The organism is Pseudomonas sp. CCOS 191, from assembly GCF_001007005.1.
GTDB lineage: Bacteria > Pseudomonadota > Gammaproteobacteria > Pseudomonadales > Pseudomonadaceae > Aquipseudomonas > Aquipseudomonas soli.
The window spans coordinates 4,217,186-4,273,161 of the sequence record NZ_LN847264.1; the positions used below are offsets into that span (position 1 = coordinate 4,217,186).

General features: G+C 64.1%; 53 protein-coding genes and 1 pseudogene (2 of these 54 running past the window's edge). 33 read left to right on the forward strand and 21 right to left on the reverse strand.

Translation table 11 applies throughout. The features are described from left to right. Window positions 1-1,186: the 3' portion of a guanine deaminase gene (gene guaD / locus CCOS191_RS18640; protein WP_046856483.1), read on the forward strand. The gene continues 119 nt to the left of window position 1, outside the view; the window shows 1,186 of its 1,305 coding nt (coding positions 120-1,305); its start codon lies beyond the left edge, outside the window; it ends in the stop codon at window positions 1,184-1,186. Between the two features lie 139 nt (window positions 1,187-1,325). On the opposite strand, the gene aqpZ is transcribed toward guaD, so the two are convergent. Together aqpZ and CCOS191_RS18650 are read right to left on the reverse strand one after the other, a co-directional pair. Further along, a complete protein-coding gene (gene aqpZ, locus CCOS191_RS18645) occupies window positions 1,326-2,024 on the reverse strand; it encodes an aquaporin Z (RefSeq protein WP_046856484.1) in 699 nt (232 codons plus the stop codon). A 247-nt stretch (window positions 2,025-2,271) separates the two neighbouring features. Then, window positions 2,272-3,027, reverse strand: a complete 756-nt coding sequence (locus tag CCOS191_RS18650) for a GntR family transcriptional regulator (RefSeq protein WP_038705701.1) — start codon at window positions 3,025-3,027, stop codon at window positions 2,272-2,274. Between the two features lie 355 nt (window positions 3,028-3,382). Between CCOS191_RS18650 and CCOS191_RS18655 the strand changes: the two genes are divergently transcribed. Beyond that, the gene (locus CCOS191_RS18655; RefSeq protein ID WP_046856485.1) at window positions 3,383-4,732 is read left to right on the forward strand and encodes an NCS2 family permease; all 1,350 of its coding nucleotides are present in this window, start codon (window positions 3,383-3,385) and stop codon (window positions 4,730-4,732) included. 102 nt (window positions 4,733-4,834) lie between these two features. On the opposite strand, the gene CCOS191_RS27565 is transcribed toward CCOS191_RS18655, so the two are convergent. Together CCOS191_RS27565 and uraH are read right to left on the reverse strand one after the other, a co-directional pair. After that, complete coding sequence (locus CCOS191_RS27565) at window positions 4,835-5,626, reverse strand: RHS repeat-associated core domain-containing protein (protein WP_082120459.1); 792 nt, start codon at window positions 5,624-5,626, stop codon at window positions 4,835-4,837. Between the two features lie 181 nt (window positions 5,627-5,807). Continuing rightward, the gene (uraH, locus tag CCOS191_RS18660) at window positions 5,808-6,161 is read right to left on the reverse strand and encodes a hydroxyisourate hydrolase (protein WP_028692847.1); all 354 of its coding nucleotides are present in this window, start codon (window positions 6,159-6,161) and stop codon (window positions 5,808-5,810) included. Window positions 6,162-6,527: 366 nt separating this feature from the next. On the opposite strand from uraH, the gene puuE reads away from it, so the two are divergent. From puuE to CCOS191_RS18695, 7 genes are all read left to right on the forward strand, one after another. Next, entirely contained in the window at window positions 6,528-7,454 is a 927-nt protein-coding gene (puuE, locus tag CCOS191_RS18665; protein ID WP_046856486.1) for an allantoinase PuuE, read from the forward strand. Further along, window positions 7,454-7,969: a 2-oxo-4-hydroxy-4-carboxy-5-ureidoimidazoline decarboxylase gene (gene uraD / locus CCOS191_RS18670; RefSeq protein WP_046856487.1), complete on the forward strand. Its 516-nt coding sequence runs from the start codon at window positions 7,454-7,456 to the stop codon at window positions 7,967-7,969. The genes puuE and uraD overlap by 1 nt, the downstream gene beginning before the upstream one ends. A 103-nt stretch (window positions 7,970-8,072) precedes the next feature. Beyond that, the gene (locus tag CCOS191_RS18675) at window positions 8,073-8,576 is read left to right on the forward strand and encodes an ureidoglycolate lyase (RefSeq protein WP_046856488.1); all 504 of its coding nucleotides are present in this window, start codon (window positions 8,073-8,075) and stop codon (window positions 8,574-8,576) included. 55 nt (window positions 8,577-8,631) lie between these two features. Further along, the gene (locus tag CCOS191_RS18680) at window positions 8,632-9,948 is read left to right on the forward strand and encodes a urate hydroxylase PuuD (protein ID WP_038705699.1); all 1,317 of its coding nucleotides are present in this window, start codon (window positions 8,632-8,634) and stop codon (window positions 9,946-9,948) included. 195 nt (window positions 9,949-10,143) lie between these two features. After that, entirely contained in the window at window positions 10,144-11,499 is a 1,356-nt protein-coding gene (locus CCOS191_RS18685) for a nucleobase:cation symporter-2 family protein (protein WP_046856489.1), read from the forward strand. A 141-nt stretch (window positions 11,500-11,640) separates the two neighbouring features. After that, a complete protein-coding gene (locus CCOS191_RS18690; protein ID WP_046856490.1) occupies window positions 11,641-12,426 on the forward strand; it encodes an outer membrane protein OmpK in 786 nt (261 codons plus the stop codon). 350 nt (window positions 12,427-12,776) lie between these two features. Then, on the forward strand, window positions 12,777-13,559 hold the full coding sequence (locus CCOS191_RS18695; RefSeq protein WP_046856491.1) for an outer membrane protein OmpK: 783 nt from the start codon (window positions 12,777-12,779) through the stop codon (window positions 13,557-13,559). A 67-nt stretch (window positions 13,560-13,626) separates the two neighbouring features. On the opposite strand, the gene CCOS191_RS18700 is transcribed toward CCOS191_RS18695, so the two are convergent. After that, window positions 13,627-14,541 (reverse strand): DUF808 domain-containing protein, encoded by a 915-nt coding sequence (locus CCOS191_RS18700; RefSeq protein ID WP_046856492.1) that lies wholly within the window; start codon window positions 14,539-14,541, stop codon window positions 13,627-13,629. A gap of 132 nt (window positions 14,542-14,673) precedes the next feature. On the opposite strand from CCOS191_RS18700, the gene CCOS191_RS18705 reads away from it, so the two are divergent. Beyond that, on the forward strand, window positions 14,674-15,285 hold the full coding sequence (locus tag CCOS191_RS18705) for a TetR/AcrR family transcriptional regulator (RefSeq protein ID WP_028692838.1): 612 nt from the start codon (window positions 14,674-14,676) through the stop codon (window positions 15,283-15,285). Window positions 15,286-15,426: 141 nt separating this feature from the next. Here CCOS191_RS18705 and CCOS191_RS18710 read toward each other — a convergent pair whose 3' ends face one another. Beyond that, on the reverse strand, window positions 15,427-15,867 hold the full coding sequence (locus CCOS191_RS18710) for a GlcG/HbpS family heme-binding protein (RefSeq protein WP_046856493.1): 441 nt from the start codon (window positions 15,865-15,867) through the stop codon (window positions 15,427-15,429). Window positions 15,868-16,124: 257 nt separating this feature from the next. On the opposite strand from CCOS191_RS18710, the gene gcl reads away from it, so the two are divergent. The 6 genes from gcl to CCOS191_RS18740 all read left to right on the forward strand — a co-directional run bounded on the left by gcl (window position 16,125) and on the right by CCOS191_RS18740 (window position 23,786). After that, window positions 16,125-17,900, forward strand: a complete 1,776-nt coding sequence (gene gcl / locus CCOS191_RS18715) for a glyoxylate carboligase (protein WP_046856494.1) — start codon at window positions 16,125-16,127, stop codon at window positions 17,898-17,900. Window positions 17,901-17,954: 54 nt separating this feature from the next. Further along, on the forward strand, window positions 17,955-18,737 hold the full coding sequence (hyi, locus tag CCOS191_RS18720; protein WP_046856495.1) for a hydroxypyruvate isomerase: 783 nt from the start codon (window positions 17,955-17,957) through the stop codon (window positions 18,735-18,737). 176 nt (window positions 18,738-18,913) lie between these two features. Further along, the gene (locus CCOS191_RS18725; RefSeq protein WP_023631172.1) at window positions 18,914-19,807 is read left to right on the forward strand and encodes a 2-hydroxy-3-oxopropionate reductase; all 894 of its coding nucleotides are present in this window, start codon (window positions 18,914-18,916) and stop codon (window positions 19,805-19,807) included. 235 nt (window positions 19,808-20,042) lie between these two features. Continuing rightward, window positions 20,043-21,323, forward strand: a complete 1,281-nt coding sequence (locus tag CCOS191_RS18730) for a glycerate kinase type-2 family protein (protein WP_046856496.1) — start codon at window positions 20,043-20,045, stop codon at window positions 21,321-21,323. Beyond that, the gene (pyk, locus tag CCOS191_RS18735; protein WP_046856497.1) at window positions 21,313-22,728 is read left to right on the forward strand and encodes a pyruvate kinase; all 1,416 of its coding nucleotides are present in this window, start codon (window positions 21,313-21,315) and stop codon (window positions 22,726-22,728) included. Before CCOS191_RS18730 ends, pyk begins: the two co-directional genes overlap by 11 nt. Window positions 22,729-22,910: 182 nt before the next feature. Next, window positions 22,911-23,786, forward strand: a complete 876-nt coding sequence (locus tag CCOS191_RS18740) for an urea transporter (protein WP_046856498.1) — start codon at window positions 22,911-22,913, stop codon at window positions 23,784-23,786. A gap of 22 nt (window positions 23,787-23,808) precedes the next feature. Here CCOS191_RS18740 and CCOS191_RS28785 read toward each other — a convergent pair. Further along, window positions 23,809-24,516: pseudogene (locus CCOS191_RS28785) on the reverse strand (RHS repeat-associated core domain-containing protein); the annotation flags it as partial. Window positions 24,517-24,799: 283 nt separating this feature from the next. Between CCOS191_RS28785 and CCOS191_RS18750 the strand changes: the two are divergent. Together CCOS191_RS18750 and CCOS191_RS18755 are read left to right on the forward strand one after the other, a co-directional pair. Further along, complete coding sequence (locus tag CCOS191_RS18750) at window positions 24,800-25,621, forward strand: ion transporter (RefSeq protein ID WP_046856499.1); 822 nt, start codon at window positions 24,800-24,802, stop codon at window positions 25,619-25,621. Between the two features lie 201 nt (window positions 25,622-25,822). After that, the gene (locus tag CCOS191_RS18755) at window positions 25,823-26,821 is read left to right on the forward strand and encodes a sulfate ABC transporter substrate-binding protein (RefSeq protein WP_046856500.1); all 999 of its coding nucleotides are present in this window, start codon (window positions 25,823-25,825) and stop codon (window positions 26,819-26,821) included. A gap of 198 nt (window positions 26,822-27,019) precedes the next feature. Here CCOS191_RS18755 and CCOS191_RS18760 read toward each other — a convergent pair whose 3' ends face one another. After that, window positions 27,020-27,946: a class I SAM-dependent methyltransferase gene (locus CCOS191_RS18760; RefSeq protein ID WP_046857865.1), complete on the reverse strand. Its 927-nt coding sequence runs from the start codon at window positions 27,944-27,946 to the stop codon at window positions 27,020-27,022. Window positions 27,947-28,107: 161 nt separating this feature from the next. Here CCOS191_RS18760 and CCOS191_RS18765 point away from each other — a divergent pair, with 161 nt between their 5' ends. The 4 genes from CCOS191_RS18765 (at window position 28,108) to CCOS191_RS18780 (ending at window position 34,421) form a co-directional block, all read left to right on the forward strand. Continuing rightward, complete coding sequence (locus tag CCOS191_RS18765) at window positions 28,108-28,761, forward strand: DsbA family oxidoreductase (RefSeq protein ID WP_046856501.1); 654 nt, start codon at window positions 28,108-28,110, stop codon at window positions 28,759-28,761. Beyond that, on the forward strand, window positions 28,758-29,861 hold the full coding sequence (locus tag CCOS191_RS18770; protein WP_052752633.1) for an efflux RND transporter periplasmic adaptor subunit: 1,104 nt from the start codon (window positions 28,758-28,760) through the stop codon (window positions 29,859-29,861). The genes CCOS191_RS18765 and CCOS191_RS18770 overlap by 4 nt, the downstream gene beginning before the upstream one ends. A gap of 36 nt (window positions 29,862-29,897) precedes the next feature. Beyond that, window positions 29,898-32,975, forward strand: coding sequence for a MexW/MexI family multidrug efflux RND transporter permease subunit (locus CCOS191_RS18775; RefSeq protein WP_046856502.1), 3,078 nt, complete (start codon window positions 29,898-29,900; stop codon window positions 32,973-32,975). A gap of 78 nt (window positions 32,976-33,053) precedes the next feature. Beyond that, a complete protein-coding gene (locus CCOS191_RS18780; protein WP_046856503.1) occupies window positions 33,054-34,421 on the forward strand; it encodes a TolC family outer membrane protein in 1,368 nt (455 codons plus the stop codon). 360 nt (window positions 34,422-34,781) lie between these two features. Here CCOS191_RS18780 and CCOS191_RS18785 read toward each other — a convergent pair whose 3' ends face one another. The 3 genes from CCOS191_RS18785 to CCOS191_RS18795 form a co-directional block, all read right to left on the reverse strand. Beyond that, window positions 34,782-34,985 (reverse strand): DUF3077 domain-containing protein, encoded by a 204-nt coding sequence (locus CCOS191_RS18785; protein ID WP_082120527.1) that lies wholly within the window; start codon window positions 34,983-34,985, stop codon window positions 34,782-34,784. Window positions 34,986-35,017: 32 nt separating this feature from the next. Next, on the reverse strand, window positions 35,018-35,257 hold the full coding sequence (locus CCOS191_RS18790) for a hypothetical protein (protein WP_046856505.1): 240 nt from the start codon (window positions 35,255-35,257) through the stop codon (window positions 35,018-35,020). A 680-nt stretch (window positions 35,258-35,937) separates the two neighbouring features. Then, entirely contained in the window at window positions 35,938-36,834 is an 897-nt protein-coding gene (locus CCOS191_RS18795) for a LysR family transcriptional regulator (protein ID WP_046856506.1), read from the reverse strand. A gap of 583 nt (window positions 36,835-37,417) precedes the next feature. Here CCOS191_RS18795 and CCOS191_RS18800 point away from each other — a divergent pair. From CCOS191_RS18800 to CCOS191_RS18835, 8 genes are all read left to right on the forward strand, one after another. Continuing rightward, a complete protein-coding gene (locus CCOS191_RS18800; RefSeq protein WP_046856507.1) occupies window positions 37,418-38,605 on the forward strand; it encodes a hydroxymethylglutaryl-CoA synthase in 1,188 nt (395 codons plus the stop codon). A 5-nt stretch (window positions 38,606-38,610) separates the two neighbouring features. Next, window positions 38,611-39,393: an enoyl-CoA hydratase-related protein gene (locus tag CCOS191_RS18805; protein ID WP_046856508.1), complete on the forward strand. Its 783-nt coding sequence runs from the start codon at window positions 38,611-38,613 to the stop codon at window positions 39,391-39,393. An 80-nt stretch (window positions 39,394-39,473) separates the two neighbouring features. Continuing rightward, window positions 39,474-41,417, forward strand: a complete 1,944-nt coding sequence (gene asnB / locus CCOS191_RS18810; RefSeq protein ID WP_046856509.1) for an asparagine synthase (glutamine-hydrolyzing) — start codon at window positions 39,474-39,476, stop codon at window positions 41,415-41,417. Beyond that, window positions 41,414-42,538: an FAD-dependent oxidoreductase gene (locus tag CCOS191_RS18815; RefSeq protein ID WP_046856510.1), complete on the forward strand. Its 1,125-nt coding sequence runs from the start codon at window positions 41,414-41,416 to the stop codon at window positions 42,536-42,538. Before asnB ends, CCOS191_RS18815 begins: the two co-directional genes overlap by 4 nt. Before the next feature lie 10 nt (window positions 42,539-42,548). Continuing rightward, the gene (locus tag CCOS191_RS18820; RefSeq protein WP_046856511.1) at window positions 42,549-43,625 is read left to right on the forward strand and encodes an acyl-CoA dehydrogenase family protein; all 1,077 of its coding nucleotides are present in this window, start codon (window positions 42,549-42,551) and stop codon (window positions 43,623-43,625) included. Between the two features lie 11 nt (window positions 43,626-43,636). Continuing rightward, window positions 43,637-44,074, forward strand: coding sequence for a PaaI family thioesterase (locus CCOS191_RS18825; RefSeq protein ID WP_046856512.1), 438 nt, complete (start codon window positions 43,637-43,639; stop codon window positions 44,072-44,074). Window positions 44,075-44,295: 221 nt separating this feature from the next. Further along, window positions 44,296-44,943: an FMN-dependent NADH-azoreductase gene (locus CCOS191_RS18830; RefSeq protein WP_023629104.1), complete on the forward strand. Its 648-nt coding sequence runs from the start codon at window positions 44,296-44,298 to the stop codon at window positions 44,941-44,943. A 1-nt stretch (window position 44,944) separates the two neighbouring features. Next, complete coding sequence (locus CCOS191_RS18835) at window positions 44,945-45,805, forward strand: glutathione S-transferase C-terminal domain-containing protein (RefSeq protein ID WP_046856513.1); 861 nt, start codon at window positions 44,945-44,947, stop codon at window positions 45,803-45,805. A gap of 9 nt (window positions 45,806-45,814) precedes the next feature. Here CCOS191_RS18835 and CCOS191_RS18840 read toward each other — a convergent pair whose 3' ends face one another. Then, window positions 45,815-46,720 carry a DMT family transporter gene (locus CCOS191_RS18840; protein ID WP_046856514.1) on the reverse strand — a complete coding sequence of 302 codons (906 nt, stop codon included), beginning with the start codon at window positions 46,718-46,720 and terminating at the stop codon, window positions 45,815-45,817. 133 nt (window positions 46,721-46,853) lie between these two features. On the opposite strand from CCOS191_RS18840, the gene CCOS191_RS18845 reads away from it, so the two are divergent. The 3 genes from CCOS191_RS18845 (at window position 46,854) to CCOS191_RS18855 (ending at window position 50,093) form a co-directional block, all read left to right on the forward strand. Then, on the forward strand, window positions 46,854-47,291 hold the full coding sequence (locus tag CCOS191_RS18845) for an Lrp/AsnC family transcriptional regulator (protein ID WP_046856515.1): 438 nt from the start codon (window positions 46,854-46,856) through the stop codon (window positions 47,289-47,291). A 520-nt stretch (window positions 47,292-47,811) separates the two neighbouring features. Further along, window positions 47,812-49,347 (forward strand): NCS1 family nucleobase:cation symporter-1, encoded by a 1,536-nt coding sequence (locus tag CCOS191_RS18850; protein WP_046856516.1) that lies wholly within the window; start codon window positions 47,812-47,814, stop codon window positions 49,345-49,347. 17 nt (window positions 49,348-49,364) lie between these two features. Then, window positions 49,365-50,093 carry an aspartate/glutamate racemase family protein gene (locus CCOS191_RS18855; protein ID WP_046856517.1) on the forward strand — a complete coding sequence of 243 codons (729 nt, stop codon included), beginning with the start codon at window positions 49,365-49,367 and terminating at the stop codon, window positions 50,091-50,093. Window positions 50,094-50,194: 101 nt separating this feature from the next. On the opposite strand, the gene CCOS191_RS18860 is transcribed toward CCOS191_RS18855, so the two are convergent. The 9 genes from CCOS191_RS18860 to CCOS191_RS18900 form a co-directional block, all read right to left on the reverse strand. Continuing rightward, window positions 50,195-51,385 (reverse strand): D-amino acid dehydrogenase, encoded by a 1,191-nt coding sequence (locus CCOS191_RS18860; protein ID WP_046856518.1) that lies wholly within the window; start codon window positions 51,383-51,385, stop codon window positions 50,195-50,197. Window positions 51,386-51,430: 45 nt separating this feature from the next. Further along, complete coding sequence (locus tag CCOS191_RS18865; RefSeq protein ID WP_046856519.1) at window positions 51,431-52,093, reverse strand: hypothetical protein; 663 nt, start codon at window positions 52,091-52,093, stop codon at window positions 51,431-51,433. 244 nt (window positions 52,094-52,337) lie between these two features. Then, entirely contained in the window at window positions 52,338-52,583 is a 246-nt protein-coding gene (locus tag CCOS191_RS18870; RefSeq protein WP_046856520.1) for a hypothetical protein, read from the reverse strand. A 9-nt stretch (window positions 52,584-52,592) separates the two neighbouring features. Continuing rightward, window positions 52,593-53,075: a hypothetical protein gene (locus tag CCOS191_RS18875; protein ID WP_046856521.1), complete on the reverse strand. Its 483-nt coding sequence runs from the start codon at window positions 53,073-53,075 to the stop codon at window positions 52,593-52,595. A 244-nt stretch (window positions 53,076-53,319) separates the two neighbouring features. Then, entirely contained in the window at window positions 53,320-53,658 is a 339-nt protein-coding gene (locus tag CCOS191_RS18880; RefSeq protein WP_023629100.1) for an FKBP-type peptidyl-prolyl cis-trans isomerase, read from the reverse strand. A gap of 74 nt (window positions 53,659-53,732) precedes the next feature. Then, window positions 53,733-54,146 carry a GFA family protein gene (locus CCOS191_RS18885; RefSeq protein ID WP_046856522.1) on the reverse strand — a complete coding sequence of 138 codons (414 nt, stop codon included), beginning with the start codon at window positions 54,144-54,146 and terminating at the stop codon, window positions 53,733-53,735. A gap of 107 nt (window positions 54,147-54,253) precedes the next feature. Continuing rightward, the gene (locus CCOS191_RS18890) at window positions 54,254-54,814 is read right to left on the reverse strand and encodes a DUF1285 domain-containing protein (RefSeq protein WP_046856523.1); all 561 of its coding nucleotides are present in this window, start codon (window positions 54,812-54,814) and stop codon (window positions 54,254-54,256) included. Between the two features lie 11 nt (window positions 54,815-54,825). After that, window positions 54,826-55,431 (reverse strand): DUF4823 domain-containing protein, encoded by a 606-nt coding sequence (locus tag CCOS191_RS18895; RefSeq protein WP_046856524.1) that lies wholly within the window; start codon window positions 55,429-55,431, stop codon window positions 54,826-54,828. A 66-nt stretch (window positions 55,432-55,497) separates the two neighbouring features. Further along, a protein-coding gene (locus tag CCOS191_RS18900) for a GTP 3',8-cyclase MoaA (protein ID WP_046856525.1) crosses the window boundary here: on the reverse strand, window positions 55,498-55,976 show its 3' end. 490 nt of this gene lie beyond the right edge of the window; the window shows 479 of its 969 coding nt (coding positions 491-969); the start codon falls outside the window, past its right edge — the gene reads right to left on this strand; it ends in the stop codon at window positions 55,498-55,500.

The window sequence follows — 55,976 nt, forward strand, 5'->3', positions numbered from 1 at the left end:
CGGCCGCATCAGCGCCCTGGGCCATGCCAGCGAGCTGCTGCCGACCCTCGATGCCGCCATCCCGGTGCAACACTACCAGGACGCCCTGATCACCCCGGGCTTCATCGACACCCATATCCACTTCCCGCAGACCGGCATGATCGGCTCCTACGGCGAGCAGCTGCTGGACTGGCTGAACACCTACACCTTCCCCTGCGAGAAGCAGTTCGCCGACAAGGCCCATGCCGACCAGGTGGCGAAGATCTTCCTCGCCGAACTGCTGCGCAACGGCACCACCACCGCGCTGGTGTTCGGCAGCGTGCACCCCGAGTCGGTCAACGCCCTGTTCGAGGAGGCCGAGCGCCTGGACCTGCGCATGATCGCCGGCAAGGTGATGATGGACCGCAACGCCCCCGACTACCTCACCGACACCGCCGAGTCCAGCTATCGCGACAGCAAGATGCTGATCGAGCGCTGGCACGGCAAGGGGCGCCTGCACTACGCGGTGACCCCGCGCTTCGCGCCGACCAGCACGCCGGAACAGTTGAGCGTGGCCGGTCAGTTGCTCAAGGAGCACCCGGGCGTGTACATGCACACCCACCTGTCGGAGAACCTCAAGGAAATCGATTGGGTCAAGGAGCTGTTCCCCGAGCAGAAAGGCTACCTGGACGTCTATGACCACTTCGAGCTGCTCGGCGAGCGCTCGGTATTCGCCCACGGCGTGCACCTGTGCGACGACGAGTGCCAGCGCCTGGCCGAAACCGGTTCGGCCATCGCCTTCTGCCCGACCTCCAACCTGTTCCTCGGCAGCGGCCTGTTCAACCTGCCCCAAGCCGAGCGCTTCAAGGTCAATGTCGGCCTGGGCACCGATGTCGGCGCCGGCACCAGCTTCTCGCTGCTCAACACCCTGAACGAGGCGTACAAGGTGATGCAGCTGCAAGGCGCGCGCCTGCACCCGTACAAGTCGCTGTACCTGGCCACCCTCGGCGGTGCCCGCGCCCTGCGCCTGGACGACCGCATCGGCAGCCTGCGCCCGGGCAATGATGCCGACTTCGTGGTGCTCGACTACAAGGCCACCCCGCTGCTGGACTACCGCCTGCAGCAGTCCAGGAGCATCGAGGAGACCTTGTTCGTGCTCACCACCCTGGGCGACGACCGCACCGTGCGCGAGACCTACGCCGCCGGGCGTTGCGTGCACCAGCGCTAGGGTTTGTTTGAAAAGTCTTGAGACGAAGGTCAGGCAAGGCGAAAACAGCCGAGGAAGCGGAGTTTACGGGTTGTAAATGAGCATTCCGAGGCTGTTTTCAACGCAGCATCACCGAGTATCAAGGCTTTTCATACAGAGCCTAAGGTTGCTTGGCCAGGCCTCTATACAGCGCACCGCCGATCGCCGCGCCGATCAGCGGTGCCAGCCAGAACAGCCAAAGTTGCTGCAAGGCCCAGCCACCGACGAACAGCGCAGGCCCGGTGCTGCGCGCCGGGTTCACCGAGGTGTTGGTGACCGGGATCGAGATCAGGTGGATCAAGGTCAGCGCCAGGCCAATGGCGATCGGCGCAAACCCGGCCGGTGCCCGGGCGTCCGTGGCGCCCATGATGATCATCAGGAACATCGCGGTCATCACCACTTCGCTGACAAAACCTGCGGCCAGGGTGTAGCCGCCGGGCGAGTGTTCGCCATAACCATTCGAGGCCATGCCGTTACCCACCTCGAAACCGGCCTTGCCGGTGGCGATGAAGTAGATCACCGCGGCGGCGAGGATCGCGCCGACCACCTGGGCAATCACATAGGGCAGCAACTCTTTTGCCGGGAATCGTCCCCCCACCACCAGCCCGAACGACACGGCGGGATTGAGGTGGCAACCGGAGATATGGCCGATGGCGAATGCCATGGTCAGGACGGTAAGGCCGAAAGCGAAGGCGACACCCAGGACACCGATGCCGACAGGCGAGCTGGCGGCCAGCACCGCACTGCCACAACCACCCAGGACCAACCAGAAGGTGCCGACCAGCTCGGCACCCATGCGCACACCCAGGGATGAACTCATGGACCATTCCTCAAGTAATTGGACGCAACGACTGCGCAAGCCCAACTGCTTGATGAAGGTTTGCTGAGGAAAATCTAGCAGAGCTTTGGCCAGTAGCCAGAAACGACCAGGGGCCGCTTCGCGCCCCATCGCCGGCAAGCCGGCTCCCACCTCGATCGCGTAGTTCTCAAGACGTGCGCTTTATCTGTGGGAGCCGGCTTGCCGGCGATGGGCCGCAAAGCGGCCCCTGGTTCATGCAGGCAAACGATCAACCCTTGGCGGTAGCCTTGGGCTTTTTCAGCAGGTGGGAGAACACCGCGTGCAGGTCGTCCGAAGCGCTCTCCTCGTCGAGGTTGAGCTTGCTGTCGATATGGTCCATGTGATGCATCATCAGGCTTACCGCCTGCTCGGCATCACGGGCCTCGATCGCATCGATCAGCTGCATGTGCTCATCGTACGAGCAGTGCGAGCGGTTACCGCTTTCGTACTGGGCGATGATCAGCGAAGTCTGCGACACCAGGCTGCGCTGGAAGCTCACCAGTGGCGCATTGCCAGCGGCTTCGGCCAGCTTGAGGTGGAACTCGCCGGACAGGCGGATACCGGCGCCACGGTCACCACGGGAGAAGCTGTCACGCTCCTCGCGGACCATCTGGCGCAGTTCGTTGAGCTGTTCGAGGGTGGCGTGCTGCACGGCCAGCTCGGTGATCGCGCGCTCGACCATGCGCCGCGAGAAGAACACCTGCCGCGCCTCCTCGACCGTGGGGCTGGCCACCACCGCACCACGGTTGGGCCGCAACAGCACCACGCTTTCATGGGCCAGGCGCGACAGGGCGCGGCGGATGATGGTGCGGCTGACGCCGAAGATCTCGCCCAGTGCTTCCTCGCTCAACTTGGTGCCCGGTGCCAGACGCTGCTCGAGGATCGCCTCGAAGATATGCGCATAGACGATGTCGTCCTGGGTACCGCTGCGGCCGGCCTTGCCAGTGCGCACAGGTTTTTTCAGAGGTTGCAGCTGTTCGTTCATGGGCTCTCGAGCACAAAGGATCTGCCAGTCGGACCGTGACTGTAATACCGGTCAGCGGGGGGATGGCAAGTCCTGGAAGAAGAAAAGGGGCCAAGGTATGGCGCCATTGTACACAGGCTGACCCGTTTCTGCAGGTGGCCTTTTACCCTTATAGCCGTTGTACGGCAGTTTGTGAGCACAAAAGATAAAACATTATTTGCATTCTTTGTACACAAACGCATAATTCTGCGAGCAACTTCCTGACCCAAAAGTCAACAAAATGGTCGGACGTCTGCCACACCCCCTCGCGAAGCCCCCCAGTGCATGGCTCAGGACCAGGCTTCGAACAACAAGAAAGACTTGAGGAGTACTCGCTGTGGAAAGCCGCAAATCCGAAGCACCTACGCTGGATCTCGCCCCACCGCTCGAAACGGGCTGGCTGGAGCGGATTTTCAAACTCAAGCAGCATGGCAGCACTGTCCGCACCGAGCTGATCGCCGGGGTGACCACCTTCATCACCATGGCCTACATCATCTTCGTCAACCCCAACATCATGGCCGACGCCGGTATCGACCACGGCGCGGCATTCGTCGCCACCTGCATCGCCGCCGCCCTCGGCTGCCTGCTGATGGGCCTGTACGCCAACTGGCCGGTCGGCCTGGCACCGGGCATGGGGCTCAATGCCTTCTTCACCTACACCGTGGTCGGCACCATGGGCTACAACTGGGAAACGGCGCTGGGGGCGGTGTTCGTCTCGGGCGTGCTGTTCATGTTCCTGACCGTTTCGCGCGTGCGTGAGTGGCTGCTCAACAGCATCCCGCTGAGCCTGCGCCATGCCATGGGGGCCGGCGTCGGCCTGTTCCTCGGGCTGATCGGCCTGAAAACCGCCGGCATCATCGTCGACAGCCCGGCAACCCTGGTCAAGCTGGGCTCGCTGCATGAGCCCGGCCCGCTACTGGCGGCCGTGTGCTTCCTGCTGATCGCCATCCTCAGCTACAAGCGGGTGTTCGGCGCGATCCTCATCAGCATCATCGGCGTCACCCTGGCCGGCTGGGGCCTGGGCCTGGTCAAGTTCGGCGGGGTGGTGTCGATGCCGCCGAGCCTGGCTCCGACCTGGATGGCCATGGACGTGGTCGGCGTGTTCAACGTCAGCATGATCAGCGTGGTGCTGGCGTTCCTGTTCGTGCACATGTTCGACACCGCCGGCACGCTGATGGGCGTGGCCCAGCGGGCCAACCTGGTGGCACCGGACGGGCGTATCGAGAACCTGTCGCGGGCGCTGAAGGCCGACAGCACCTCCAGCGTGTTCGGCGCGGTGGTCGGCGTGCCGCCGGTGACCAGCTACGTGGAAAGTGCCGCGGGTGTCGCGGCAGGTGGACGCACCGGCCTGACCGCCGTGGTGGTTGGCGTGCTGTTCATCGCCGCGATGTTCTTCGCCCCGCTGGCCGGGATGATTCCGGCCTATGCCACCGCCGGCGCGCTGATCTACGTGGCGATGCTGATGATGGGCAGCATGGCGCATATCGAGTGGGACGAAGCCACCGACAGCATTCCGGCGATCGTCACCGTGATCATGATGCCGCTGACCTTCTCGGTGGCGGACGGCATCGCCCTTGGCTTCATCAGCTACGTGGCGCTCAAGGCGGGTACCGGCAAGTTCAAGGAGATCTCGGCCAGCCTGTGGGTGCTGTGCGCGATCTTTATCGCTAAGTTTGTGTTCCTCTGAACCCCTCGTATCTACAAGGGGCGCTTCGGCGTCCCTTGTCAGATTCCCACCCTTACACTGATCCTTCCGTGGGTCCGTAGAACGACGCGCCCCTGCTACCGCTCACATGTCGAAATCAATATTTATTGGGGCGAGTTTTACTGAAACCCCAACTCTCCTCACGCGCTCAGCCATGATGTGCAGGCGCGCCAAGTCAGGATGAAAGTGACCAGATTGGTTAGTCAAAGTATAAACACGCGTTCCATCAGTTTCTTTGCTTATGGTCAGCTCCCCAGCGCTCATCAGTTCTTCGCCATTACCTTTTACGCCATAACCATGTCCTGATAGCTCACCGGCGGCGGCGTGACTAGGAATAGTCTCGTTAGTTTGGCCGCTGAGAGCAACCAATTCGTCATTTTTCGTGACGACAAGCTTATGAACTTGATTTTCATCGAGCTGCGCAAAGCTATTTGGGGTATTCATAATGCGTAAGGAAGCTCTGGCAGCTTTAATTTCTGCCTGCGCGTACATCACTTCCGGCCCGAGTAGGTGGGACTGATTATTCTTTAGCAATTTTAATGGAGCAGCAGGTGATTGATAGGCATTGGCTACCCACCTCATTGTAGGGCGGGCTAATTTATACATAAATTCTACCACTTTTCCGCTAGGGTCCCGTGCATTAACAGGATCATTCAGGCAGTAAGCGTAGGCATTGATGCCGCCCTTATGAAAAGGGCTCAGGGCGTCTGGGCTGGCAAAACGCATCAGCCTAGGGCTGTAAATTCGATGCCCGTTTCCGAGCGCATAGCATTCCAATTCAGCATGAAAAAACTGGCCATTGAAACCTAATGCCCCAGTGGACGCCGGCTGGGTGCCTCGGTAACCATAGGGCGAATATGCATTTCTTGCACTCATCAGCCAGGCTCCTCAAGTGCCAAACGAAACTTGATCATGCAGCACGACTCTCTGAGTGACTACTGACAAAAATGTCAGTCAGACAGTTGATTCCACCTGAGAGTATATAAACAGCAGACGAAAAAAAGCCCGCCAGTGTGAGAGCGGGCCAAGGACCTACGAAGATTCTTCTAGCGACCAACTAGCTTCCACGATAGGTCGAATAGCTGTACGGCGAGATCAGCAGCGGCACGTGATAGTGCTCCTGCTGCTCGTCGATGCCGAAGCGCAGCACGACCACGTCGAGGAACGCGGTGTCCGGCAGCTTCACACCCTTGGCGCGGTAGTAGTCACCCGCGCTGAACTGCAATTGATAGACGCCGGTGCGGTAATCGTCGCCCTGCAGCAGCGGCGCATCGACGCGGCCATCGCTGTTGGTCAGGGCGGTGTTCACCAGTTCCAGCTGCTGGCCTTCGACGCGGTACAGCTCGACCTTGATCGAGCTGCCCGGGCAGCCATGCGCGGCGTCCAGTACGTGTGTGGTCAAACGTCCCATTTGCTTGTCGCCTCTTGTCATCTACGTGGGCAAAAAATACACGGCAACAGGCTGGCACCGTGCGGGAATGCAGCCATTAAGACAGTTTAGCGATAGATTGTACACAATTTTTTCTGCATCCTCGGTCAACACCCCGCGAACACTCCATCAGTCGCAAAGACACGCCCGATGCCGACCCTCACGGCATTAGCTGACCAATCAGGCAGGTTTCTTGCAAGCCATTCTCAGGCGACAAATGGGAAGAAATGCGGAAAAACAGGCTTACAAAGTATTTAAGAAGTTGTATACAATCAGCCCATCCGGTGGTGCGACATCCCGACGCGGCCCGCCCACCACCCGCACATACGTACAAGAAGGAAGACTGCAGTGAGCGCTGACTACCCTCGCGACCTGATCGGTTACGGCAACAACCCACCTCACCCGCAATGGCCGGGGAATGCCCGCATTGCACTGTCCTTCGTGCTCAACTACGAAGAAGGTGGCGAGCGCAACATCCTGCATGGCGACAAAGAGTCCGAAGCGTTCCTCTCCGAAATGGTCGCCGCCCAGCCGCTGCAAGGCGCGCGCAACATGAGCATGGAATCGCTCTACGAATATGGCAGCCGCGCCGGCGTATGGCGCCTGCTCAAGCTGTTCAAGGACAGCGGCGTGCCGCTGACCATCTTCGCCGTGGCCATGGCCGCCCAGCGCCACCCCGACGTGATCCGCGCCATGGTCGAGGCCGGCCACGAGATCTGCAGCCACGGCTACCGCTGGATCGACTACCAGTACATGGATGAAGCGCAAGAGCGCGAGCACATGCTCGAAGCCATCCGCATCCTCACCGAGCTTACCGGCGAACGCCCGCAAGGCTGGTACACCGGCCGCACCGGCCCGAACACCCGGCGCCTGGTGATGGAAGAAGGCGGCTTCCTCTACGACAGCGACACCTACGACGACGACCTGCCCTACTGGGAACCGAACAACCCGACCGGCAAGCCGCACCTGGTGATCCCCTACACCCTCGACACCAACGACATGCGCTTCACCCAGGTGCAGGGTTTCAACTGCGGCGAGCAGTTCTTCCAGTACCTGAAGGACGCCTTCGACGTGCTCTACGAGGAAGGCGCCGAGGCACCGAAGATGCTCTCCATCGGCCTGCACTGCCGCCTGGTCGGCCGCCCGGCGCGCCTGGCCGCGCTCAAGCGCTTCGTCGACTACGCCAAGAGCCACGAGCAGGTCTGGTTCGCCCGTCGCGTGGACATCGCCCGCCACTGGCACGCCACCCACCCGTACAAGAAAGAGAACGCCTGATGACTGCCTTCAAGACCCTCAAGCCCTCCACCCTGGACCGCGCCGCCTTCGTCGCGGCCTTCGCCGACATCTACGAGCACTCGCCGTGGGTCGCCGAGAAAGCCTACGACCTGGGGCAACTGGCCGAGCTGGACGAGATCGAGGCGCTGCATCAACGCATGAGCGACATCCTGCTCAGCGCCAGCCATGCTGAGCAGCTGGCACTGATCAACGCTCACCCGGACCTGGCCGGCAAGGCCGCCATCCAGGGCGAGCTGACCGAATCGAGCACCAACGAGCAGGCCGGCGCCGGCATCCACCAGTGCACCGCCGAAGAGTTCGCCCGCTTCACCGAGCTGAACGACGCCTACAAGGCCAAGTTCCAGTTCCCGTTCATCATGGCGGTCAAGGGCAGCAACCGCCACCAGATCCTCGCCGCCTTCGAAAAACGCATCCACAACGACACGGATGCCGAGTTCAAGGAAGCCCTGGCGCAGATCAACCTGATCGCCCTGTTCCGCCTGCTGCAGCTGTAAGGCACTGGCAGCGCCCTGGCCCGAGTGCGTGACGCGTCCGCACCCAGGGCCCCGGCCCGCCAGGCCACCAAAATCCAGAACAACGAATAGAAGAGATAACCGCATGCGCACCCTGATGATCGAGCCCCTGACCAAAGAAGCCTTCGCCCCCTTCGGTGACGTGATCGAAACCGACGGCAGCGACCACTTCATGATCAACAACGGCTCGACCATGCGCTTCCACAAGCTCGCCACGGTCGAGACCGCCGAGCCCGAAGACAAGGCGATCATCAGCATCTTCCGCGCCGACGCGCTGGAGATGCCGCTGACCGTGCGCATGCTGGAACGCCATCCGCTGGGCAGCCAGGCTTTCATCCCGCTGCTCGGCAACCCCTTTCTGATCGTGGTCGCGCCAGTTGGCGATGCACCTGTATCAGGCTTGGTCCGCGCCTTCCGCAGTAATGGCAGGCAGGGCATCAATTACCATCGCGGCGTCTGGCACCACCCGGTGCTGACGATCGAAAAGCGGGATGACTTCCTGGTGGTTGATCGCAGTGGTTCCGGCAACAACTGCGATGAGCATTACTTCCCCGAGGAACAGATGTTGATCCTCAATCCCCACCAATAAGAAAAGGTCGGTCACCCAGGTCCGCCTGAACCGTGACCGGCGAGAGGTACATACTGTGGAAGCACACCTTCACGAATGGCTGAACCTGAGCATTCGCTGGGTTCACATGATCACCGGTGTCGCCTGGATCGGTGCATCGTTCTACTTCGTCTGGCTGGAGAACCACCTGAACCGAAGCAACCCGCGCGATGGGTTGTCGGGTGACCTCTGGGCCATCCACGGTGGTGGCATCTACCACCTGGAAAAATACAAGCTGGCCCCGCCGAAGATGCCCGAGAACCTGCACTGGTTCAAATGGGAAGCCTACTTCACCTGGATGTCCGGGATCGCCCTGCTGTGCGTGGTGTTCTACTGGAACCCGACCCTGTACCTGCTGGCACCCGGCAGCACCCTCAGCGGTGCCGAAGGCGTGGCCATCGGTATCGGCTCGCTGATCGCCGGCTGGTTCATCTACGACTTCCTCTGCGACTCGCCCCTGGGCAAGAAGCCGGCGCTGCTCGGTGCCGTGCTGTTCGTGCTGATCATCGCCGCCTGCTGGGGCTTCAGCCTGGTGTTCAGCGGCCGTGGCGCGTACCTGCACACCGGCGCGATCATCGGCACCATCATGGTCGGTAACGTGTTCCGCATCATCATGCCGGCGCAGCGCCAGCTGGTGGCGGCCATCGAGAACAACCAGACCCCCGACCCGGTCCTGCCGGCCAAGGGCCTGCTGCGCTCGCGCCACAACAACTACTTCACCCTGCCGGTGCTGTTCATCATGATCAGCAACCACTTCCCGAGCACCTACGGCAGCCAGTACAACTGGCTGATCCTGGCCGGGATCGCGGTGGCCGCGGTATTGATCCGTCACTACTTCAACACCCGCCACGACAGCAACAAGTACGCCTGGACCCTGCCTGTCGGCGCCCTGGCGATGATCTGCCTGGCCTACGTGACCGGCCCGAAACCACTGCCGAGCGCACCTGAGCAGGCCGCCGCCAAGGTCGAGTACCAACCGCTGCCGGCCACTGCCGTAGGCGGCAAGACCGCCGCCGAACTGCGCGCCGAGGAAGCCGCCAAACCTGCGGCACCCGCCGAGGCTCCGGCCCAGGCCACAGCCCAGGCTGGCGGTGAAACCTTCGACAAGATCCACACCGTCATCCAGGAACGCTGCACCGTGTGCCACTCGGCCAAGCCGACCAGCCCGCTGTTCAGCGCCGCACCTGGCGGCGTGATGTTCGACACCCCGCAGCAGATCCAGGCCCAGGCCGCGCGCATTCAGGCGCAGGCCGTCGCCAGCCAGATCATGCCGCTGGGCAACATCACCCAGATGACCGTCGAGGAACGCAAGCTGGTCGGCGACTGGATCGCCAAAGGCGCGCAGGTCAACTGAGACACCCCACGACTGCGTGGGAGCGGGCTTGCCCCGCGATGAGGCCGGTACTCCCGGCCTCGCTTCCAAGCTCTACGTAACAAGCAAGCATCGAGCGTTCGGCTTCACGCGCGAACCCCAGCCTCCTTTACCGGAGCCTGCCACGTGAAGCCGCCCGCTTGGATCCGAGAATAAAAACAAAACTCGAGGTGCTGCATGTCCGAGTCACCCAAGGCGTACATCCCTGTTGCGCCGCCACGACAGCCCCTGCCTTTGTTCCAGCTGATCCTGGTGGGTCTGCAACACGTTCTGCTGATGTACGGCGGCGCCATCGCGGTGCCGCTGATCATTGGCCAGGCGGCGGGCCTGTCCCGCGAAGAAGTCGCCTTCCTGATCAACGCCGACCTGCTGGTCGCCGGCGTTGCCACCATCATCCAATCCTTCGGTATCGGCCCAGTCGGCATTCGCATGCCGGTCATGATGGGCGCCAGCTTCGCCGCCGTCGGCAGCATGGTGGCCATGGCCGGCATGCCCGGTGTCGGCCTGCAGGGGATCTTCGGCGCGACCATCGCCGCCGGCTTCTTCGGCATGCTGATCGCGCCGTTCATGTCCAAGGTCGTGCGCTTCTTCCCGCCGCTGGTAACCGGCACGGTCATCACCTCCATCGGCCTGTCGCTGTTCCCGGTGGCGGTCAACTGGGCCGGCGGCGGCCATGACGCCGAAGCCTTCGGCGCGCCGATCTACCTGATGGTCGCCGGCCTGGTGCTGGCGGTGATCCTGCTGATCAATCGCTTCATGCGCGGGTTCTGGGTCAACGTGTCGGTACTGGTGGGCATGGGCCTGGGCTACGTGCTCGCCGGATCCATCGGCATGGTCGACCTGTCGGGCCTGAGCGAGGCGCCGTGGCTGCAGGTGGTCACCCCCCTGCACTTCGGCATGCCGACCTTCAGCCTGGCGCCGATCCTGTCGATGTGCCTGGTGGTGGTGATCATCTTCGTCGAGTCCACGGGCATGTTCCTCGCCCTGGGCAAGGTGACCGACCGTGAAGTAACGCCGGGCATGCTGCGGCGCGGCCTGCTGTGCGATGCCGGCGCGTCGTTCATCGCCGGCTTCTTCAACACCTTCACCCACTCCTCGTTCGCCCAGAACATCGGCCTGGTGCAGATGACCGGGGTGCGCTGCCGCTACGTCACGGTGATGGCCGGCGCGCTGCTGATCCTGCTCAGCCTGCTGCCCAAGGCGGCGTTCCTGATCGCCTCGATCCCGCCCGCGGTACTGGGCGGCGCGTCCATCGCCATGTTCGGCATGGTCACCGCCACCGGGATCAAGATCCTCCAGGAAGCGGACATCTCCGACCGACGCAACCAGTTGCTGGTCGCGGTCAGCGTCGGCTTTGGCCTGATCCCGGTGGTGCGGCCGGAGTTCTTCGCGCAGATGCCGCAGTGGATGGAACCCATCACCCACAGTGGCATCGCCATGGCCACCCTCAGTGCCCTGGTGCTGAACCTGCTGTTCAACATCCTCGGCGGCGCCGACCGCGCCGCGCACAACGATGCCTGTCACCAGCATTGAGTGACCAGGGGCGGCGCCGTCCTGGCCGCCCCGCTTCAACCCTGTGGTAACGCAGTACCGTCGGCCCGCCGGAATGGGCCGTCCGGGGCGCCTGCGCGCCGAAAAAGCCCTTACAAAAACAATAAGTCCGGGAATCACAACATGAAGCGCATCACCACCTCCGTCCTGCTGGGCAGCAGCCTGCTGGCCACCCTCCCCGCCCATGCCGGCGAATGGCTGCAGTGGCACGGCGAAAGCCTGTCCTACCTCTACGGCAAGGACTTCAAGGTCAACCCCGACATCCAGCAGACCATCACCTTCGAGCACGCCAACAAGTGGAAGTACGGCGACACCTTCCTGTTCGTCGACAAGATCTTCTACAACGGCAAGGCCGACCCCGGCAAAGGCGTGACCACCTACTACGGTGAGTTCAGCCCGCGCCTGTCGTTCGGCAAGATCTTCGAGCGCAACCTGGCCTTCGGCCCGGTCAAGGACGTGCTGCTGGCCATGACCTACGAGCGTGGCGAGGGCGACAACGAGGCCTACCTGATCGGCCCCGGCTTCGATCTGAACGTGCCCGGCTTCAACTATTTCACCCTGAACTTCTACCTGCGCAACACCGAAGGCAGCCGCCCCGGCGACAACGTCTGGCAGATCACCCCGGCCTGGTCCTACACCATCCCGGTAGGCAAGTCCGACATCCTGATCGACGGCTATATCGACTGGGTGGTCGACAACGACCAGACCCGTCGCGGCACCTACCACGCCAACCTGCAGTTCAATCCACAGGTCAAATACGACCTGGGCAAGGCCCTGAACCTGGGCGCCAAGCAGCTCTACGTCGGCTTCGAATACAGCTACTGGAAGGACAAGTACGGCATCGACAGCCACGGCAACGTGGACAGCAACCAGAGCGTCGCCAGCGCCTTGGTGAAGGTGCATTTCTAAGCGAAGGGGCGTACGCCCCTCTGTGTGACAGAGTGCTCCAGGACGGAGCACTTGAGGCCCGGCGCGCAAGTGAGTAATCTGCGCGCCCCCTCGATCGGGGCGGGAAGGATCCCGCCCGCGTTTGCTGACCGCCCAGTCAATGTTTCCGGGCGGTTGGCCAACGTGTTGCCAGCGTGAAATACCTATTTCATCCGTTCAGAAAGACGTCGAGCAGGATGGTTGTGCCCAACGTGGAAAAGTTGGCGCAGCTCTTGCCAAACAGCTGTGGCCAATTGAAAAAAGCTGACCCAAAAGACAAGAACAGCGCCCGAGCGCTGACAACAGATCCAATAAAGGGAGCGACACACGCAATGCGTACCATCAATAGCCTGATCCTCGCCGGCGGCCTGCTGGCCTGCGGCGCCAGCCAAGCCGGTGACCTGCTGCAATGGCAGAACAACAGCCTGACCTACCTGTGGGGCAAGAACTTCAAGGTCAACCCCGAGATCCAGCAGACCGTGACCTTCGAGCACGCCGATGCGTGGAAGTACGGCGACAACTTCTTCTTCTTCGACAAGATCTTCTACCAGGGCAAGAAGGACGCCAGCAACGGCCCGAACACCTACTACGGCGAGTTCAGCCCACGCCTGTCGTTCGGCAAGATCTTCGACCAGAAGCTCGAGTTCGGCCCGGTCAAGGACGTGCTGCTGGCCATGACCTACGAGTTCGGCGAGGGTGACACCGAGTCCTACCTGATCGGCCCCGGCTTCGACCTGGCGATCCCAGGCTTCGACTACTTCCAGCTGAACTTCTACCAGCGCACCACCGACGGCAGCCGCCCAGGCGACAACGTCTGGCAGATCACCCCGGTCTGGTCCTACACCATCCCCGTGGGTTCGTCCGACATTCTCATCGACGGCTTCATGGACTGGGTGGTGGACAACGACGAGAACCGTCGCGGCACCTACCAGGCGAACCTGCACTTCAACCCGCAGGTCAAGTACGACCTGGGCAAAGCGCTGCACCTGGGCGAGAAGCAGTTGTACGTGGGTATCGAGTACGACTACTGGAAGAACAAGTACGGCATCAAGGACAGCGATGCCTTCACTACCGATCAGAACACCATGAGCTTCCTGGTGAAAGTGCACTTCTGATCACACAGCGCTCAGGCGCTGTCTGACGTGGGAGCGGGCTTGCCCCGCCCCCACGTCCCCGCGCTACTCAGTGAGCAGGGCGCAGCGCCTGCCACAGCTTGCCGACGACGCTCACCACCGCCAGCACCACAGCCCCCGCAATCACCCCCGCCACACCATTGAGCAGTGCCCCGGTCAACGCCCCGCCCCGTCCTTCGCTGAACGCCTCGATGGCGTGATGCAGCGGCGCGATGCCGTGCACCAGGATGCCGCCACCGACCAGGAACATCGCCGCGGTGCCGATCACCGACAGGCTTTTCATCATGTACGGCGCAGCGCGCAGGATGCCGTTGCCCACCGCCTGGCTCAGCGCCGAGGCTTTCTTGGTCATCCACAGCCCCAGGTCATCGAGCTTGACGATGCCTGCCACCAGGCCATACACCCCCAGGGTCATGACGATGGCGATCCCCGACAGCACGATGATCTGCTGGCTCAGCGGCGCATCGGCCACGGTGCCCAGGGTGATGGCGATGATCTCGGCGGAGAGGATGAAGTCGGTGCGCACCGCGCCCTTGATCTTGCTCTTCTCAAAGGCCACCAGGTCGACCTGCTCGTCGGCCACGGCCGCCTTGCGCGCCTCGTGCTGCGCGTCGTCCTCGGCCTTGCTGTGCAGGAACTTGTGCGCCAGCTTCTCGAAGCCCTCGAAGCACAGGTAGGCGCCACCGACCATCAGCAACGGAATCACCGCCCAGGGAATGAACGCACTGATCAGCAGCGCCGCCGGCACCAGGATCGCCTTGTTCACCAGCGAGCCCTTGGCCACCGCCCACACCACCGGGATCTCGCGTTCGGCGCGCACACCGGTGACCTGCTGGGCATTGAGCGCCAGGTCGTCGCCCAGCACCCCGGCGGTCTTCTTCGCCGCGACCTTGGTCATCAACGAGACATCGTCGAGGACCGTGGCGATATCGTCGATCAGTACCAGTAAGCTGCTTCCTGCCATGTCAAAATGTTTCCAGTAGGTTCGAATGGCCGGGATTCTAGCCCAAAGACGCTGCCTTGAGCGCCCGTCCGAGCGGGTGCTACCATGCCGGACCCCTCTTGGAGGGGCCAGACCCGAGGAAGATTCCCGACAATGAGCACCATTCGCGAGCGCAACAAGGAACTGATCCTGCGCGCAGCCAGTGAAGAATTCGCCGACAAGGGCTTCGCCGCCACCAAGACCAGCGATATCGCGGCCAAGGCCGGCCTGCCCAAGCCGAACGTGTATTACTACTTCAAGTCGAAGGAAAACCTCTACCGCGAGGTGCTCGAGAGCATCATCGCGCCGATCATGCAGGCCTCGACGCCGTTCAACGCCGACGGCGATCCGAAAGAAGTGCTCAGCGCGTACATCCGCTCGAAGATCCGCATCTCCCGCGACCTGCCCCACGCCTCCAAGGTGTTCGCCAGCGAAATCATGCATGGCGCGCCGCACCTGTCGCCGCGCCAGGTGGAGCAGCTCAACGAGCAGGCCCGCCACAACATCGAGTGCATCCAGCGCTGGATCGAGCGCGGCCAGATCGCCCACGTCGACCCGCACCATTTGATGTTCAGCATCTGGGCGGCGACGCAAACCTACGCGGATTTCGACTGGCAGATCGCCGTGGTGACCGGCAAGGCCAAGCTAGCCGACAGCGACTACGATGCGGCGGCAGAGACCATCATCCGCCTGGTGCTGAAGGGCTGCGAACCCGAGGCAGCCTGACAGGGCCAATGGGGCTGCTGCGCAGCCCTTATCGCCGGCAAGCCGGCTCCTACAGGCCCTGCACAATTCCTGTGGGAGCCGGCTTGCCGTGGCGACGAACCGCGGCGATGGGCCGCACAGCGGCCCCAGAGAAGTTGAACCTTAAGCCGCCACCCCGGCATCCGCCGTCAGCCCGACTTCTTCGATCGCACTGATCGCGCACTGCTCGTCGATATCCGACGTATCGCCGCTGATTCCCACCGCCCCCAGCACCTTGCCCTCCTGATCGCGGATCAGCACGCCCCCTGGCACCGGCACCACAGGTCGCTCGCCGAGCCCGTTCAAAGCCGCATAAAAGGCGGGGCGCTGCTGCGAGTCCAGCGCCAGCAGGCGCGAACCCTTGCCCAGCGCCACCGCGCCCCAGGCCTTGCCGATGGCCACCTCGGGGCGCAGCAGGCTGGCGCCGTCCTCGCGCTGCAACGCCAGCAGATGCCCGCCGGCGTCGAGCACCGCCACGGTCAAGGGCGCGGCGTTGATCTTACGGCCTGCGGCCAACGCGGCATTTACCACGCCCACGGCCTGTTTGAGGGTCAATGCGTTCATGAAAAGGTCCTCTTCTTGTTGTGAGAAGCCCTGAGGGCAGTTGAAAACCAATAGACACGATAGAACACAACAAAGACACTGTTTGTATACAATTTTCTGATCCAATGTCTCTCACTGCGACGAAATGCCGCCCTTTTTCGCCATGACCAGCAAGTCAAAGCCGCCGACGAAAATGGATTGACCTTTTGCGCCGACCATGAATACACTCTGCCGCAACGCAAGTTGTATACAATTACAAAATCGATGAGGCACAAACCATGAGCAAAATGAGAGCAATCGATGCAGCCGTTCTGGTCATGCGCCGTGAAGGTGTAGATACCGCGTTCGGCATTCCCGGCGCCGCGATCAACCCGCTGTACTCGGCGCTGAAAAAAGTCGGTGGCATCGATCACGTCCTCGCTCGCCACGTCGAAGGCGCCTCGCACATGGCCGAGGGCTACACCCGCGCCAACCCGGGCAACATCGGCGTGTGCATCGGCACCTCCGGCCCTGCCGGCACCGACATGGTCACCGGCCTGTACAGCGCCTCGGCCGACTCCATCCCGATCCTCTGCATCACCGGCCAGGCCCCGCGTGCCCGCCTGCACAAGGAAGACTTCCAGGCCGTCGATATCACCAGCATCGTCAAGCCGGTGACCAAGTGGGCGACCACCGTGCTGGAGCCGGGCCAAGTACCCTACGCGTTCCAGAAGGCCTTCTTTGAAATGCGCACCGGCCGCCCAGGCCCGGTGCTGATCGACCTGCCGTTCGACGTGCAGATGGCCGAGATCGAGTTCGACATCGATGCCTACGAGCCACTGGCGATCAACAAGCCAGCCGCCACCCGTGTACAGGCCGAAAAAGCCCTGGCCCTGCTCAATGACGCCGAACGCCCGCTGCTGGTAGCCGGCGGCGGCATCATCAACGCCGACGCCAGCGACAAGCTGGTCGAGTTCGCCGAACTGACCGGCGTACCGGTAGTGCCAACCCTGATGGGCTGGGGCACCATCCCGGACGATCACGAATTGATGGTCGGCATGGTCGGCCTGCAGACCTCGCACCGCTACGGCAACGCGACCATGCTCAAGTCCGACCTGGTATTCGGTATCGGCAACCGCTGGGCCAACCGCCACACCGGCTCCGTCGACGTCTACACCGAAGGCCGCAAGTTCGTGCACGTGGACATCGAACCGACCCAGATCGGCCGCGTGTTCACCCCGGACTTGGGCATTGTCTCGGACGCCGGCAAGGCCCTGGACGTGTTCCTCGAAGTGGCCCGCGAATGGAAAGCCGCAGGCCTGCTCAAGTGCCGCAAGGCCTGGCTGGAAGACTGCCAGGAACGCAAGGCTACCCTGCAGCGCAAGACCAACTTCGACAACGTCCCGGTCAAGCCGCAGCGCGTGTACCAGGAAATGAACGAAGTGTTCGGCAAGGACACCACCTACGTCAGCACCATCGGCCTGTCGCAGATCGCCGGCGCGCAGTTCCTGCATGTGTACAAGCCACGCCACTGGATCAACTGCGGCCAGGCCGGCCCGCTGGGCTGGACCATCCCTGCCGCGCTCGGCGTGGTCAAGGCCGACCCGAAACGCAAGGTGGTCGCGCTGTCCGGTGACTACGACTTCCAGTTCATGATCGAAGAGCTGGCGGTGGGCGCGCAGTTCAACCTGCCATACGTCCACGTGCTGGTGAACAACGCCTACCTCGGCCTGATCCGCCAGGCGCAGCGTGGTTTCGACATGGATTACTGTGTACAACTGGCGTTCGAGAACATCAATTCCACCGACGCCGCCACCTACGGTGTCGACCACGTCGCCGTGGTCGAGGGCCTGGGCTGCAAGGCCATCCGCGTGTTCCAACCGGCCGAGATCGCCCCTGCCCTGCTCAAGGCGCAGAAGATGGCCGAAGAGTTCCGCGTGCCGGTGGTGGTCGAAGTGATTCTCGAGCGTGTGACCAACATTTCCATGGGCACCGAGATCAACGCGGTCAATGAGTTCGAAGACCTCGCCCTGGTCGGCAACGACGCGCCGACCGCCATCTCGCTGCTGGACTGATCGCCTGACGCCCCCGCGCCGCGCGCGGGGGCAATCAACGCAAGGAGACGACTTATGCCTCGCTTCGCCGCCAACCTGTCCATGCTGTTCACCGAACAGGACTTCCTGGCTCGCTTCAAGGCCGCCGCCGACGCTGGTTTCAGCGGCGTCGAATACCTCTTCCCGTACGATTTCAGCGCCGCCGAGATCAAGCAGCAGCTCGACGCCCATGGCCTGACCCAGGTGCTGTTCAACCTGCCGGCCGGCGACTGGTCGAAAGGTGAGCGCGGCATCACCTGCCACCCCGACCGCGTCGAAGAGTTCCGCGCCGGTGTCGACAAGGCCATCGAGTACGCCAAGGTGCTGGGCAACACCCAGGTCAACGCCCTGGCCGGCATCCGCCCGCAAGGCCCGGACTGCGCCACCGTGCGCAAGACCTTCGTGGAAAACCTGCGCTACGCCGCCGACAAGCTCAAGGCCGCCGGCATCCGCCTGGTCATGGAAATGATCAACACCCGCGACATCCCGGGCTTCTACCTGAACACCACGAAACAGGCCTTGGAAATCCAGGCCGAGGTGGGCAGCGACAACCTGTTCCTGCAGTACGACATCTACCACATGCAGATCATGGAAGGTGACCTGGCGCGCACCCTGGAAACCAACCTCAAGCTGATCAACCACGTGCAGCTGGCCGACAACCCGGGCCGCCACGAGCCGGGTACCGGCGAGATCAACTACCGCTTCCTGTTCGAGCACCTGGACCGCATCGGCTACCAGGGCTGGGTGGGCGCGGAGTACAAGCCCAAGACCACCACCGAAGCCGGCCTGGGCTGGCTCAAAACTCACAACGCTATCTAAGGATTCGCTCGAAGGGGCTGCCCTGATTGGCCCCTGTGGGAGCTGGCTTGCCAGCGATAGCGTCAACACGGCCAACATCGTTTGCAGATCGATCGCAATCGCTGGCAAGCCAGCTCCCACAAGGTTCGCACCGCCTGCTCCATCGAGATTCAACAATTACAACGAGGTAATCTCTCATGGCTAAAATCGGTTTCATCGGCACCGGCATCATGGGCAACCCCATGGCCCAGAACCTGCAAAAAGCAGGTCACAGCATCTTCGTTTCGACCCACCACGACGCAGCTCCGGCCAACCTGATCGCCGCTGGCGGCGTGGCCCTGGCCAACCCGAAGGAAGTGGCCCAGGAAGCTGAGTTCATCATCGTCATGGTGCCCGACACCCCACAGGTCGAAAGCGTGCTGTTCGGTGAAAACGGCGTCGCCGAAGGCGTGGGCCCGAACAAGGTGGTGATCGACATGAGCTCGATCTCGCCTACCGCCACCAAAGCCTTCGCCGAGAAGATCAAGGCCACCGGCGCCGCCTACCTGGACGCCCCGGTGTCCGGCGGCGAAGTCGGTGCCAAGGCCGCGACCCTGAGCATCATGGTCGGCGGTTGCCCGAAAGCCTTCGAGCGCGCCCTGCCGCTGTTCGAAGCCATGGGCAAGAACATCACCCGCGTCGGTGGTAACGGCGACGGCCAGACCGCCAAGGTGGCCAACCAGATCATCGTCGCCCTGAACATCCAGGCCGTTGCCGAAGCCCTGCTGTTCGCCGCCAAGAACGGCGCCGACCCGGCCAAGGTGCGTGAAGCCCTGATGGGCGGCTTCGCTTCCTCGAAGATCCTCGAAGTGCATGCCGAGCGCATGATCAAGGGCACCTTCGACCCAGGCTTCCGCATCAACCTGCACCAGAAGGACCTGAACCTGGCCCTGCAAGGCGCCAAGGAGCTGGGCATCAACCTGCCCAACACCTCCAATGCCCAGCAAGTGTTCAACACCTGCCAGGCCCTGGGCGGCGGCAACTGGGACCACTCGGCGCTGATCAAGGGCCTGGAGCACATGGCCAACTTCTCGATCCGCGACGACAAGTAAACCTGTACCTGCCCTTCGCGGATAAATCCGCTCCTACAGGTTGATTCGATCACAACGAATGGACTGATCGTCCTGTAGGAGCGGATTTATCCGCGATGCGGCCAACACCGATGAACCTGTAACCACAGGTCCATGAGGTGACCCCGAGCAACACCCGCCCCTGGTTCGGCCTGCACGGAGGCAGTTCCAGGGGCGTTTTCGATTTTGCAGAACAACAAGAATCTGGGAGCCTGCCATGTCGGTCGATCCACAAAAATTTCTGCGCGAGCTGTTCGACACAGCCATCGCCGCCGCCCACCCCCGTCAGGTCCTCGAACCCCACCTGCCCGCCGACCGTAGCGGCCGGGTTATCGTCATCGGCGCCGGCAAGGCCGCCGCCGCCATGGCTGAAGTGGTCGAAAAGAGCTGGCAGGGCGAGGTCTCGGGCCTGGTCGTGACCCGCTACGGCCACGGCGCCAGCTGCCAGAAGATCGAAGTGGTCGAAGCCGCCCACCCGGTCCCTGATGCCGCTGGCCTGGCCGTGGCCAAGCGCGTGCTCGCGCTAGTCAGCAACCTCAGCGAAGACGACCGCGTCATCTTCCTGCTCTCTGGCGGCGGTTCCGCACTGCTGGCCCTACCCGCCGAAGGCCTGACCCTGGCCGACAAACAGCAGATCAACAAGGCACTGCTGAAATCCGGCGCCACCATCGGCGAGATGAACTGCGTGCGCAAGCACCTCTCGGCGATCAAGGGCGGGCGCCTGGCCAAGGCCTGCTGGCCGGCCACCGTCTACACCTACGCGATTTCCGATGTACCGGGCGACCTGGCCACGGTCATCGCCTCCGGCCCCACCGTGGCCGACCCCAGCACCTCGGCCGACGCCCTCGCGATACTCAAGCGCTACAACATCGAAGCGCCCAAGGCCGTCATCGACTGGCTCAACAATCCGGCGTCGGAAACCGTCAAGGCCGACGACCCAGCGTTGGCACGCAGCCACTTCCAGCTGATCGCCCGGCCCCAGCAGTCGCTCGAAGCCGCCGCGGTGAAAGCCCGCCAGGCCGGCTTCAGCCCGCTGATCCTCGGTGACCTGGAAGGCGAGTCGCGCGAGGTGGCCAAGGTGCATGCCGGCATCGCCCGCCAGGTCGTCCTGCACGGCCAGCCGCTGAAGGCGCCCTGCGTGATCCTCTCCGGCGGCGAGACCACCGTCACCGTGCGCGGCAATGGCCGTGGCGGGCGCAACGCCGAGTTCCTGCTCAGCCTTACCGAAAGCCTCAAGGGCCTGCCGGGGGTGTACGCATTGGCCGGTGATACCGACGGCATCGACGGCTCCGAGGACAACGCCGGCGCCTTCATGACCCCGGACAGCCACGCCCGCGCCGAGGCCCTGGGCCTGTCGGCCAGCGATGAGCTGGACAACAACAACGGCTATGGCTACTTCGCCGCGCTCGACGCGCTGATCGTCACCGAGCCGACCCGCACCAACGTCAATGACTTCCGCGCCATCCTGATCCTCGAGACCGACCCTCATGACGCCTGATAAAAAAGTAAAAATCCTCGCCACCCTCGGGCCTGCGATCAAGGGCATCGATGACATCCGCCAGCTGGTCGAAGCCGGAGTGAACATCTTCCGCCTCAACTTCAGCCACGGCGAACACGCCGACCACGCCCTGCGCTACCAGTGGATCCGCGAAGTCGAGCAGCAGCTCAACTACCCGCTGGGCATCCTCATGGACCTGCAGGGGCCGAAGCTGCGCGTCGGTCGCTTCGCCGACGGCAAGGTGCAACTGCAACGCGGCCAGGCCCTGCGCCTGGACCTGGACAAGACCCCGGGCGACAGCCGCCGCGTGAACCTGCCACACCCGGAGATCATCGCCGCGCTGGAGCCCGGCATGGACCTGCTGCTCGATGACGGCAAGCTGCGCCTGCGGGTGACCGCCAAGCACAGCGACGCCATCGACACCGAAGTGCTGGCCGGCGGCGAGCTGTCCGACCGCAAGGGCGTCAACGTGCCGCAAGCCGTGCTCGAGCTCTCCCCGCTTACCGAAAAGGACCGCCGCGACCTCACCTTCGGCCTCGAGCTGGGCGTGGACTGGGTGGCCCTGTCGTTCGTGCAGCGCCCGCAGGACATCCTCGAAGCACGCGAGCTGATCGGCGACCGCGCCTACCTGATGGCCAAGATCGAGAAGCCTTCGGCGGTCGAGCAGTTGCAGGCCATCGCCGAGCTGTCCGACGCGATCATGGTCGCCCGTGGCGACCTGGGCGTGGAAGTGCCGGCCGAGAGCGTGCCGCAGATCCAGAAGGGCATCATCAATACCTGCCGCCAGCTGGGCAAGCCGGTGGTGGTGGCCACGCAGATGCTCGAATCCATGCGTTTCTCCCCGGCACCGACCCGCGCCGAGGTCACCGACGTGGCCAACGCCGTGGCCGAAGGCGCCGACGCGGTGATGCTGTCGGCCGAGACCGCCTCGGGCGACTACCCGCTGGAGGCCGTGCAGATGATGAGCAAGATCATCCGCCAGGTGGAGAACGGCCCGGACTACCAGGCCCAGCTCGACGTTGGCCGGCCCAAGGCCGAAGCCACGGTGTCCGATGCCATCAGCTGCGCGATCCGCCGCATCAGCGGCATCCTGCCGGTGGCGGTGCTGGTCAACTACAGCGAGTCGGGGAACTCCACCCTGCGCGCCGCCCGCGAGCGGCCACGGGCGCCAATCCTCAACCTGACGCCGAACCTGAACACCGCCCGCCGCCTGAGCGTGGCCTGGGGCGTGCACTCGGTGGTCAACGACCGCCTGCGCCAGGTCGACGAGGTGGTCTCCACGGCGCTGGAAATCGCCCAGGCCCAAGGCATGGCCAGCCGTGGCGACACGCTGCTGATCACCGCCGGTGTGCCTTTCGGCAAGCCGGGTTCGACTAATACGCTGCGGATCGAGACCTTGGTCTGAGATCGCCGGGGGCGCTGCGCGCCCCTTTCGCCGGCAAGCCGGCTCCCACAGGAATCATGCATGCCTTTGTGGGAGCCGGCTTGCCGGCGAAAGGAGGGCAAAGCCCTCCCGACACACCGAACCTGCGGAAAACCGAGGCCCGAAGAGGCCCACCGCTCCCCCACTCACCTTACCGACTGCCCATGTACACCAAGAATTTCGTCAACCCGTGCCCCGACTGGGCCACGGCCTTGCTCAACGGTTTCAGCCAGGTGCTGCTGCTGCGCAACCCCCTGTGCGGCCTGTGCTGCCTGCTGGCCATCCTGCTGACCGCGCCGAACCTGGTCGGCGGCGCCCTGCTCGGCGCCCTGGCCGGCCTGCTTACCGCCCAACGCCGCGGCTACGACCGCGCCGACCGCCAGGCCGGGCTGTACTGCTACAACGGCGTGCTGATCGGCATCCTGATCAGCGCCGTATTGCCCTGGTCGGCGATCCTACCACCGCTGATCATCGCCGCCGGCGGCCTGTCGAGCATGCTCACCCACCAATGGCGCAAGCGCGGCGGCAAGCTGCTGATCGCCTACACCGCGCCGTTCGTGCTGCTGGGCTGGGCCGCGTTGCTGCTGACCGAGCCGTCTTCCAACGGCTATGTCGAAGCGGACCCTGTATATGCCCTGCTGCGCGGCGTGGGGCAGATCTTTTTGCTCGACAAGCCCATGGCCGGCCTGCTGATCGTCATCGGCATGTACTTCGCCAACCCCTATGCCGCCACCTGGGCGCTGATCGGCTCGGCCATCGGCGGTGGTGTCGCGCTGCTGGCTGGAGAAACGCAGGCCGCGTGGCTGGGGCTGTATGGCTTCAATGCGGCATTGGCCGCGCTGGCCTTCAGCCGTCAAGGCGAGAGGCCGTGGATGACGTTGCTGGCCATTGCCCTCGCATTGCTGCTGCAACCCCTATTCAACCTGCTGCCAATCCCTGGGCTCACAGCCCCCTTTGTGATGGCCTGCTGGTTGATGCACCTGGGCGATCATTTAGGACAATGGGTAAAACGAAGCGACACCAGCAATTTGCACAGCTGAAACCGCAAACCATCGAAACTGTTCAGTTTCCAGGCCGCCCTTTGCGAATTGCATCCGCGAGACCTGGCAGATTCAGGTCTCGTTGAGAATAGTCCGTCATGCCAGACTCATTGATGGTAATGGTCTTGCTATCAAAGACCGGTTTACCTTTCGCGATACGAACGTGAGTGGGATTGACATCCATCAAGGTGAAGCCCCGTGCGGCGAACTGGGTATCAAAAGGCTTCAATGACAGCATGCCGATTTCGTTATTGAGAACGAGATTCTCGCTAATGAACAAGCGCCGGTCTTTACTCACGTAAAACCGCCCACTGAGCTCTACAGTATCGTCAGGACGCTCCAACACCTTGCCATGATCGGTTTTCGCCCTGAATGTCGTTACGCGTTGCCCTTCAGCACCTGCAGGATCATAAGCAAAGCCCTGAAGTCGGTAGTCTTTTCGATCAGGGCTCGCCAAGTAGGTGAAAAGTGGTTCGAATAGCGCACTGTACTTGGCAAAGCGGTTGCTACCTGCGGGATCGCTGAAGTTGACAGGATCCCCACCACAGTAGGTGTAGGCATTGATACCTCCGCGCCCGAACGGGCTCAACGAATCAGGGCTGTTGAAGCGCATCAGCAACGGGTTGTACAGCCGGTGGCCATTACCTAGCAGATAGCCCTGCACACCGCACTCCAGCAACTGCCCATTGAACGCCAACTGCCCGTTACGCGTCACTCGCGGCAATAAGCCATAGGCCGTATAACCCAGGTGCTCATGCTCGGCACCGCGCGTGCCTATCACACACCCGGCGACATCGGTCTGCAGCAGCACAGTCCGTAGCGCGCCAAGGTTGCGCAATTGGTGAGCCATGTCGCTCCTCCTTGGGGATCATAGAAGCACTCTTGCCCATGCTGGCGCAGACAAAGTCCACCGCGAAACTGGCATTTCTATCAGGTCGTCCACTGCACCTGAGATTGCAAGTACGGCCTCCATCCTTCTAGGCTTGGCATTCAAGTCCTTGGAAACAGCTCCCATGCCCAACCCGCCATCCCTGCGCGAGCGGCTCTACGTCATCGTCTTCCAGACCGACACCACGGCTGGCAGACGCTTCGACAAGATTCTCCTGCTGATCATCCTGGCCAGCCTGGTGACGGTGATCCTCGACAGCATCGACGACGTTCACCAGAACTACGCCGGGCTGCTGGCCGGGATCGAGTGGGGCTTCACCGCGATCTTTCTCGCCGAATACATCACCCGCCTGTACTGCTCGCCCAAGCCACTGCGCTATGCCTTCAGCTTCTACGGGCTGGTCGACCTGCTGGCGATCGTGCCGGGGATCATCGCCCTGTACTACAGCGACGCCCAGTACCTGCTGATCATCCGCGTGGTGCGCATGCTGCGGATCTTCCGCGTGCTCAAGCTCAGCCCCTACCTCAAGCAGGCCCACTACCTGCTGGCGGCGCTGCAGGGCAGCAAGCAGAAGATCATCGTGTTCCTGGTCAGCGTGTCGACCCTGGTGACCGTGTTCGGCACGTTGATGTACGTGATCGAAGGGCCGGAGCATGGCTTCACCAGCATCCCCAAAGGCATCTACTGGGCCATCGTCACCCTCACCACCGTGGGCTTCGGCGATATCGTGCCGACCACGCCGCTGGGGCAGGTGCTGTCATCGCTGGTGATGATCACCGGTTACTCGATCATCGCCGTGCCCACCGGCATCTTCACCGCCGAACTGGCCAATGCCATGCGCGGCGAACAGTTGCAGCATGACTGCCCGACCTGTGCCAAGCACCACCACGAGCATGGCGCGGCGTTCTGTTCGCGCTGTGGGAATGCGTTGTTTCCCAAGCGTTGAGGTTGACGGTGCTGAGGCCATCGCGGCTGAAGCCGCTCCTACAGGTCCTGCGCAAAGTTGTAGGAGCGGCTTCAGCCGCGATAGGCCGGCACTGACAACGACATAACCAAAGACCGTTTTGTTCTTTAACCCACGCAAAGCCACCCGCTATAGTCGCTGGCAAAGCGCCAACCCTTTGAACCAGAACAAGGAATGCCCCCAGTGAAAAAACTCTTCAGCGCCTCGCTGCTCGCCGCGGGCCTGGCCCTGGGCAACCTCGCCCAGGCCGCCCCTACCCTGCTCAACGTGTCCTACGACGTGATGCGCGACTTCTACAAGGACTACAACCCGGCGTTCCAGAAGCACTGGGAAAAGGAGCACAACGAGAAGGTCAACCTGCAGATGTCCTTCGGCGGCTCGAGCAAGCAGGCGCGCGCAGTGATCGATGGCCTGCCGGCCGACGTGATCACCATGAACATGGCCACCGACATCAACGCCCTGGCCGACAACGGCAAGCTGGTGCCGGACAACTGGGTAACACGCCTGCCGAACAACAGCGCGCCGTTCACCTCGGCCACCGTGTTCATCGTGCGCAAGGGCAACCCCAAGGCGCTGAAGGACTGGCCGGACCTGCTCAAGGACGGCGTGCAGGTGATCGTGCCCAACCCGAAAACCTCGGGTAACGGCCGCTACACCTACCTCTCGGCCTGGGGCTACGTGCTCAAGCAGGGCGGTGACGAAAGCAAGGCCCGCGACTTCGTCGGCAAGCTGTTCAAGCAGGCGCCGGTGCTCGATACCGGTGGCCGCGCCGCCACCACCACCTTCATGACCAACCAGATCGGCGATGTGCTGGTGACCTTCGAGAACGAGGCCGAGATGATTGCCCGCGAGTTCGGCCGCGACCAGTTCGAAGTGGTCTACCCGAGCGTCTCGGCCGAGGCCGAGCCGCCGGTGAGCGTGGTCGACAAGGTGGTGGCCAAGAAAGGTACCCAGGCCGTGGCCGAGGAATACCTGAAGTACCTGTGGTCGCCGGAGGCCCAGGAGATCGCCGCGAACAACTACCTGCGTCCGCGTGACGCCACTGTGCTGGCCAAGTACACCGACCGTTTCCCGAAAGTCGACTTCCTGTCGGTGGAGAAGACCTTCGGCGACTGGCGCACCGTGCAGAAGACCCACTTCAATGACGGTGGCGTGTTCGACCAGATCTATACCAACCATTGATCACTGACCTGTACCGGCCTATCGCCGGCAAGCCGGCTCCCACACCGACCGCGCAAACCTCAACCCTTGCGCTATCCCTGTGGGAGCTGGCTTGCCAGCGATGAGGCCACTACAAGCAACACAAGACAGTTGCTCCGACGGGGAACGCGATCTCCTGTGGAGCCGGCTTGCCGGCGATAGGCCGGTAAGGGCTACTGATCACCCCTGGCGAAACACCAGCGCTTTCAGCCCACCCTCCGGATCCGCATCCGGAAACTCCGGCGGATTCTCCAGCCGCTCGACGAACGCCAGCCCTGGCGCCTGCTCGGCCATCCCCTCGATGAGAAACTGCGGCCCGATCCCCGGATCGTTGACGCAGGCCAATACCGTGCCGCCTTCAGTCAACAACTCCGGCAAACGCCGAAGGATCTTGGCGTAGTCCTGGGTCAGCACGAAGCTGCCGCGCTGGAAGGTCGGCGGATCGATGATGATCAGGTCGTACGGCCCGTACTTGCGCACCTTGCCCCACGACTTGAACAGCTCATGCCCCAGGTACGCGACCCGCGAGGCGTCATGGCCATTGAGCCGGTGATTGTCGCGGCCCCGGGACAGCGCCGACTTGGCCATGTCCAGGTTGACCACCTGCTCGGCGCCGCCGGCGATCGCCGCCACCGAGAAACCACAGGTATAGGCGAACAGGTTGAGCACGCGCTTGCCGCCCGCCTGCTCGCGCACCCAGCGCCGGCCGTAGCGCATGTCCAGGAACAGGCCGTTGTTCTGTCGCACGCCGAGGTCGAGCAGGTATTTCAGGCCATCCTCGACCACCTCGCGCTGCTGGCACGGCGCGCCCCACAGCCACTGCCCGGGGCTGTCGGGCAGGTAGCGGTGCTGCAGCAGGATGGCCTGGCCGCTCCACTGCGGGCGCTCGGCCAGCGCCATCAGCATTGCTTCAAGCTCCTCCAACTGGCCCTCGGGCGGCTCACGGAACAGCGCCACCAGCAACACGCCGTCGAGCCAGTCGACGGTGATCTGTTCAAGCCCCGGCCAGCAGCGGCCACGGCCATGGAACAGGCGGCGAGTCTCCTGGGGGGCGGGGTCGAGGGCGGCGAGCAGGTGCTGCTCGAGGGTGGCAATGGCTGGGCTCATGTCGGCTACGGTCAGGCAAAAGCGCCATTCTACCCGCTCGCGGCCGGGCCGGGCGGCCATCGATGAAGGGGATGAGAGGGTTTGCGGCACTTTTGTCGCTTTTTTCTTGCCGGGGCGCTGTGGATAGTGCGGCCATCCCTCCCTGAAACCGGATCACTGCCATGTCACCCCTGAAAGTCGAATTCTTCCACGATGTCGTCTGCGGCTGGTGCTTCGTCCTCGCCCCGCGCCTGAAGCAGTTGCAGGACGAACTGAACCTGGACGTGCAGCACCGCAGCTTCATCCTGCAGACCAGCCGCGAGGCGATGGTCGAGCGCTTCGGCTCGATGCCCAAGGCCAAGGAGACCATCCTCAGCCACTGGCTGTCGTGCTCGCGCGCCGAGGACGTCAAGCGCATCAACATCGAAGCCATGCGCCAGCAGGACTTCGAGTACCCCACCGGCCTGCTCGCGGGCCTGGCCTGCCAGACCGCCAAGGCCCTGGGCGGCAACGAAGGCCACGAGCGCATGTTCGACCGCCTGCAGGAAGCCCACCTGGTGCAGGCCCGCAACATCGGTGACCGCGCCACCGTGCTGGCGGTGGCCGCCGAAGCCGGTTTCGACCCGCAGGCCTTCGCCACGGCATTTGACCAGCAGGCCCCGCAGATGCTCGAGGAAGAACTGGCCCAGGGCCGGCGCCTGGGCATCAGTTCGGTGCCCAGCCTGGTGATCGACGGCCGCTACCTGGTCCCCGGCGCGCTGAGCCTCGAGCAACTGCGCCAGACCTTCATCCAGGTCCGTGCCAACCAGAACCAGGCACAAGGAGCCGCCCAATGAAAAACCGTTACTGGATCGCCGCCGGCACTTCCCTGTCGCTGCTGGCCATGGCCCTGCTGCCCGCCCCGGCGGTAGTGGCCAACGACGCCCCCGCCGCCCAGGCCAACGCCACCCCGGTGGCAATCGCCCGCGTGCAGTCGGGCCCGATGCCGCAGGTGCTCAGCGCCGTCGGCACCCTGGAGGCGGTACACCAGGTCAATGTCTCGCCCGAGGTCGGCGGGCGCATCACCGCGCTGGAGTTCACCGCCGGCAAGGCCGTGGCCGCAGGCCAGGTGCTGGTCAAGCTCAACGACGCGCCCGAACGCGGCGAGCTGGCCAAGCTGCAGGCCCAGGCCAAGAACGCCAAGCTGGCCCTGGAGCGTACGCGCAAGGTGCTGCCGCTGGCCTCCACCCAGGCCCAGCTCGACCAGGCCCAGGCCAACTATGATCAGTTGCTCGGCGAGATCGCCCAGGTCCAGGCGCAGATCGCGCAGAAGACCATCCGCGCCCCGTTCGCCGGCGTGCTGGGTATCCGCAAGGTCAACCTCGGCCAGTACGTCAGCCCTGGCGACAGCCTGGTAACCCTCACCGAGCTGTCGCGCCTGCACGTCAACTTCCCGCTGCCCGAGCAGTCCGCCGCCGCCCTGCAGGCGGGCCAGGCCATCACCCTCAAGGTCGACGCCTGGCCGCAGCAGCGCTTTGTCGCCGCGGTCACTACCCTGGAGCCGCAGATCGACCCGGGCGCCCGCTCCATGCTGGTGCAGGCAACCCTGGACAACCCCGGCCAGCAACTCAAGCCGGGCATGTTCGCCAACGTCAGCATCGAGCTGCCGAGCCACGCCGATGTGCTGAGCGTGCCGGAGACGGCGATCAGCTACAGCGCCTACGGCAACTCGCTGTACGTGCTGCGCGAGAAGGACGGCGCCCTGCGCGTGGAGCAGGTGTTCGTCAAGCTCGGCGCCCGCCGCGACGACCGCGTGGTGGTGCTCGACGCGCTGACCCCGGGCGACCGCGTGGTGGTCTCGGGGCAGATCCGCCTGAGCAACGGCATGCCGGTGCGGGTCACCGACGACACCCTGGCCGCCAGCACCACGCGCAAGCCGGACCTGGCCCAGCAGTAATGGGTTTGCGTGCCACTGAAAAGGACCTGTAGCACCATGAAATTCACCGACCTGTTCATCCGCCGCCCGGTACTGACCCTGGTGGTCTGCGCGATGATCGTCATGCTTGGCCTGTTGGCGCTGCTGAACCTGCCGATCCGCCAGTACCCGCAGCTGGAAAGCGCGACCATCACCATCACCACCGAATACCCCGGCGCCCGCTCGCAGCTGATGCAGGGTTTCGTCACCCAGCCCATTTCGCAGGCCGTGGCCTCGGTCGACGGCGTCGACTACCTGAGCTCGACCTCGACCCAGGGCAAGAGCGTCATCACCGTGCGCCTGAAGCTCAACGCCGACTCCAACAAGGCCCTCACCGAGATCATGGCCGCCGTCAACCAGGTCAAGTACCGCCTGCCCGAAGGCGCCTACGACTCGGTGGTGGCCAAGTCTTCCGGCGAAGGCACGGCGGTGATCTACGTCGGCTTCTCGAGCAAGGACATCGGCCTGCCGGCGATCACCGACTACATCTCCCGCGTGGTGCAGCCGCGCCTGGCAGCCATCGACGGCGTGGCCGAGGCGCAGATCCTCGGCGGCCAGAAACTGGCCATGCGCCTGTGGCTGGACCCGGCGCGCATGGCCGCGCGCAACCTGTCGGCCAGCGACGTGGCCGAGGCCATCCGCCAGAACAACTTCCAGGCCGCCCCCGGGCAGACCAAGGGCCAGTACGTCTCGGCCAACATCAACATCAACACCGACCTGACCAGCGTCGACCAGTTCCGCCAGATGGTGGTGCGCCGTGACGGCGAGACGCTGATCCGCCTGAGCGACATCGGCACCGCCGAGCTCGGCGCCACCTCCTACGACACCAGCGGCATCATGGACGGCGAGCCTGCGGTGTTCATCGGCCTGCACGCCACCCCCGCCGGCAACCCGCTGACCATCGTCGGTTCAGTGCAGGAAATGATGCCGCAGATCCGCGAGACCATGCCGCCGGGCATGACCGCCAATATCGTGTTCGAAGTGGCGCGCTTCATCCAGGCGTCCATCGATGAAGTGGTCAAGACACTGGTCGAGGCGGTGGTGATCGTCGCCGTGGTGATCTTCCTGTTCCTCGGCTCGCTGCGCAGCGTGCTGATCCCGCTGGTGACCATCCCGCTGTCGCTGATCGGCGCGGCGGCGATCATGAGCCTGTTCGGGTTCAGCATCAACCTGCTGACCCTGCTGTCGATGGTCCTGGCCATCGGCCTGGTGGTGGACGACGCCATCGTCGTGGTGGAGAACGTCCACCGGCATATCGAGGAAGGCAAGTCACCGTTGCAGGCGGCCTTGGTCGGCGCCCGCGAGATCGCCGGCCCGGTGATCGCCATGACCCTGACCCTGGCCGCGGTGTACGCCCCCATCGGCCTGATGGGTGGGCTGACCGGCGCGCTGTTCAAGGAGTTCGCCTTCACCCTCGCCGGCGCCGTGGTGGTATCCGGCGTGGTGGCGCTGACCCTGTCGCCGGTGATGAGCGCCTTCCTGCTCAACCGCCAGGCCAGCGAAGGCCCGATGGCGCGTGGCGCCGAGCGCTTCTTCCAGTGGCTGGGCAAGGGCTATGGCCGTTTGCTTGACGTGTCCCTGCACCACCGCTGGCTGACCCTGGCGATTGCCGCGGCGGTGTTCGTCAGCCTGCCGATCCTCTACCTCGGCGCCCAGCGCGAACTGGCGCCGGTCGAGGACCAGGCCCAGGTGCTGGCGGTGGCCAAGGCGCCGCAGTACGCCAACATCGATTACACCCAGATGTACGCGCACCGCATGGACCGCCTGTTCGCCACCTTCCCGGAAACCGACATCACCTGGGTGGTCAACGGCAACGACGGCCCGCGCACCGCGTTCGGCGGCGCCAACCTGAGCACCTGGGAAAAGCGCCAGCGCAGCGCCGACCAGCTGCAGGCCGAGATCCAGAAAGCCGTGGGCGAGATCGAGGGCGTGGCCATCTTCGCCTTCCAGCTGCCGCCGCTGCCCGGCTCCACCGGCGGTCTGCCGGTGCAGATGGTGATCCAGAGCTCCCAGGACCACCGCGTGGTGTTCGACGCCATGGACAAGATCAAGCAGGCGGCCATGGCCAGCGGCTTGTTCGCCGTGGTCGACAGCGACCTGGACTTCAACAGCCCGCTGGTCAACATCAACATCGACCGCAGCAAGGCCAACGACCTGGGCATCAGCATGCAGGCCATCGGCGATGCCCTGGCGGTGCTGGTGGGCGAGAACTACGTCAACCGCTTCGCCCTCGACGGCCGTTCCTACGACGTGATCCCACAGGTGGCACGGGCCCAGCGCCTGTCGGCCGAGATGCTGGTGGGCCAGTATGTCAAGGCCGCCAACGGCGCCCAGGTGCCGCTGTCGACCCTGGTCAGCTTCGACATGTCGATCGAGCCGAACAAGCTGACCCAGTTCAACCAGCTCAACTCGGCCACCCTGCAGGCGGTGCCGGCGCCGGGCGTGAGCATCGGCGACGCGGTGCAGTTCCTTGCAGCCCAGGCCAATGCCCTGCCCACCGGCTTCAGCCATGACTGGCTGTCGGATGCCCGCCAGTTCGTCCAGGAAGGCAGCGCCCTGGTGGTGACGTTCATCTTCGCCATCCTGGTCATCTACCTGGTGCTGGCCGCGCAGTTCGAAAGCCTGCGCGACCCGCTGGTGATCCTGGTCAGCGTGCCGATGTCGGTGTGCGGCGCGCTGATCCCGCTGTACCTGGGCTACGCCACGGTGAACATCTACACGCAGATCGGCCTGGTAACCCTGGTCGGCCTGATCAGCAAGCACGGCATCCTCATGGTCGAGTTCGCCAACGAACTGCAGCAGGCCGACCAGCTCGACCGCCGCACGGCCATCGAACGCGCCGCGCAGATCCGTCTGCGGCCGATCCTGATGACTACCGCGGCCATGGTCGTGGGCCTGGTGCCATTGCTGCTGGCCAGCGGCGCCGGCGCCCACAGCCGCTTCAGCCTGGGCCTGGTGATCGTCATCGGCATGCTGGTCGGCACCCTGTTCACCCTGTTCATCCTGCCCACCGTGTACTCGCTGCTGGCCAAGGACCACCGTGCCAGCGAAGACCCACGCCTGCAGGAACTGGCCGCCTACACCCAGCCGGCCTGACCCCTTAGCCCGCCCTCCCCTGTGGCAGCCATGACCGGCTGCCCCTGGGCGCGGCCGGCCCGAATAAAGAGAAACGACATGCTACGTAAGACCCTTCTGCCCCTGCTGCTGCTGGCGCCCCTGGCCCAGGCCGTTGCCGCCGACCGTGCGACGCTGATGTCGGTGTACGCCCAGGTGGTCGAGCACAACAGCGACATGGCCGCCGCCCGCGAGAACTACCTGGCCCGCCGCGAGGCCGTGCCCCTGGCCCGCGCCCGACTGCTGCCGCAGGTGGCCCTGGATGCCGAGGCCGGCGATGTGCGCAGCGACCGCCGCCAGGTCGAGCAGCGCAGCGGCAGCCTGTACCGCCTGAGCCTCGACCAGCCGTTGTTCGACCTCAGCCGCTGGTTCGACTACAAGGCCGCGCAGTCCGAAAACGAACAGGCCGAACTGGACTTCTCGGCGTTCCAGCAGCAATTGATCCTCGACACCGCCAGCAGCTACTTCGACACCCTGCTGGCCGAGGACAACCTGGCCACCGCCAAGGCCGAGCTGCGCGCCTTCGACCGCCAGTTGCAGCAGACCCGGCTGAGCTACGACGCCGGTCTGTCCGACCAGAACGACATGCTCTCGGCCCAGGCCAGCTTCGACCGCGCCAGCGCCAACCTGATCGACAGCCAGCGCCGCAGCGAGGACGCCTACCAGGCACTGATGCGCCTGACCGGCCAGGCCCAGCCGGCATTGGCCGGGATCCGCCACAGCCTGCCGGTGCAGGCGCCGGTGCCCGAGCGCGCCGAGGCCTGGGTCGAACAGGCCATGGCGCAGAACCTGCGCCTGCGCGCCAGCCAGGCCGCCGTCAGCCAGGCCGGCCAGACCCTGCGCAGCAGCAAGGCCGATCACCTGCCGACCTTCAACCTGGCCATGGGCTACACCGAGGGTGACAGCGACCTGATGGACTCCAGCGCGCACTTCGGCCAGCGCCCCGGCAACCAGCGCGACAGCTCGGTGATGGTGCAGATGAAGCTGCCGCTGTTCAGCGGCGGCGGCACCAGCGCGCGGGTACGCCAGGCCACCCATGAGCTGGCGCGTACCGAGTACGGCCGCACCAGCCTCGAACGCGAGGTGCTGGAAGGGTCGCGCAACGCCTTCCGCGCGGTGGTCAGCGATGTCGAGCAGGTGCGGGCGCGGCGCCAGAGCATCATCTCCAGCCAGGGCTCGTTGCGGGCCACCGAGGCGGGGTATGAGGTGGGCAGCCGCAACATCGTCGATATCCTCGATGCCCAGCGCGACCTGTACAACGCGGTGCGTGACTACAACGTCTCGCGCTATGCGTACATCGTCGACAGCCTGCGGCTCAAGCAGCAGGCCGGCAGCCTGAGCCCGGAGGACCTGCGCGAATTGGCGGGGTATCTGAAGCTGGATTACGAGCCGGAGCGGGATTTCCTGCCGAGTGATCTGCGGGGGTGAGTTTTTGAGTATGACGGGAGTGTTGTTGCGCCCTTGAGATCGAGCGCCGCCCGCGCGGCGCATCGCGGATGAATCCGCTCCTACATTTGTTGCAACGTGGCCATGCCTGATAGGCCATGGTTGTTAGCCTTGTGTGCACGACGCGGTTTTTCGGTGGGCATTGCTGCCGCCCCACCTGTCTCAAGACCTGCGCCAAAGCTGGCAACCATGGCCTGACAGGTTCGGTACGTTGCAACAAATGTAGGAGCGGATTCATCCGCGATGCGCCGCGCGGGCGGCGCTCGATCTCATAGGCGCTGCAAGGCCATAGCCCTACACATCGCAGCCAACTTGATCCCTTCGGGCTTGCCCGCCACCGACTCAACCGGAGCAGTTCATCCCCAACTCCATATCATCAATCAACGCCTTGGCCATGGCGCTCAACATGCGCGCTGCGCTGCCCGCCATCAGGTCGCCTTCCATCTCGGCCTCGCAGGTGAGGTGGCGAATGCAGCCAAGCAGCACCGACAACTCGCTGAAGGCATCCGCGAAGGGAATGCCCGGCTCGACCTTGAACAGGTCCATGCAACGGGTCCGGCCTGCGGTACGTGCGTTGGTCATGGCCGCACCTCCGGCTTGTGCTCGAGCAAGGCACAGGCAAGTTGGCCAAGGTAGTCGCTGGCGGTGAACAGACGGTCTTGCGTTTCGCCAGGTTCGGTCTTGAAGTAGATATCGAGGACATCGGAAATGGCGGTGGCCACTTCGACGGCGGCGGTCATGGCTTCTTCGCGGGTGAGGGTCGGGCGGATAGCGATGAAGGGGGCTAGACGCGGTGGGTCTGGGACGATCTTTTTCATGGTCAACACTCCTGCGCAGTTCAAGAATGCTGCCCTCCGGCGCCTTTCTCACGGGACAAAGGGTGGCAGCCGTGCACGGGGTGAGAAACCGAGGCGCAAGAGAAACTCGGCCAGACCGAAGTCTGCCCGGGCACGGCTGCCATAACTGGATTGCCGATACTTTACGCCTCGGGTTCTCACACCCGGTCACCTGATGTGGCGACCCCGTGAAGTTATCCGTGGGGTATTTCCCCGACAACGCAGCAGCTTCCGGCAAGCGCGTAGGATAGTTCCCAAGCTTTGCTGGCTGAAGCATTTGGTTTCAGGTTCGGAAAGATCCGACATGAGATTCTGGGGGATCTGGGGTGTTCGCCGAGAGAGATTCTGCGCCTGGGAGATCGAGCGCCGCCCGCGCGGCGCATCGCGGATGAATCCGCTCCTACATTTGTTGCAACGTGACCATGCCTGATAGGCCATGGTTGTTAGCCTCGTGTGCATGACGCGGTTTTCCGGTGGGCGCTTCTGCCGCCCCACCTGCCTCAAGCCCTGCGCCAAGGCGGGCAACCATGGCCTGACAGGTTCGGTACGTTGCAACAAATGTAGGAGCGGATTCATCCGCGATGCGCCGCGCGGGCGGCGCTCGGTCTCGTAGGCGCTGCACCACTACCGGCGAACACCTCGAATAGCGTGCGCGCAAGCCATCACCCCGGCCGATACTCCCGACACCGCTCCCGCAGTATCTGCGCCAGCAACCGCACCTCGGGACTGTGCCGGTACTCCTCGGGATACCCCATGTACATCGGCACCTCCCGCTCCCGCTGATGCTGCAGGTTGACCCGCACCAACCGCCCTTGCGCCAGCCCCTGCTGCACCCGATGCTCCGGCAACCAGGCAAAGCCCATCCCCCGCTCGACGAAGCTCTCGGCCGCCGCCAGGCTGCTCACCGTCCAGCGCTGCGAGGTCCCTAGCCAGCCGCTGTTCTGCGAATTGCGCGTGCCGGAATCGCGGATCACCACCTGCCGGTGGTTCTTCATGTCGTCCAGGCTCAACTCGCCCTGCGCCTCGCTGAGCGGGTGGCTGGCTCCCACCACGCAGATCAACGAGACATTGAGCAGGAACTCCTGCAAGTAGCCGGAAGGCAGGCTGCTGGCGATGCCCAGCTCAACCTTGCCGTCCTCGAGCAACTCGCGCGCCCCGGACAACGCCGTCTCGTACAGGCGGATACGGTGATCCTTGTACTCCAGGGCAAACTCCTGCAATGCCTGTTGCAGCAGCTCGATGGGGAACAGCACATCCACCGCCAGCGCCTGCTCGGTGAACAACCCGGGCTGGTACTGGTTGGCCAGGTGCTCGAGCTTCTGCGCAGCGCCCAGCAGGTGCTTGGCCTGGGGCAATAGCGCCTTGCCCAGCGAGGTGAGCACGGCCTTGCGCCCTTCGATGATGAACAGCTCCTGGCCCAGGAGCATTTCCATGCGGTTGACCGAATGGCTGATCGCCGACTGCGACTTGTACATGTGCTCGCCGGCCTGCTGGAAACCGCCGCACTCGACCGTGCAGACGAACGCGCGCCACTGATCGAGACTGATCTTGGAAAACACCACTACCTCCTTGTGTGCCCGAAAACCGGGCGACGAATCCTTTGTCCTGCGGCGTTGTACCACAGCTGCCGCCAACACATGAAGACCGTACCGCGATGCACGCACTTTTTGTCACTATTCGCCCAGCCCGCTTCGTGCGACAACAACGTCCCGCACAGTGCCTGGCACTATTGGATGAATAATGGACAAGGAAGTCCCGACCATGCAGATATGCACAAGCGATACGGCATAAATATATAGCCAAAACAACAGGCCAATCCGGCGATAACACCGCCATAAAATTTTCATATTAAAACAATTGAAAATTTTAATTGCCCTATTGTTCGACAATCCGTTCATCACCCCTTTGCACAAGCCGCGTGGAATCACGGGGCGCACGCCTGCGCGCGATAAATAAAACGCAAACTTTCCGCCCCCGGAAAACCATGAACAGGCGTCATCAATCCCATCGGAATTATTCGCTTTTTTTGGCAAAAGCTTCAGCCGCAATAATTAAATGGCCAGCAGGGACTGGCACCGGAACAACAAGACCGGTTGTGTATTTTGGGATTTTTTCAACAGTGAAAAATAATTGGGCATACACATGAAAATCGGCATTGATGATATTGGGCTGTCTGTACCGCAACACTTTTTCGCACTGGAAGAACTTGCCGAACGGCACGGTATCGACCCGCAGAAATACCTGGTCGGCATCGGCCAGGAGTTCATGGCCGTGCCGGCCCCGGACGAAGACATCGTGACCCTGGCGGCCAACGCCGCCCTGCCGCTGCTCGATGACGCCAGCCGCGCCTCGATCGCCACGGTGATCCTCGCCACCGAGAGCGGCATCGACCAGTCCAAGGCCGCCGGCCTGTTCGTCCACAGCCTGCTCGGCCTGCGTGCCGACTGCCGCGTGGTGGAGTTCAAGCAGGCCTGCTACGGCGCCACCGCCGGCTTGCAGATGGCCCGCGCACTGGTCGCCCAGCGCCCCCACGAGAAGGTGCTGGTAATCGCCACCGACATCGCCCGCTACGAGCAGAACTCCGAGGGCGAATGCACCCAGGGCGCCGGCGCCGTGGCCATGATCGTGGCCGAGAACCCGCGCCTGCTGGAGCTGCACCCGCACCAGGGCCGCTACAGCCTGGACGTCTCGGACTTCTGGCGGCCGAACCTGCGCAGCACCGCGCTGGTCGATGGCAAGCTGTCGATCGAGGTCTACCTGGAGTCGCTGCGCAACGCCTGGCAGAGCTACCGCGCCGACGGCGGCCTGGGCCTGGAAGACATGAGCTTCCTGTGCTTCCACCAGCCGTTCACCAAGATGGCGAAAAAGGCCTTCTCGGTGTTCGAGGCGATCGAACCCGAAGCGGCCAAGGCCCTGGGCGAGCAGGCCTACGCCACCAGCCAGCTGTACGGCAAGGCCATCGGCAACTGCTACACCGCCTCGCTGTACATTGCCCTGCTGTCGCTGCTGGACAACAGCGACGAGGACCTGACCGGGCGCAACATCGGCCTGTTCAGCTACGGTTCGGGCAGCGTCGGCGAGTTCTTCAGCGCCACCGTGGTGCCGGGCTACCAGGCCCATTCGCGGCGCAAGGCGCATGCACGCATGCTGGCCAGCCGCACCCGCCTGGGCCATGAGCAGTACAGCAGCTGGTTCTACGGCGACAACCACCCGGCCGTGGCCGACTACAGCACCCCGTACGTCACCGGCGGCGCGTTCCGCTACGGCGGTTGCGAGGGCTATCGCCGTCAGTACGAGAGCACCGCCCTGTCCCTGAAGATGGCGAGCTGACGACCATGAGCGACGTGCTGCTGAGCTGGCCGCAACCCGCGGTCGCCTGCCTGACCCTGAACCGTCCGCATGCCGGCAACGCCCTCGACGAGGCCCTGCTCGGGGCCTTGCACGAGCAGTTGCAGGCCCTCGCCGAGCACCCCGGGCTGCGCGCCCTGGTGCTCGACGGCGCCGGCGAGCACCTGTGCACTGGAGCAGACCTGGAGTGGATGCGCCGCAGCCGCGAGTTCGACCATGCGCGCAACCTGGAGGACGCCAGCCTGCTGGCCAACGTCCTGCAGCGCCTGGACGACTTCCCGGTGCCGGTGCTGATGCTGGCCCGCGGCGCGGTGTTCGGCGGGGCCTTGGGCCTCTTGTGCTGCGCCGACCACGTGCTGGCCGCCGAGGATGCGCGTTTCTGCTTCAGCGAGGCGCGCCTGGGCCTGGCCCCGGCCTTGATCAGCCCCTACGTGGTGCGCGCCATGGGCGTGCGCCAGGCACGGCGCTACATGCTCTCGGCCGAGGTGTTCGGCACCGAGGACGCGCTGCGCCTGCAGCTGGTCCACCGCCTGGTGCCCGCCGCCGAGCTGGAGCAGGCCCGTGACCGCTGGCTGGCCACCCTGCTGCAGACCGGCCCCCAGGCCAGTCGCGAGATCAAGCAGATGCTGGCGCGCCTGGCAGGCCGCGACCACCTGCTCGACGAGCAGGGTTGCAACCTGCAGCTGATCGCCCGCCTGCGCACCTCCAGCGAGGGCCAGCACGGTCTTGCCGCCTTCTTCGAACGCAGCCGCCCCGACTGGGCGCAATGAACCCTGGGTGCGCGGACCACGAAGCCCGCGCCGTTCCGGCGTCGCCGACGACGCCCGACCTATGAGAAAAGGATTTTGCCATGTGTGGTTTCATCGGTGTCTACCAGTCCAAACGCAACAGCATCAGCGACCAGTCGATCCTCGACGCCCTGGCCGCCATCAACCACCGCGGCCCGGACGAGCACAGCCTGTGGCGTGACCCGGGCGAGCGCGCCGTGCTTGGCCATACCCGCCTGAGCATCATCGGCCTGGACAACGGCATGCAGCCGATCGTCGCCGACGAAGGCGACCTGACGGTGATCGTCAACGGCGAGTTCTACGACCACGAGCGCATCCGCGCCGAGCTGCAGGCCGAAGGCGCGATCTTCAAGACCGCCTCGGACAGCGAGATCGCCCTGCACCTGTACCGCCGCTCCGGCATGGCCGGGCTCAAGGAGCTGCGCGGCGAGTTCGCCATGGTCCTGTTCGACCGTCGTCGCCGCCTGATGCTGGCGGTGCGCGACCGCCTGGGCATCAAGCCGCTGTTCTACACCCAGCACGAAGGCAACTGGTACTTCGCCTCCGAGATCAAGGCCCTGCTGGCCGCCGGCGTCAACCCGACCTGGGACGAGAACGCCTATGCCAGCCGCGCCTTCTACCTGCGCGACCACACCCTGTTCGAAGGCGTGCGCAGCGTGCAGCCGGGCTGCTGGGTGATGGTCGACCACGGCGGCCTGCACAGCGGCCGTTACTGGGACATGGAATTCGCCCGCCGCGACACCCCGGCGCCGAGCGACGAGGCCGGCATGATCGAGGCCGTTCGTGCCTCCATCGAAGAAGCCGTGCGCCTGCGCCTGCGCGCCGACGTGCCGATGGGCGTGTACCTGAGCGGCGGCATCGACTCCTCGGCGATGCTGGGCATGGCCACCGCCCTCAAGGGCGAGCCGCTGGACGCCTTCAACCTGTCGTTCACCGATATGGACGACTACGACGAGAACCGTTTCGCGCGCATGGCCGCCGAGCACAACGGCGCGCGCTTCCACACCATCGAGATCACCCAGGACGACCTGGCGGATAACTTCGAGCAAGCGGTGTGGCACAACGAGACGCCGTTCTTCAACGCCCACGGCGTGGCCAAGTACATCCTCAGCAAGGAAGTGCGCAAGGCCGGCCTGAAGGTGGTGCTGACCGGCGAAGGCGCCGACGAAGTGTTCGCCGGCTACCCGCACTTCCGCCGCGACATGCTGCTGTACAACAACGAACAACAAGACCCGAAAGTCATCGACCTGCTGCGCCAGCGCATCCAGGCCAACGAGCAGGGTTACACCAACGCGCACATGCCCCACGACATCCACTGGATGGTCGACCAGCTCAAGCACGGCGTGTCGTGGCTGGACAACCAGGCCGGCTGGTTCAAGGCCCTGGAGAGCCTGTACCGCGGCGACTTCCGCGACCACTTCACCGGCGTCGACCCGTACCGCCAGTTCTTCGACCGCCTCGACCACGGCAAGCTCGCCGACCGCGACCCGGTGCACAACTCCATGTACCTGTGGGCCAAGTCGTACCTGCCGAACTTCGTCCTCACCACCCTGGGCGACCGCATGGAGATGGCCAACAGCATCGAAGGCCGCGTGCCGCTGCTCGACCACCACGTGGTCGAACTGGCCTGCCAGCTGCCGGTGTGGATGAAGGTGCGCGGCGCCACCGAGAAGTACGTGTTCCGCGAAGCCATGCGCCCTTACCTGCCCAAGGCCCTGTACGAGCGCAAGAAGCACTACTTCCGCGCCCCGCCGGCCACCCTGCAGCAGCAAGGCCGCCTGTGGCAGCTGGTGCAGGACACCCTGCACAGCCGTGACCTGGACGCGCTGCCGTTCTTCGACGCGGCCAAGGTACGCAGCCTGCTCAAGCAACTGCCGACCCTCAGCGCCCAGGAGCAAGGCCTGCTCGACCCGATGCTGATGGAGCTGACCAGCCTGTGCCTGCTGCAGCGCCGCTACCGCATGAGCGGCCAGAGCTGGAACACCTTGAGCGAGGTGGCCGCATGAAGATCGCGATCATCGGCGCCGGCCTCAATGGCCTGGCCTGCGCCCTGATTCTCAAGCGCTTCGGCCTCGAGGCCACGGTGTACGAGCGGGCCCATGGCCCGCGCGACTCGGGCACCGGCATCTATGTCTGGCCCCAGGGCGTGCAGGTGCTGCGCTTCCTGTTCAACGACACCGGCTTCATCGGCCGCGGCAAGGCCATCGAGTTCCTCGACACCCATGGCCGCGACGGTCGCCTGATCCACAGCCAGCCGGTGCGCCCGGACGGCCTGGGGATCCCGGCGCCGGCGGTGATGTTCCCGCGCCCCGAGCTGTTCGGCCTGCTGCGCGAACGCCTGGCGCCGGGGCAGATCCGCTACCAGATGGGTTGCGAGAAGGTGGAGAAGGTCGGCGAACAGGCGCGGGTCACCTTCAGCAACGGCGAGCAGGAAGACTTCGACCTGGTGATCGGCAGCGACGGCGTCGGCTCCACCGTGCGCCAGTGCCTGGAGCCGGGCCTGACGCCCTACGACACGGGCCTGGTGGCCAGCCGCGGCATGGTCGAGTTCGACTCGCCGCTGCTGCTGCCCGACCGTTGCCAGATCTTCGCCTCGGAGTTCTCGCGGGTGGTCACCTACCCGCTGGCGGCCGACCGCCCGTACCGCTACTGGTTCGCCGCCTACCAGCACCGCAACCAGCCGCTGCTCGACCGCGACGGCCTGGTACAGCTGTTTGCCGACCTGCCGCCGGATGTGGTGCGGATGATGGAAGCCACCGAGCACGAGCAGATCCTCACCCACAAGATGATGGCGCTGACCGGTGCAGGCTGCTGGCAGAACGGCCGCGTGGTGATGCTCGGCGACAGCATCCACGCCATGCTGCCGACCCTCGGCTACGGCCTGACCCTGGGCCTGGAGAACGCCTTCATGCTGGCCCAGGCCCTGGTCGGCTGCTGCGACGAGCGCCTCGACAGCGCCCTGCAGCGCTACGAGATCCGCGCCGCCGAGCGTTCGCGGGTGATGCTGGAAGTGATGCGCGACATGACCGACCTGTACTACTTCGAGGAAGACAGCGCCATGACCTCGTCGCGGATCCGGCCGATCGTCGAGCGCTTCCACGACCTGGCCCTGACCACGGTGTTCTGAGGAGGCCGCCATGACCGACGCATACCGCCAGCGCCTGCAAGCCTTTGTCCAGGCGCAGATCACGCCGAACATCGATGCCTGGGAACAGCTCGGCGCCTACCCCGCCACGCTCAACCGCGAGGCCGGCGCCGCCGGCCTGCTGGGCCTGGGCCACGACCATCGGCAATTGCCCGACGACCCACGGGCGGTGGCCGTGCTCATCGAGGAACTGACCCGCAGCGGCGCCCAAGGCATCACCATGGGCCTGGGCTCGCACTTCGTCAGCCTCAAGGCGGTGCAGGCCACCGGCCATCCGATCATCCACGACCTGGTGCCGGCGGTGCTCGACGGCCGTCAGAGCATCGCCCTGGCGATCACCGAGCGCCAGGCCGGCTCCGACCTGCGTGCCCTGGAGTGCCGCGCCACACGCCAGGCCGACGGCTACCGGTTGAACGGGCACAAGGCGTTCATCTGCAACGCCACCCGCGCCGACTGGCTGCTGATGGTCGGCCACTGCGAGGACGGCCTGGCGCTGTTCCTGGTGGAGGGTTCGGCCGCCGGTATCCGCCATACGCCGCGCCGCGCCCTGGGCTGGCGCTGCCTGCCGCTGGCAGACCTGGAGCTGGAAAACGTGCCGGCCATCCGCCTGACCGAGAAAGGCGGTGTCGGCCGCCTGCTGCAGGCCAGCCTGCAGCAGGAGCGGCTGAACCTGGCGGTGATGGCCATCACCAGTGCCGACATGGCCCTGCAAGCCGCCATCGACTGGTGCAAGAGCCGCCAGGTCGGCGGCAAGGCACTGTTCGACAAGTCGGTGATCCGCCAGCGCCTGGCCGAGCACTACGCGCAGCTGACGGTCAGCCGCCAGTTCGTCGACACCTGCGTGGCCCGCCAGGCCGAAGGCACCCTCGACGCGCACCAGGTCGCCATCGCCAAGAACAGCGCCGTGCAGACCCTGGAAACCCTGGCCCGCGACGCCGTGCAACTGCATGGCGCCCACGGCTGCGTCGAGCCCTCGCTGGTCGAACGCATCCACCGCGACGCCCGCCTGCTGGCCATCGGCGGCGGCACCCATGAAATCATGCTGGAAATCATTGCCCGGCACCTGTGAAGGATCACACCATGAGCACCATCAGCGACCACGCCGCCGCGCACTCGCGCGCGCTGCTCGAACACGCCTACCAGCGCTACTGCGGGCTGGAGATGCTGGAACAGTCCCCCGGCCAGTGCACCTGCCGGCTGACCGTCAACGCCGACATCGACAACCTGAGCCAGACCCTGCACGGCGGGGTGATCTACTCGATGCTCGACGTCACCAGCATGCTCGCCACCCTGCCCTTGCTGGGGCCTGACGAGTACGCCCTGACCAACAGCTTCAACACCCTGCTGCTGTCGGCCACGCCGCGCGACACCGAAGTGCTGTTCCACGCCAAGGTGATCCGCGACGGCCGCAACCTGATGTTCACCCAGGCCGAGGCCTGGCGGGTCAATGCCGACGGCAGCCAGACTCGTATCGCCAGCGCGCAGCTGAGCAAGTTCAGGCTCAAGCGGGAGTGGTGAAGGCGTAATCGCACATCACCTTCATTCGCGGGGCAAGCCCGCTCTCACACCCTCTGTGAGAGCGGGCTTGCCCCGCGCTCGTTTCCATGCGCTCTTTTCAACGCAAAGCCCCTGCCGATACATGACAACCTTAAGGGTAAAACCCTGATTATCTGCGCTTTTCACTCCCGCCCGATTGCTCAAGACTGCATGCCACACACATCACAGAAAGGATTCGCGCAATGAATCACAAGGTCCTGGTCATCCGCTCCTCGATCAAGTCCGACGGCGGCTTCTCCGGCCAACTAGTGGACAACTTCCTCAAGCAGCTCAAAGAGGTCAACCCCGAAGCTTCGGTGGCGGTGCGCGACCTGCACGCCCAGCCCATCCCGCACCTCAATGCGGTGACCATGGACGCCCTGTTCGGCGGTGACGCCAGCAGCATCGAGGCGGCCGCGGCGCTGAAACTGTCCAACGAGCTGATCGAAGAGATCCAGGAAGCCGACCGCGTGGTGATCGGCCTGCCGCGCTACAACTTCGGCGCACCGTCGATCCTGCACACCTGGGTCGACTACATCGTGCGTGGCGGCGTTACCTTCACCTATGTCGACGGCGCCCCGGTCGGGCTGCTCGACGACAAGCCGGTGCACGTGCTCAACGCCAGCGGCGGCGTCTACAGCCAGGGCACCGACACCCTGGCCGGCTGGCTGTCGCAGACCCTGGGCTTCGTCGGCCTGAACAGCGTCGAATTCATCTACGCCGAAGGCTTGGGCATGGGCGAAGAGAGCCTGGCCGCGGGCCTGGCCGCCGCCAACCTGAAGATCCAGCACAGCATCGCCGCCCTCGGCGAGCGCCCATGCCCAAGCCTGGCCACCGCCGTAGGGAGGTAAGATGACCCGCAGCCAAGACAACCCGTCGGTCCAGGAGCTGTTCCTCAGCGAACTGGTGGCCGAGCCCAACCGCTACCACCTGTACATCTCCCACGCCTGCCCGTTCTCGCACCGGGTGCACCTGGTGCAGAGCCTGCTGGGCCTGGAAGATGCACTGGACGTCACCTCGGTGGCGGCGCGCCGCCACGACCAGGGCTGGGAGTTCGACGAGCACGACCAGGATCCGCTGCACAAGGACGTCACCCTGTTGTCGAGCCTGTACGAGCGTTCGCGTCCGGGCTTTGCCGGCAACCAGTCGGTGCCGGTGCTCTGGGACCGCCAGCAGAACCGCATCGTGCACAACGATTCGGCCGAGCTGGCGCTGCAGATGGCCACCCGCCTGCTGCCCCTGGCCAAGACCCCGATCGACCTGGTGCCCGACCGCTCCAGCTGCGACATCGTCGAGCTCAACCAGTGGCTGCACACCAACATCAACCGCATGGTCTACCACATGGGCTTCGCCCCGGACCAGGCGAGCTACGACGAGGCCTACAAGCAGTTCTTCGCGGCCATGGACACCCTCGAGCACCGGCTGCGCAAGCAGCCGTACCTGGTGGGCGGCAAGCTGAGCCTGTCGGACCTGTTCCTGCTGCCCACGCTGATCCGCTACGAGGCGGTGTACTACGTGCACTTCAAGGCCAACCACAAGACCCTGGCCGAGTACCCGGCGCTGTATCAGTACCTGGTGCGCCTGACGCAGATCCCGGCGATCTACCGCACAATCGACATGGCGCATATCAAGCTGCATTACTACTACTCGCACAACCACATCAACCCGACGCGGATCGTGCCGCAGGGGCCGGCGTTGAGCTGGTTGAACTGATCCATCGCCTCACTCCGGCCTGGCCACGCCACGCGCGCTGGCAGGCCGGAACCACCACCCCTGCTGCATGCCGGCAGCAGCGAGCAGAATCAGCCCCACCCCCAGCCACTGCAACGGCGCCAGGCGATGGTCGAAGGCCACCCAATCGACCAGGATCGCGGCGATCGGGTAGATGAACGACAACGCTCCGGTCAACGCCGTGGGCAGGCGCTGGATAGCGCTGTACAGCAACACATACATCAACCCCGTGTGCACGATGCCCAGCGTGACCAGGCTGCCGAGCGCCGGCAGTTCACCCGGCAGCCCGCCCAGCTTCACCCAGGGCGCCAGCAGCAAGACGCCGGTACTCACCTGGATCAGGGCGATCAGGTGCGGCGGCGTGCCGGTCAGGCGCTTGATGATCAGCGCCGCCACGGCGTACAGGAAGGCCGCACCCAGCGCCAGGGCGATGCCCTGCAGGTACTCGCCACCACTGGCCTGCCCCGCGCCATGAGCGCTGACGATGGCCAGCATGCCGAGGAACGCCACGCTCAGCCAGGTCAGCTTGGCCAGGGTGATCTTCTCGCCCAGGAACAGCGCCGCCAGCCCCACCAGCATGAACGGCTGGACGTTGTACACCGCAGTGCCGATGGCGATCGATGCCCGCGAATAAGAGGCGAACAGCAGTACCCAGTTACCGACGATCGCCACCCCGCTGACCACCGCCAGCAGGAAAGTGGCACGGGTCAGCACGCCCGGTTTGAGGAAGCCCATGGCCGCGCAGATCAGCAGCAAGGTGCCGGCACCGAACACGCAGCGCCAGAACACCACCTCCAGCACCGGTTGCCCGGACACCAGCACGAACCAGCCGATGGTTCCGGAGATCAGCATGGCGGCGATCATTTCCAGCGAACCACGGCGCAACGAATTGTCCATCTCACACCTCCTGTCGACGATGGGCACAGTATGCGGAGGGTTGAGGCTGACCTTCCAGCGGATAACCAAGGCAGATCAGTAACTGCACCTTTACTATCAAGGCAAATTTGGAAAATCACCTAACGAGGTAGCCATGACCGATGACATTGACCAGTTGCTGATCAACGCCCTGATGGAGGACTCGCGCCGCTCGCTCAAGGCACTGGCGCAGATCAGCGGCCTGTCGGCGCCCAGCGTCAGCGAGCGCCTGCGCCGCCTGGAGGAGCGCGGCGTGCTGCGCGGCTACACGGTAGAGGTGGACCCGCGCTGTTTCGGCTACCAGTTGCAGGCGATCGTGCGCATTCGCCCGCTGCCGGGGCAGCTGCAGGAGGTGGAACGGCAGATCGTCGCTATCCCCGAGTTCACCGAGTGCGACAAGGTGACCGGCGAGGACTGCTTCATCGCCCGCCTGCATGTGCGCTCGATGGAACAGCTGGACACCCTCCTCGATCGCCTGAATGTGCTGGCCGAGACCAATACCGCGATCATCAAGAAGACGCCGGTGAAGCGGCGCTTGCCGCCGATGGCGTGAGTGAGGTTTTGCAGTTGCAGGCCCTATCGCGGGGCAAGCCCGCTCCCACGCGACGGGATTGCCAGCCATAAGGCCAAGGGCCGCGAGAAAACATGTACACAAAATTGTCACCATAGGTGCCATTTTTGTGTGCACTTCTCACAGGTAACGCCCCATTAGGTTACACACTTCAATCAACTAAATCTGACCAATCGATCAACTAAAAGACCAAGCAAAAAATATAACCTGTTCATTTGGTCAGTTTATATTTCCTTTATTTCATTCACTTATCTTTCAAATAGATAGATTCAAAATAATAGCAACCTGAAAGCGAGTTGATCGCTGGCATGGAACTGGCTTTTGTGTGTTCGTGTTTTGTATACAAATTCAACAAAACATAAATACACAAGAACTCGCAGCGCCGCCCCATCGGCGGCCGTTGCGCCCAGAACCCAGTGATGCCAACGCCTGCACCGACGAGATGGCGAGCCCGTGCGCCAGCGCCCGCTCATCGCAGTCACGCGCATCAGGAGCCGCCGGAATGAGTAGCAGCCTCCCCCTTGCCCCTGAACTTTCCGTTGCCAGCACCCATCCCTCGACCACCAGCCTCGAAGGCCACCCGGCCGACCTCGAACTGAGCCCACGCCTGCACAACCGCGACCTCGCCCCGACCAAACTTGCGGGCCGCCGCTGGGGCGGCTACAGCATCTTCGCGCTGTGGACCAACGATGTGCACAACATCGCCAACTACTCGTTCGCCATGGGGCTGTTCGCCCTGGGCCTGGGCGGCTGGCAGATCCTGCTGTCGCTGGCGATCGGCGCGGCGCTGGTGTACTTCTTCATGAACCTGTCCGGCTACATGGGGCAGAAGACCGGCGTGCCGTTCCCGGTGATCAGCCGTATCGCCTTCGGCATCCACGGCGCGCAGATCCCGGCGCTGATCCGCGCGGTGATCGCCATCGCCTGGTTCGGCATCCAGACCTACCTGGCCTCGGTGGTGCTGCGTGTGCTGTTGACCGCGGTGTGGCCGCAGGTGGCGGCCTTCGATCACGACAGCATCCTCGGCCTGTCGAGCCTGGGCTGGGTGTGCTTCGTGGCAATCTGGCTGGTGCAGCTGGTGATCCTCGCCTACGGCATGGAAATGGTGCGCCGCTACGAGGCGTTCGCCGGACCGGTGATCCTGCTCACCGTGGCCAGCCTCGCCGTGTTCATGTACTTCAAGGCCGATGCGCGCATCGCCTGGTCGGTGGCCGAGCCCCTGAGCGGCTACGAGATGTGGCGCAACATCTTTGCTGGCGGCGCGCTGTGGCTGGCGATCTACGGCACCCTGGTGCTCAACTTCTGCGACTTCGCCCGCAGCTCGCCATGCCGCAAGACCATCCGCGTCGGCAACTTCTGGGGCCTGCCGGTGAACATCCTGGTGTTCGCGGCGATCACCGTGGTGCTGTGCGGCGCGCAGTTCCAGATCAACGGCCAGATCATCGACAGTCCGACGCAGATCGTCGCCAGCATCCCCAACACCGCGTTCCTGGTGCTCGGTTGCCTGGCCTTCCTGATCGTCACCGTGGCGGTGAACATCATGGCCAACTTCGTTGCCCCGGCCTTCGTGCTCAGCAACCTGGCGCCGCGACACCTGAACTTCCGCCGCGCCGGGCTGATCAGCGCCACCCTGGCGGTGCTGATCCTGCCGTGGAACCTGTACAACAGCCCGCTGGTGATCGTGTACTTCCTCTCCGGCCTCGGCGCCCTGCTCGGTCCGCTGTACGGGGTGATCATGGCCGACTACTGGCTGCTGCGCAGGGGCCGCATCAATGTGCCCGAGCTGTATAGCGAGAACCCCGCCGGCGCGTACCACTACACCAAGGGCATCAACCTGCGCGCCGTGGCGGCATTCATCCCCGCCGCGCTGCTGGCCATCGTCCTGGCCCTGGTGCCCAACTTCCACAGTGTCGCGCCGTTCTCGTGGCTGATCGGTGCCGGCATCGCCGCCGCCGTGTACCTGCTGATCGCGCCGCGCCATGTCCAGTACCACGACGTCAGCGGTGAATGCATCGCCGTCGACCACAGCAGCCACTGAATTCAGGGAGATCCGTCATGCGTATTCTGATCGCCAACGTCAACACCACCGCCGCCATCACCGAAGCCATTGCCGAACAGGCGCGCAGCGTGGCCGCGCCCGGCACCGAGATCGTCGGCCTGACCCCGTGGTTCGGCGCCGAGTCGGTGGAAGGCAATTTCGAAAGCTACCTGGCCGCCATCGCGGTGATGGACCGGGTGCTGGCCTACGACCAGCCCTTCGATGCCGTGATCCAGGCCGGTTACGGCGAGCATGGCCGCGAAGGCCTGCAGGAGCTGCTGGACGTACCGGTGGTGGACATCACCGATGCCGCCGCCAGCACGGCCATGTACCTGGGCCACGCCTACTCGGTGGTGACCACCCTGGACCGCACCGTGCCGCTGATCGAGGACCGCCTGAAACTGTCCGGGCTATACGAGCGCTGCGCCTCGGTGCGCGCCAGCGGCCTGGCGGTGCTGGAGCTGGAAGCCGATCCACGGCGTGCGGTGGAAGCCATTGTCGAGCAGGCCGAGCGCGCCGTGCGCGAGGACAAGGCCGAGGTGATCTGCCTGGGATGCGGCGGCATGGCCGGGCTCGACGAGCAGATTCGCCAGCGCACCGGGGTGCCGGTGGTGGACGGCGTGAGCGCGGCGGTGACCATCGCTGAATCGCTGGTGCGGATGGGGCTGAGCACCTCCAAAGTGCGTACCTATGCCACGCCGAGGGCGAAGACGGTGGTGGGCTGGCCGATGCGCTTCGGGCGCTGAAAGACTCGGCGCCTGCTTAGGCCCTATCGCCGGCAAGCCGGCTCCCACAGGACACTGCAGCCCTTGTGGGAGCCGGCTTGCCGGCGATAGGGTCAGTTTCGTCAGCGCAACAGCCTTGCCAGCCGCTCGCCACTGCCACACGCCAAGGTGAACCCCAGCGCGCCATGCCCCAAGTTGAGCCACAGGTTGCGATACCGCGTGGCCTCGATGATCGGCACCCCGGTCGGCGTCGCCGGCCGCATCCCCGCCCACTCCACCGCCTGCCCGTAATCAGCGGCCTGCGGCAGGGTCTCGCGCGCCAGCCGGCGCATGCTCGCGAGCCTGCCGGCATCCACCGCCTCGTCATAACCGACGATGTCCACCATCGCCGCCACCCGCAGTTGATCGTCCAATCGGGCATAGACAATCTTGCGTTCGTAGTCGGTGATGCTCACCTCGGGCGCCCGGTGCGTGGCACCGACCGGCGCGGTCAGGCTGTAGCCCTTCAGTGGGTAGACCGGCAGTTGCAAGCCGGGCAAGGCCAGGCCGGCGCTACGGTGCCCGGCGCTGAGCACCAGGCGCTGCACCTCCAGCTGCTCACCGCCCAACTCCAGCGCGGCCACACGATCATCGCGCTCTATCAACCGGGTCACCGGCCGCCCCAACAGCAACCGGCACTGCCCTGAGGCCTGCAGGCGCTCGGCCAGGCGCAGGCAGAAGCGGTGACAGTCGGCGACCTCCTCGTCTGCCGTGAACACGCCGCCCACGAAAGGGGCTTCGGCAAGCGCCGGGTCGAGCCCGCGCAGATCGGCGGCATTCAAAACCCGTTGCGTGTCGGGATCCAGCAGGTGTTGGCGGCCGTGCTCGAATGCGCGCTGGGTTCGGAACGCGACCAGCTTGCCATTGCGTCGCCAGGCGAAGCCATCGAGGCCGTCCTCTTCACGCCAGCGGGCGAGAGCGGCCTGGCTTTGCAAGGCCAGATCCAGCAACTGGGCGGCATTGCGCCGATTGATCCGGGTACGGCAGGCCATGACGAAGGCCGCCAGCCAGCGCCACTGCGCGGTATCCAAACGTAGCCGCAGACGTAGCGGCGAATCACCGCGCAACAGCCAGCCCAGCGCTTGCCATGGCACCCCGGCATCGGCCAGCGGCGCCACGTAGCGATATGACAACTGCCCACCATTGGCGAAGCTGGTCGCGCTGGCCAGAGTGTCGCGGGCTTCGACCAGGTCGACCTGCCAGCCTTCGCGCACCAGTGCATAGGCCGTGGCCAGCCCGACCACACCGCCACCGATCACCGTTACCCGCTCCATCGGCACATCCCTGCCCAGCCCAGAAAGCCAGACAGTAACAGCAGGTCAGGTCGGGCAGCCAGGCTCGCCGTTATCCAGGCCCTGGCGCACGTTACGGCTGAGCAGCGTCGCCTTGCCATCGCGCCAGGTCAGCGTGAGCACGTACAGGGAGTCGAAATCGTCGCGGTGCCAGTCCTCGGTGAGCACCCGGTCTTCGCCCAGGGCCTTGCCGGCCACGGTGTTGATCAGCTCCGGCAGATACCCCCGCGACCAGGCCGTGTAGACCGTCGCATTGCGGTACTTGTCACTGAGCAGTTCGTCGGCCAGCGCGGCCGTGTCGTTGGCGCCGTAGTCGATGTTGACCGGCAAACCGAGGCGGATGGCCGCGGGGCTGATGGTCATCAGCGGGCGGATGTAACTGTAGCGCTCGTCCTCGCTGCCCTCCTCGACACCTCGTGAAGGGTTGGCGGCGAAGACGTAGTCGGCATCGCCGAAACGCTCGGGCAACAGGGTGGCCAGGTCCAGGGCGCGGTTCAGGCCCTGGCAGTTCAACTGCCCGAGGCCCTCGCCGGGCTTCTCGGCGTGGCGCAGGAAGACCAGGGTCTGGGTCCCGTCGACCGGCTGCGCCCGGCTCTCGACCACATCCAGAGCCAGCGGCACGGCGGCGGCGACGAGCGTCAGGCTCAACAACAGGTGGCGGCGACGGCGAAGGAAGGCTGGCAGCTTCATACAGGGCGGACTCTATGTGGCACTGGATATCGGGTTGCCCCGCCACATGTCCCTGTCGTGATCGCCATCCTTGGCAGCGAGTGAGGCTCAGAGTGCCTGCGGCCCGTTTGGTTCCTCCATGACTGCACATACCTTCCTTGGACAATCAGCACCTTAGCGCATCGGTGTTGCTGAATTATTGCGCGCGGTTCAATCGTCGCGGGTCAGACGCGAAGACTTGAACCGATCCATTTCAAGAGCAACGTCATAGCGCATCTGTATAGCGGTCTCGAAAAACAACCAGACATATACCCAACACGATAGCGAAGGACTTCCACAACACCACATCAACCCCATTGAGCGTTTCACGATGGAAGAACAGCATACCCAGCGCCCCGGCAGTGAACAGGCTCAAGCCAAGCCATGTACGCAGCCGGGGAGACCTCAGCCAACGATCGATGGCAAAACCTATGAATAGCGACAGGGCTACCTGGACAGGATCCTCGTACATTGGCGGTTCTCACGCAGTGACGATCATTGAGGTCGAGGTGTGTTGAGGGCCAATGCCACCTTTGACCTTTGCACTGATTGAAACCAGGACATCGCCAGAGTGATAAGTGGGCAGGCGGCTTGCCACGAATGCTGCGGTAGCGGTTTTAGCCAGACCACCCGATATAAAACCTCCAGCGAGCACCCCGACCGTCGAACCCACGGCAGCCGATACCAACCCGGTTATGGTCCAACGCTGAGCATTCAGCGCATCGCCCTGAATGCGGTTCAGAGGCAGCGATATTGCGACTGAGATAAAGCAGGAGAATGCCCCCGCATGCATTCGGTCGTAAACCTCCATCACCTTTCTGACGATTTGATAGTTGTGCCGACGCGCGTTCGGAAAACACAGTTCATTGAGCCGACAACGCTCGGAAGGCTTGACGGTGAACTCGAAAATATTGAATGCCACGCCGTGTTGCGCAACGACGTGATAGGTCTTTTCAAATGGCATGCGGAGCATCTCTTGTGTAGGGCTCTGGACAAAGATCCATGAGCACCAGGCACGATAGCTCCGGCAATACCTTTTCAAACACCAGTAAACGTCCGATATGCGGGTGGGAAACTTCCTAAATCAAGCAACTAACATCACAGCGCAAACTCTTCATCAGCCGCTTCCCAGCCATGAGGGGCCTTGAAGGACTTAATGAACTTGATGTTCTGCCATTTGCACACCGAGTAAACGCGCAAGCTGCCCATCAATCGTCGCGGGTCAGCACTTCCAGCAACTCGATCTCGAACGTAAGGTCCGAATTCGGCGGAATCGCACCGACCGAGCGTTCGCCATAACCCAGGTGCGCCGGTACCTGCAGCTTGCGCTTGCCACCCACACGCATGCCCATCAGGCCCTGGTCCCAGCCCTTGATTACCCGGCCGGTACCGATGACGCACTGAAATGGTTTGCCACGCGCCCATGAGGAATCGAACTCGCTGCCGTCGGCCAGGGTGCCGCGGTACTGGGTGGTGATCAGCGCACCCTTGACCACGGCCTTGCCGTCGCCTTCCTGTAGATCGATGACTTGCAGCTCACTGCTCATGGCAGGTTCCTCGAAGCGGTTTTTCGTGGCCGCCGTTTTCTCAGGAATGCGCAGGTTTGGCAAGACGAGCTGTGTCAGGTGGGGGCGAACTGGTCGAAGACCTGTTGGCCGGTGAGGTTCCTGGTCTCGTTCTTGAAGCAATACCAGGCGGGCTGTTCGTCGACGAATATCTGCTCGGTGAAGCTCCAGTCACCCTCGCCATCAAGCAGGCCAACCGGTACGACGTACATGTCGCTCTCTTTCAGGCGGTAGAACAGATGCGTGCCGCACTGGCCGCAGAAGCCGCGCTGGGCCCAGGGAGAGGAGTCATAGGCGATGGGGGTCGGGCCTTCGATGGCTGGGGGCTCGGTGCATTGCACTGCCAGCAGCGGGCCGCCGGTCCATTTGCGGCACATGCTGCAATGGCAAGCGCTGACATGGTTATTCTCGAGTTTGACACTCAGTCGGGTTTTGCCGCAGAGGCAACTGCCTTGCTTTTCCAGTGACATGGCCCGGGCTCCTTGCTGTTGTTCTTGGGGACTTGGAGTATAGGGTCCGGCCGGTCAAGAGCAAGAATGCCCGTCGATGGGGCTGAACTACGCCGACAATGCCATCGTCAGGCAGCACGCCCAATCGGATAGAACGTGCCCCGGCTCCAAACCCCAAGCCACTCCTCCCCGTCGATCTCGCGCGGCACCGCCAGTTCCACCAGCTGGTAGAACACGTTGCGATGGACCAGCGCCTCGAGATTGCCGCGCATCAGCACATAGGGCGAAGGCTCTTGGGTGACTGGATCGAGCTCGACCCGCAGCGGATGGTCCGGCCCGGCCTCGACCAGGTCCTCGACGTTGCTGGTGAAGCGCAATACCTGCTGCTCGCCACTGCCCTGCACGTCGAGCAACACAGCCACGAACGGCGCGTCATCCACCGTGATACCGACCTTCTCCACCGGCGTGACCAGGAAGTAGTCGTCGCCATCGCGGCGAATGATGGTGGAGAACAGCCGCACCATCGGCTTGCGGCCAATCGGCGTGCCCAGGTAGTACCAGGTGCCGTCACGCGCGATGCGCATGTCGATGTCGCCGCAGAAATCCGGGTTCCACAGGTGCACCGGGGGCAGCCCCTTGTGCGCGGGGATCTGCGCCAGCAGATCGCTGGCCTTGCCGGAATCGCTCATGACTCGCTCGCTCAGTTGCTCATGCCCAGGAGGCTACGAGCGTACTCGCGCATTGGCGCGGCAAGCAAATCCTGTGGCGTGTTGTCGTGGAACGTCAACAAACCGCCGCGACTCTTGATCCGGGCCGTGTCGATCAGATAACGGGTGCTGGTCTCGATCAACATCATCTGTACCACGCCACGGTCCCAGCCCAGGCGGTCGACGGCCTGCTCGTCATACCATTCGTCACCGTTGCCGATACGGTCGTCGGTACGGGCGAAACGGGTGTACAGCACGTAATCGGCGCCGACCGAACGGGCTTCGGCGATCGCGTCCTCAAGCCCCAGGGGGCCTTGGGCACGGCGCACCAACGGGAAGTACTCGACGAAGCTCTTGAAGGCCTCCTCGGCCACTGCGTTCTGCCGTGGCACCGGCCCCTTGCCCGGTGGCACGAAAGCGCCCTGGCCGATGAAGATGAACGAGTCCGGCTGCAAGCGGATCGACAGGGTACGGGTGGTGTCGCTGTGATCCAGCAGGCCCGCATCACTCATGTGGTAACGGACGCCCTCGCCCATATCGCTGACATTCATGCAGCCGCCCAACGCCATCAGCGTCAGCAGCAAGACCAGGCTACGCATCTTTCCTCCAGAAACCGGTGACGAAAAACCGGCGAATAGCCGCAGGATGCAGCTTTTGCGCCAGAGTCAGCCACCGATCACCTTCATCACCATCACATCACCGGAAAATGCCACATCCTGCTTGTCCGCCAGGGCCTTAACCAGTAGCCGCTGCAATGCCGGAAGCGCTTGATGACGGGGCTTGTCGAGCAGGTCACCGACAAAATGACGGTTACTCGACGACAGGCAACCATGCAGCCAGCCGGTGGACGACAGGCGCAGGCGCGAGCAACTGCGGCAGAATGGCACGCTCTCGTTGGCGATCACCCCGAAATGACCTTTGCCGGGAATGCGATAGCGCAAGGCCGTGGCATCCAGCGGGCGTGGCGCCTGTTCATAGGCATGGGACTGCCCGATCAGCGCCAGCAGTTGTTCCAGGCCTACGAACTGCTGCAGGAAGGCGTTGCCATCACGCGCCAGGTGGCCCATGCGCATCAGCTCGATGAAACGCAGCTCGTAGCCGCGCTCGAGGCAGTAGTCGAGCAGCGGCAGCACCTGGTCGAGAT

What these genes read in the sequence shown, in the direction of transcription:
- CCOS191_RS18890 (WP_046856523.1), bottom strand. Translation starts at nt 54,814, where the DNA reads ATGAGCGATTCCGGCAAGGCCAGCGATCTGCTGGCGCAGATCCCCGCG.
- CCOS191_RS18775 (WP_046856502.1), top strand. Translation starts at nt 29,898, where the DNA reads ATGAAATTCACCGACCTGTTCATCCGCCGCCCGGTACTGACCCTGGTG.
- gcl (WP_046856494.1), top strand. Translation starts at nt 16,125, where the DNA reads ATGAGCAAAATGAGAGCAATCGATGCAGCCGTTCTGGTCATGCGCCGT.
- uraD (WP_046856487.1), top strand. Translation starts at nt 7,454, where the DNA reads ATGACTGCCTTCAAGACCCTCAAGCCCTCCACCCTGGACCGCGCCGCC.
- CCOS191_RS18875 (WP_046856521.1), bottom strand. Translation starts at nt 53,075, where the DNA reads ATGCCATTTGAAAAGACCTATCACGTCGTTGCGCAACACGGCGTGGCA.
- CCOS191_RS18830 (WP_023629104.1), top strand. Translation starts at nt 44,296, where the DNA reads ATGAATCACAAGGTCCTGGTCATCCGCTCCTCGATCAAGTCCGACGGC.
- CCOS191_RS18845 (WP_046856515.1), top strand. Translation starts at nt 46,854, where the DNA reads ATGACCGATGACATTGACCAGTTGCTGATCAACGCCCTGATGGAGGAC.
- CCOS191_RS18790 (WP_046856505.1), bottom strand. Translation starts at nt 35,257, where the DNA reads ATGAAAAAGATCGTCCCAGACCCACCGCGTCTAGCCCCCTTCATCGCT.
- CCOS191_RS18760 (WP_046857865.1), bottom strand. Translation starts at nt 27,946, where the DNA reads ATGAGCCCAGCCATTGCCACCCTCGAGCAGCACCTGCTCGCCGCCCTC.
- CCOS191_RS18725 (WP_023631172.1), top strand. Translation starts at nt 18,914, where the DNA reads ATGGCTAAAATCGGTTTCATCGGCACCGGCATCATGGGCAACCCCATG.
- CCOS191_RS18770 (WP_052752633.1), top strand. Translation starts at nt 28,758, where the DNA reads ATGAAAAACCGTTACTGGATCGCCGCCGGCACTTCCCTGTCGCTGCTG.
- CCOS191_RS18895 (WP_046856524.1), bottom strand. Translation starts at nt 55,431, where the DNA reads ATGCGTAGCCTGGTCTTGCTGCTGACGCTGATGGCGTTGGGCGGCTGC.
- CCOS191_RS18825 (WP_046856512.1), top strand. Translation starts at nt 43,637, where the DNA reads ATGAGCACCATCAGCGACCACGCCGCCGCGCACTCGCGCGCGCTGCTC.
- CCOS191_RS18855 (WP_046856517.1), top strand. Translation starts at nt 49,365, where the DNA reads ATGCGTATTCTGATCGCCAACGTCAACACCACCGCCGCCATCACCGAA.
- CCOS191_RS18820 (WP_046856511.1), top strand. Translation starts at nt 42,549, where the DNA reads ATGACCGACGCATACCGCCAGCGCCTGCAAGCCTTTGTCCAGGCGCAG.
- CCOS191_RS18885 (WP_046856522.1), bottom strand. Translation starts at nt 54,146, where the DNA reads ATGTCACTGGAAAAGCAAGGCAGTTGCCTCTGCGGCAAAACCCGACTG.
- CCOS191_RS18815 (WP_046856510.1), top strand. Translation starts at nt 41,414, where the DNA reads ATGAAGATCGCGATCATCGGCGCCGGCCTCAATGGCCTGGCCTGCGCC.
- CCOS191_RS18835 (WP_046856513.1), top strand. Translation starts at nt 44,945, where the DNA reads ATGACCCGCAGCCAAGACAACCCGTCGGTCCAGGAGCTGTTCCTCAGC.
- CCOS191_RS18880 (WP_023629100.1), bottom strand. Translation starts at nt 53,658, where the DNA reads ATGAGCAGTGAGCTGCAAGTCATCGATCTACAGGAAGGCGACGGCAAG.
- CCOS191_RS18860 (WP_046856518.1), bottom strand. Translation starts at nt 51,385, where the DNA reads ATGGAGCGGGTAACGGTGATCGGTGGCGGTGTGGTCGGGCTGGCCACG.
- hyi (WP_046856495.1), top strand. Translation starts at nt 17,955, where the DNA reads ATGCCTCGCTTCGCCGCCAACCTGTCCATGCTGTTCACCGAACAGGAC.
- pyk (WP_046856497.1), top strand. Translation starts at nt 21,313, where the DNA reads ATGACGCCTGATAAAAAAGTAAAAATCCTCGCCACCCTCGGGCCTGCG.
- CCOS191_RS18865 (WP_046856519.1), bottom strand. Translation starts at nt 52,093, where the DNA reads ATGAAGCTGCCAGCCTTCCTTCGCCGTCGCCGCCACCTGTTGTTGAGC.
- CCOS191_RS18800 (WP_046856507.1), top strand. Translation starts at nt 37,418, where the DNA reads ATGAAAATCGGCATTGATGATATTGGGCTGTCTGTACCGCAACACTTT.
- CCOS191_RS18750 (WP_046856499.1), top strand. Translation starts at nt 24,800, where the DNA reads ATGCCCAACCCGCCATCCCTGCGCGAGCGGCTCTACGTCATCGTCTTC.
- CCOS191_RS18740 (WP_046856498.1), top strand. Translation starts at nt 22,911, where the DNA reads ATGTACACCAAGAATTTCGTCAACCCGTGCCCCGACTGGGCCACGGCC.
- CCOS191_RS18850 (WP_046856516.1), top strand. Translation starts at nt 47,812, where the DNA reads ATGAGTAGCAGCCTCCCCCTTGCCCCTGAACTTTCCGTTGCCAGCACC.
- CCOS191_RS18780 (WP_046856503.1), top strand. Translation starts at nt 33,054, where the DNA reads ATGCTACGTAAGACCCTTCTGCCCCTGCTGCTGCTGGCGCCCCTGGCC.
- aqpZ (WP_046856484.1), bottom strand. Translation starts at nt 2,024, where the DNA reads ATGAGTTCATCCCTGGGTGTGCGCATGGGTGCCGAGCTGGTCGGCACC.
- CCOS191_RS18675 (WP_046856488.1), top strand. Translation starts at nt 8,073, where the DNA reads ATGCGCACCCTGATGATCGAGCCCCTGACCAAAGAAGCCTTCGCCCCC.
- CCOS191_RS18710 (WP_046856493.1), bottom strand. Translation starts at nt 15,867, where the DNA reads ATGAACGCATTGACCCTCAAACAGGCCGTGGGCGTGGTAAATGCCGCG.
- CCOS191_RS18730 (WP_046856496.1), top strand. Translation starts at nt 20,043, where the DNA reads ATGTCGGTCGATCCACAAAAATTTCTGCGCGAGCTGTTCGACACAGCC.
- CCOS191_RS18650 (WP_038705701.1), bottom strand. Translation starts at nt 3,027, where the DNA reads ATGAACGAACAGCTGCAACCTCTGAAAAAACCTGTGCGCACTGGCAAG.
- uraH (WP_028692847.1), bottom strand. Translation starts at nt 6,161, where the DNA reads ATGGGACGTTTGACCACACACGTACTGGACGCCGCGCATGGCTGCCCG.
- asnB (WP_046856509.1), top strand. Translation starts at nt 39,474, where the DNA reads ATGTGTGGTTTCATCGGTGTCTACCAGTCCAAACGCAACAGCATCAGC.
- CCOS191_RS18765 (WP_046856501.1), top strand. Translation starts at nt 28,108, where the DNA reads ATGTCACCCCTGAAAGTCGAATTCTTCCACGATGTCGTCTGCGGCTGG.
- CCOS191_RS18700 (WP_046856492.1), bottom strand. Translation starts at nt 14,541, where the DNA reads ATGGCAGGAAGCAGCTTACTGGTACTGATCGACGATATCGCCACGGTC.
- CCOS191_RS18785 (WP_082120527.1), bottom strand. Translation starts at nt 34,985, where the DNA reads ATGGACCTGTTCAAGGTCGAGCCGGGCATTCCCTTCGCGGATGCCTTC.
- CCOS191_RS18695 (WP_046856491.1), top strand. Translation starts at nt 12,777, where the DNA reads ATGCGTACCATCAATAGCCTGATCCTCGCCGGCGGCCTGCTGGCCTGC.
- CCOS191_RS18870 (WP_046856520.1), bottom strand. Translation starts at nt 52,583, where the DNA reads ATGTACGAGGATCCTGTCCAGGTAGCCCTGTCGCTATTCATAGGTTTT.
- CCOS191_RS27565 (WP_082120459.1), bottom strand. Translation starts at nt 5,626, where the DNA reads ATGAGTGCAAGAAATGCATATTCGCCCTATGGTTACCGAGGCACCCAG.
- CCOS191_RS18685 (WP_046856489.1), top strand. Translation starts at nt 10,144, where the DNA reads ATGTCCGAGTCACCCAAGGCGTACATCCCTGTTGCGCCGCCACGACAG.
- CCOS191_RS18705 (WP_028692838.1), top strand. Translation starts at nt 14,674, where the DNA reads ATGAGCACCATTCGCGAGCGCAACAAGGAACTGATCCTGCGCGCAGCC.
- CCOS191_RS18805 (WP_046856508.1), top strand. Translation starts at nt 38,611, where the DNA reads ATGAGCGACGTGCTGCTGAGCTGGCCGCAACCCGCGGTCGCCTGCCTG.
- CCOS191_RS18690 (WP_046856490.1), top strand. Translation starts at nt 11,641, where the DNA reads ATGAAGCGCATCACCACCTCCGTCCTGCTGGGCAGCAGCCTGCTGGCC.
- CCOS191_RS18840 (WP_046856514.1), bottom strand. Translation starts at nt 46,720, where the DNA reads ATGGACAATTCGTTGCGCCGTGGTTCGCTGGAAATGATCGCCGCCATG.